Genomic DNA, 57,671 nt, shown 5'->3' with positions numbered 1-57,671 from the left:
TTTAGTACCTTTTAAACTTTTCATTTATTACTCCCCCTTATTCAATGAATAGTAACATCTTTTTGGAGAAATAATTTTATTTTTTTTCTTCAAAGATGTAATCATTTTATTAACTATATTTTTATCAATATTTGCAATTTCAGATATTTCTCCACTTTTTAATGGCTTATCAGTATCTTCTAAAATTTTTAAAATTTTTAGTTCTAAATCTTCCATACAACCCCTTTTAAAAATATCTAAAAAAATTAATTTTAAAGATATTAATTTTTATGCTTTCCATAATCCATGAACATTACAGTATTCTCTAACTTCAATAACATCATCTTTTTTTACTTCAAAAAATGCTTCAGGTTTATCATGAAGTTTTAATTCAGCTTTAATAACTTTGTTTTCAGTTAAAACTTCAATAAATTTTATATAGTGTTTTTCCTCCATAGGATGAGGTATTGAACCAACTTTAACCAATATTCCATTATCTTTTTCTTCAATAACTGGAACATGTTTTTCAGTAGTAGAATCAGCAGTTTTTGGTTCTAGTTTTACCATTGGCTGTCCACAACAAACTAATGATGTTGCTCCTTCATGCAATACTTCAATAACATTTCCACAGATTTCACATTTATAAATTTCTCTAATTTCAGTCATTTTTCCCCCCTTAAAGTATTTTTTTTCGAATTTAAACTAAAAGCACACAAAATAATTCCTCCTAATAATTTAAATTTAAAAAAATTTTAATTTTAAATGGAATTAGATTAGCTATTTTTTATATTAAAAAATTAAAACATTAAAAAATCGGCTAATCAGTTTCTTCAAATTCATCCTTACCTGCACCACAAACAGGACATACCCAATCTTCAGGTAAATCTTCAAATTTTACATTATCATTTTCAGCTGGGTCATAAACATAACCGCAAACTGTACAAATCCACTTTTGCATAATTTACTCCTTTGTATTTATTACATATTTGTAATATAAAGATAATTGATAAATGTTTAAAAATCAAATTATTTTTTTATTTTTTCTTCGCAGTCTTTACAAATACCTTCATAAATTAGATTAGTATAAAAAACTTTACCGATTTTCTCACCATATTCAATAATATTCGATGGGTATTCTAAATCAATGATTTTACCACATTTGATGCATTTAAAATGTGCATGTTGTTCAATAGCTGCATCATAACGTAAAACGGCTTCATCATCTGAAAAAATAAATGCAAGTCCATTTTTGTGGAACATTTTTAAAGTGTTATAAATAGTAGTTTTAGAAAGAGTAGGAATTTTTTTTCTAAGATCTTTAAAAATTACATCAATTGTTGGATGTTTTTTCTTTTCATAAAGGTATTTGAGAATTTCAATTCTCTGAACAGTTGGATTAATATTATGTTCAATTAAAATCTCTTTTAAAAATCCAATTGTAATGTTTTTTCTTTTTACATTTTTTGTTTTCATAATTACATTATATACAAAAATTTAAATTTTTCAATTTTTTTTCAATTAATTTTTTTATTAATTTGCAAAAAATTAAATAATAAATTATTAATTAAATATCTATTTTATTTTAACATTGAATCTCTATTTTTTTAATACTACAAAAATTTTATTTTTTAAAACCAAGATTAATTAGATTACTTATAAAAATTAAATCACTTATAAAGAAATTTAACTATAAAAGATATATTTAAAATTTTATCTGTTTAAGGAGGTGTTATGTTCTATTTTTTAAATAATTTTAATTATCTTCAACAAACTATAATTGCATCATTATTTACCTGGGGAGTTACTTCTTTGGGTGCTGCATTTGTTTTGATAAATATAAAACCATCTCAAAAACTACTTGATATTATGCTTGCTTTTGCTGGAGGAGTTATGGTAGCTGCCAGTTTCTGGTCACTACTTGCACCATCCATTGAAATGTCTGAAAATCTTGGAAAATTAAAATTTATACCTCCAATGGTTGGATTTTTGCTAGGAGCTATATTTTTAAGAGTTCTTGATAAAATTATACCCCATCTACATATTGATTTTCCTGAAAATGAAGTTGAAGGGATTAAGACTAAATTAAATAAAACATTATTACTAGTTTTAGCAGTAACTTTGCATAATATACCAGAAGGGTTAGCTGTTGGTGTTGCTTTTGGAAGTGTTGCTGTTGGATTTTCTGGTTCTTCAACTATTGCTGCTGCAACTTTAGCTTTAGGAATTGGAATACAAAATTTTCCAGAAGGGTTTGCTGTTTCTATGCCATTAAGAACACAAGGGCTTTCAAAAGGTAAAAGTTTTTTTCTCGGTCAGCTTTCTGGTTTCGTTGAACCAGTATCTGCTATTATTGGATTTATTGCTGTTTCATTTTTTCATACCATTTTACCTTATGCAATGGCATTTGCTGCTGGTGCAATGGTATTTGTTGTTGTAGAAGAAGCAATACCTGAATCACAAATTCATGGAAATACTGATATTGCAACTATGAGTTTTATATTAGGCTTTATTGTTATGATGGTTTTAGATGTAGCTTTAGGATAAATTACAAATTTTAATAACAATTAACAATAGCAGTTGTTTTATAAATAATATTAAAATATTAAATAAGCAAATTTTTCATAATTTAAATATTTATCTTTTCTGTATCAAAATCTGTATCAAAATTATTTTATTTAATTCCAAAATGTTTTACAATAGAAAAAGTTTTTATTATTATAAATTTATTGATTATTGAAAAAAATTGAAATAAAGTTAAATTATTGTAAAACAGATAAGTTATTTGTTTTCAATTCTACCAGGAGTTTTTAATGTTAAACATTTTTAAAAAGAAAAATAAAAAAGAAAATAATAATTTACATACAACTAAGAGTTTGAAAGGTAAAAAAAATAATTTATTTTCTAAAATAGTTAATATTTTTTCTACTAAAAATGATACAAAAGAAATTGAAAAATTGCTACTTAGTGCTGATATTGATTATTCTACTGTAAAAGATATAGTTGAAAATGTTAATTTTAATAAAGATCAATGGCAACAACAACTTAAAAATTACTTTGAAAGTATTCTACTTACAAAAACTCTGGATTTAAATTCTGAAAAATTAAATATCATCGAAATAATTGGAGTAAATGGCGTAGGGAAAACCACTTTTATTTCAAAGCTTTCAAATTTTTATAAAAAAAGGGGTTACAAAATTTTACTTTCAGCTGCTGATACATTTAGAGCTGCTGCAATTGATCAATTGAATTACTGGGCTGATAAACTTAATATTGATATAATTTCACAAAGTCCTGGTGCTGATCCTGCTGCTGTAGTATTTGATTCCATTGATAAAGCTATTTCAAAAAAATATAATTTATTAATAATTGATACTGCTGGAAGACTGCAAAATAAAGAACAATTAATGAATCAACTTAAAAAGATTGATAAGGTAATTACAAAAAAAATAGATGAAAATAGACTTTCTAATATTGAAATCAATGTTATCCATTTATTAATCCTTGATGCAAATATCGGGAAAAATTCATTAAATCAACTTGAAATTTTTAATAATTTTGTAAAAATTGATGCTTTTGCAATGACAAAACTTGATTCTACTGCAAAAGGTGGGTTAATTTTTTCAATATTTAATAAGTATAAAATACCAATTTTTGCTATTTCATTTGGAGAACAAATAAACAATTATCTTGATTCTTCTGATGATAATTTTAAAGAAAGATTAATTAATTTGATTTAAAAATAGGTATTACAGAAAATATATTCCCACTTAATTATAAGTATTGAAAAATCTTCATTATTTACACTGACTATAATAATTATTATTTACAAGATATTTTTTTAACTTAAAGAATTTTATATATTTTAATTTGGTGGAGGCGGGAGAAAATAGAAATCTATTACAACAAAACAGGTGCTTATACAGGGTTTTATAATAGAACAAAAGGTTGGTATGGTTTTAAATATCATTGGGTTGCTGATTATTTTGATATTCACGGTAAACTACATTATAATGGCTATTTTAATAAATTTGTCAAACAAACACTTGGAAGTAATTATGGTATTTCTATTCTTACTGATGCTGAGTGGAATACAGAAGCAATTGTAATGATTTCTTCTAATAAATCAATTGGCCCTAATGATACTTTTAGAGAAAATATTTATGTTCCAAAAGACAATACTTATTGGAAATACTATTGGTTAAGTGGAAGTAATTCATCTTTATATATAAAAGTTTATGTACATAATGGTAGTATTATGTTAGAAAATACTTATACTTCTACAATTGAATTTTTAATACACCTGGTTTATAAATAGATTATGAAAAAAATAAAGATAATTATTATATTTATTCTCATAATATTTATGTTAACATATTCATGTGATTTAAATAATTATATTATTTCAGAAATATCTGAAAATTTATTAAATTCCATTATTGTAGAAGCAGAAAAATATATTTATATTAATTATTATTATAATGGAATTAAATATACAGGTATGCCTTATCTATGGGGAGGAGAAACCAGTATATATGAAATCACTGATTTAATTAATTCTGGAAAAATTCCTGGTAAGGATTTTGGTGTTGATTGTTCAGGTTTAATAAATGTTGTATATAGGAAAGTCTTAAATGATAATGGATATAGTTTATTATATAATGATGCAGCCAGTTATGAAATAATAAAATATTGTAATATAAAAAATATAAATGAAATACTTCCAGGAGATTTAATTTTTTTTGCAGAAAATAATAAAATATTTCATATTGCTATATTTCACCACATAGAAGAAAATAAAATATATTTTATTGATTCATATAGTATAGATGGTAAAGTAGAATTACGATATTATGATTTGTTATCTAAAAGTTTTAATGATAGATTATTTAATAAAAATTGGAATAATATTTTTTATAATTTTGGAAGAATGAAAATAAAACACTAAAAGGTGGTAAATATGAATATAAAAAAGAAAAAAAATGAAATTGAAAAAATTATCAACAATAAAATTAATATTTACAATCAACTTGAACATCAAAAGCAAATATTAAAAGAAGAAATATTAAAATTACAGGGAAAGCTGGAATTACTAATAGAAATGGAAAAAAAGGATTCAAAAAATGAATAGAAATGTTGATTATGATAAAATCCAGAAATATAAATTCAACTCCATAAAATGGAAAATATTCCTTCTTATGTATATTTTATCAATTATTATAATACCTGGTATTTTTGTTGTAGGAATAATAACTGGATATTCAATAAATTATTCTGAAATTATTAAAATAATTATGGGTGGCCTTTTTGGATTATCTGCTATCGTAGTGGGAGCAAAAACTTTTCAGAATACAAAAGCTATAAAAAATAATTATTAATGACATCATAAATTAACTTATTTTATATTTATTTTTAATATCAAATATAAAAATAATATTGATATGCTGGAAAATATGAGGAAAAATTAATATGAAACAGGAAACAAAAAATCATGAATGGACAATTATAATTGATTCTATGAAAAGTATAAGAAAAGATATATCTGATTTTAAAAATGAGATTAAAGAGGAAATATTAAAATTAGAAACTAAAATTGACCTTCTTTCAAAACAATATAATCAAAATACAATAAAAATTGCAGAATTAAGAACTGGTTATAATGAAAGAATAAAAGGATGCAATGAAAGATTTAAAAATATTGATGATAAAATAATTGCTATGAATGATAAAAATAAAGATTTCTGGGCAAGGTTAACCGGAGTTATTGCAATTATTTTATCAGTATTTAATATTATTTTCATTATTGTAAAATTAATAAAATAATTAACATATCATTAATTATCAAAATATTTATTTGCAATTTTTCTGTCATCAATAAAATCAAGGTCCATTAAATGTGAATATATATTTAATGTTGTTTGAATATCTGCATGGCCCATTATATATTGTACCTTTTTTATATTTAATCCCATATCAATAAGCATACTTGCAAAACCATGTCGTAGGTCATAAACTCTGAAATATAAATTAATATTTTTACAAATTCTATTTTTAAGTTCTCTTAAATATGTATATGATGTTTTTTCAAAAGGATAGGGCTCCTTATTAATTTCAAGATATTCTTTTATGATCGGAATTAAAAAATCAAAAAGAATTGGAACTTTCCTTATACCATCTTTTGTTTTTGTAAAAGGTTTGATTTTTTTATCATCATATGTTTTTGATGCAACAACAAGAATATATTTTTTATCCAGATAGATATAATTTCTATTTAAACCTCTAACTTCTGAAATCCTCAATCCTGTGAAGAGTAGGATATAAAAAAATGCTTTAAATTTAACTGGAAGTTTGTCAAATTCATTCATTAGATCTTTTATAATTGTTTTATTAAATAATACAAAATTTATTTTTCTATTGTTTTTTAAATAAAATTTACCAGGAGTAACAATATTACCTTTAACAATATTTTCATCTATAAGATATTTATAAAAGTTATTTATAACAGAAACCTGATTATTAATATATTTTGGTTTTTTCCCTTTTCTTATAAGAAATTTTCTATACTGATATAAATCATCAGTAGCGATATATTCCAGATTTTTCTGTTTAAAATATTGTAAAAATTGCTTTAAAATAGATTTTTCTTTTACAAGAGAAGAGGGTTGTATAAGATATTTTCTGTATTCTAAATATTGTTCAACTATTTTTTCAGGATCATCTATTCTTTTATAACTTACAAAAGCATCTATTTTATTTTGACTATCATCGATTCTGGAAATTATAATATTAAGGTTTTTTAGAGCTTCAGTTTTATTTGTTGTTTTTAAAGAATAAAAAGAAATCCTTCCATCTGTGAAAATAATTTTGGTATAATAATATTTTTTTGACTTTCTTTTAACGATATAAGCTTTTTTTATAATAGAGCTGGTAGACCTTTTGGTAGACCTCATTGGATAATGTTTTTCTACATCCCCTGTCTTTCCAGGCTTAGATGAATTGGAGGCGGGGGGAGTTGAACCCCCGTCCAGACATACCCTGCAATAACTTCTACATGCTTAGCTATTTGATTAATCTCATTGCAAAAAGGTACAAATAGCAAAACCTTTTTGCAACCAACCCACTATTAATGTTATAAAGGTGTGGGTAAAACCTTTATAACATACTTCCTGTAAGTGACGGTCTTTTATTCCCCCAGGAAGCAAAAGGAATAAAGACCGGGCTACTTTTTATTATTAAGCAGCCATTGCTAATTCAGCATTGTCAACTAAATTTTGTTGAAACAGTTTTATGACTTGTTTCAGGTCAGCATGCCATTATTGCTCGGGTCTATGCCTGTCGAACCCAAAATTCGCCCCCTTTTAAGTAAAGAGGGTAAAAATTAAATATTATTACAATATAAATAATATTTAGTTGTTTTTTTAAATATTATTTATCATAAATCTTTATAATAATAAATTAAAAAAATATAATTAAACATTAGTTAAGTTTAATTATTTAGAATTCCACTTCTAATATAATAAAATAACTAAAAATAATCAATAATAAGCTAAACAAAAATTAAATTAAATAATAATAAAAATTAATTACTAAATAATTAGTTAAACAATAATATTTAACAATCTATCTTTAACAAATATTTTTTTTCTTATTTGCTTACCCTCAATATATTTAATAATGTTAGGGATTTTAGAAGCTTTTTCAAACACAATTTCTTCAGTTGAACCTTTAGGTAAATCAATTGTAGCTCGTTTTTTACCATTAATGTTAATAACAAAAGTAATAACTTTGTCTTCTATTTTTTTATTATCATACTCAGGCCAATCATGATTAATAATAGGGCTTTCATATCCAAGTTTTTCCCATAATTCTTCAGATATGTGAGGTGCAAAAGGGGATAACAATTTTAAAAAGTTCTTAGCAACTATTTCAGGTATATTATCATATTTTTCAATTTCATTTAAAAATATCATTAATTGAGCAATTGCAGTGTTAAATGCAGAAACTGATTCGATATCTTCAGATACCTTTTTAATAGATTTATGCATTAATTTATCAAGGTCTTCATCAATTTTAGAAGAATCTACAATAGGTTTTTGTGTAAATGTTTTATAAACTCTTTCTAAAAATTTTCTTACACCTTTAATTGAATTTGTATTCCAGGGTTTAGATTTTTCAAGTGGTCCCATAAACATTTCATATAATCTAAAAGTATCAGCTCCATATTCATTTACAATAACATCAGGATTTATAACATTACCTCTTGATTTTGACATCTTTTGACCATCTTCACCAAGAATAATTCCTTGATTTCTAAGTTTTAAAAAAGGTTCTTTTGTGGTCACATATCCAATATCATAAAGAAATTTATGCCAGAATCTAGCATAAAGCAGATGTAATACTGCATGTTCTTTTCCACCCACATAAAGTTTAACAGGCATCCAGTATTTCTGTTTTTCAATACTTGAAAACTCTTTATCATTATGTGGATCAAGATATCTCAAATAATACCAACAACTTCCTGCCCATTGTGGCATGGTGTTAGTTTCTCTTTTTGCAGGGCCACCACATTTAGGACATGTTGTATTAACCCATTCAGTAATTTTTGCTAAAGGAGATTCTCCAGTTTCTGAAGGCTCATATGATGTAACTTCTGGAAGTTTTAATGGTAATTGATCTTCAGGAACTGGAACATAACCACATTTTTCACAATGAACTATTGGTATTGGTTCACCCCAATATCTTTGTCTTGAAAAAATCCAATCCCTTAATTTATATGCAACACCTTTTTTACCTGCTCCAATTTTTTCAAGATATTTAGTAATTTCCTCTTTAAATTTTTTTGTTGGTAATCCATCAAATTCAGATGAATTAATTGCATAACCATCTTCAGTATAAGCCTCTTTTAAGTTTTCAATAATTTTTCCAGGTTCAGGAGCAACAACTTGAATAATATCTAAATTAAATTTTTTAGCAAATTCAAAATCTCTTTCATCATGAGCAGGAACGGCCATTATAGCACCAGTTCCATAAGAAATTAGAATATAATCAGAAATCCAGATAGGTATTTCTTTTCCATTAACTGGATTTATTGCATATGCCCCAGTAAATGCACCTGTTTTTTCTTTATTTAAAGAAGTCCTTTCTAAATCAGATTTTCTTGCTGCATAATTTTTATATTTTTCAATTTCTTCTTTTTTATCAGGTGTTGTAATTTTATCAACAAGTGGGTGTTCAGGTGCTAAAACCATATAGGTAGCACCAAATAATGTATCAGGTCTTGTTGTATAAACTTCAATAATATCACTAAAACCTTTAACTTTAAATTTAACATATGCACCTTCTGATTTTCCAATCCAGTTGCGTTGCATAATCTTAATATCTTCAGGCCAATCAAGATCATCAAGATCTTCCAATAGCTTTTCAGCATAGGCAGTAATTTTTAATACCCATTGAGGTAAATTTTTTCTTATAACTGGAGTACCACATCTTTCACACTTTCCATCAACAACTTCTTCATTTGCAAGACCAGTTTTACATGATGGACAAAAATTTATAGGAGCTTCTTTTTTATATGCTAAACCTTTTTCAAACAACTTTAAAAAGATCCATTGTGTCCATTTGTAATACATTGGATCTGTTGTATTTACTTCTCTAGACCAATCATAACCTAAACCAAGAGATCTAATTTGATTTTTAAAAGTATTTATATTTTTATTTGTAGTTTCAGCAGGGTGTGTTTTTGTCTTTATTGCATAATTTTCAGCTGGAAGACCAAAAGCATCCCAACCCATAGGATGCAGAACATTATAACCTTTCATTTTGTAATATCGTGAAATTATATCAGTTGCAGTATAACCTTCAGGATGTCCTACATGTAATCCTTGACCTGAAGGATAAGGAAACATATCTAAAACATATAATCTCTTATTTTCTGGAAAAGATTTATCTTCCTTTACTTCAAAAACTTTGTGTTCTTCCCAATATTTTTGCCATTTTTTTTCAATTTTTTTGTGATCATAAGTATCCATAACTCTATCCTTTGAACATTATTTTATTGATAACACTATATTTTTTCTAATTAAATAGTTCTATATAATTTATCATTTTTTTTTGATTTTATATAATTTTAAAATTAAAAATATTTTTTAATGATATTTTTTTGCTAATATTGTTTATATATTTTTTAAATAATATCTTTTTTTATTTTTCTAATATTGTTTATATATTTATTCATTAATTAATTAAATATTTTTATATAGGAAAATATATTATTTTAATACATCATTTAGAAAGAAAGTTAATGTATTGAAAATAAAAGTCAATATTGAATTATACTAATGATTTTTTAAAATTTTAAAAATTTGTTTTTTAAATTTAAATTTTTCAAAATTATAATATAGATCAATAGAATTTTCTAATAGTTCTAAAGTGTTTTTATAATTAATGTTTTCTTTTAAAACAAATCTTGTTTCAAACATTCTTAAAAAATTATGTATATATTTTTTCTTGTTTTTACCAATATTTTTTTCAACATCATTTTCATTGATATTATATTTTTCTTTTTTATAATAATCTTCAAGAATAGTATTATAATCTTTTTCAGAAATTATTTTTATATTTTTAAATTCACTAAACTTTTCTTGAAAAATATTATCTAATTTATTAAAAGTTAAACTTGATTTTTTATTTTTATTAATATGTTTTTTTAATTTGCTTAAAGAAAATTTAATTTGAAAGTTTAAAAATGAATTTAAAAAATTTTGATTTTTAAAAAAATAATAATAATCAAGTGAATGTTTGCAATGATATATATATTTAGTAAACCCTCTATCAAAACCAAAAACTAATATTTCATTAAAAAAGTAATTTGCAAAACTTAAAGCTGCCAAAGTAATATTTCCAAAAGTTGGTATTTTTGCTAAATTAGATGAATTAATAATTTGGTGAGCTAAAATTGAAGGAGCTGACCATTCATTTTTTATATTCATTAAAACTGAAGAAAAGAATAAAAGTGTATTTTTTTCTTTTATTTTTTCAATTATTTTATAATTAGCAGATATATCAATTAAAAAAAATTCATTTTCTGGTTTTAGAAAAAGAAAATCATAATAATTAAGAATTTGAGAATCAAGAATTATTGTAATATCAGGGATTATATTGTTATATTTCAAAATTCTATATGCTGTATCAACAGCTATAATATAAAATCCTATTTTTTGTAACTTTTTTATCTTTACAAAATCTAAAGATGATAGAGAGAAACCTGCTGAGATTATTATAGCTTTTTTATTTAAAGTTCTTTTTATTTTTTCAATTTCTTGATTGGTTTTTGGTAGTAGTAATGTTTTATTTATATGTTTTAAATTCTTCAAAATGGATTTTATTTGAAAAAACAAAAGGTATACATATGTTAATGCATCTGAAATTATAAAAGTTATTTTATTAACAATGAAATTAAAAAGAATTTTAATTTCATTTTCAAAATATTTTTCATAAATATTATTATATATATATAAAGGTTTTAAATAAAAATATTTTATATTGTTTATAATAAAAAGATCTACTTTATTTTCTTTAATTCCATTATACAAAAATAGTAAATTTAATTTTTCATTTTTTGAAGTTACATAAATAGGTAAATTATTGTCTAAAAAAGATAGATCTTTTAAACCTAAATATATTATAAATAAGTTTAAATTTTCAATAATTATTATTATTGGTATATTATTTTTTAGTTTTTTTATGGCTATTTCCAATAAATAAAAATTATAAACAAATTTTATTATAACTGCTTTATTTAAATTTAAATTATTTTGATTTGAAATATTTTCTAATACTCTGTTTGATAAAATAATTTTATTATTAAAAACAATTTCTAAATTATCATTTATTTTAAAATTTAATTTTTTTAATAATGTTGAAAAATATTTTTCCAAAGGAATGTTTTTAACTTTGCTATTTATTATATTATATAATTCATTATCTATTTTATTTATCACTTCTAAATTTTTAAAAAAAAGATCTATATTAATTTTTTTCATATATATCTTTATTTCGGATTAAATTTTAAATCTATTTATATCTTTCAAATTGTAATTAAAAAAAGAAGTTTTCTAAAACTTAAAAATAGTCTTTTTCATAATTCAATTATAAAAAATAAATTATAAACAAAAAGAGGTTGTCCCCTAGTTTTAAGACAACCCCCTATATTTATTAGTTTAATAATAAATATATTGTATTTTAATAAATTTAATAATTTATTTTTTGACAAAGTAATTTATACTAATATAATTTAATCTTTTATGATAATTAAGTTTTAATAATGCAAATAATTTTATCCTATTGATTTTTTAAATAATATTTAATTTTTGAATTATTTCTTAGATATTTATTAAAATCTCCTTGAAAAACACTTTGCATAAGATCTCTATATTCTTTATTTTCTTGATCTATATTATTTTTGAATTTTTCCATATCTGGATTTGTCTTTTCAGTTAATTTGTAAACTATAAAACCATCAGCTATTTTAAAAGGTTTTGAAATATCACCAGGGTTCATTTTTATTATATTGTTAAAAAATTCATCTACATTATATAATTCAGTTAAATATTTTTTATTAACTTCATCAAAAACATATCCTCTGTAATTAAATTCTCTGGTTTTAATAACATTTAAATTTAATTCTTGAGCAGCTTTATCAAAATCACCTAATGCTTTTAATTTATCATAAAAAACATATGCTTCATTTTTTTTAGTTTCAAGAAGTTTAGCATTATTAACCATTACATATTTTTCTTTAACTTTATCTCTAATTTCAGATAATTCAGGATAATATGGTGGTTTTATACATTTAATTATATGATAACCAAATTGTGTTTTAATTGGTTTAGATATTTCGCCAGATTTTTTTAATTTAAATGCAGCTTCTGTAAATTCTTTTACCATTTTATTTTTATCAAATTTACCTAAATATCCACCAACTTTTTTAGAAGCCTCATCAACAGAATATTTTCCAACAAATTCTATAAAAAGTTCAGGGTTTTTTTGGAGTTGTTTATAAATTGTATTTGCAAGTCCTTCATCTTTAACCAGAATATGTGCTGCTTCCATTTCCTGATATTCATCTTTATGTTTATCATAAAATTCTTGCAAATCTTTATCACTTACATCTTTGATGGAAAAATAGACCAGTTCAACTTTATAAAAAGTATTTTGAATTTTATAGTTTTTTAAAACTTCATAATCAGTAAAGTAGTTAGCTGCAAACTCAACATCAGAATTCATTATATTTGTAATTAATTGATCTTCAAATAAATTATAATAATACAATTTTCTATCTTCAGGTAATTTTGTATATATAAAATTACCAGTCTCATCATAAAACATTTGAGAATCTTTCATTGCTTCATACACTTTAAAAGGGGAGACAATAATGCCCTGTTTTTTAGCATTTTGAATTAATATTTCTTCATTAATAACTTCATTCAAAGCCATATTAAAAATCTGTTTTTGCATTTCAGCTGTCATATTAGGAAATCTCTTTTTATACTGATCTAAATAATAACTATAAATTCTTACAAGCTTAGAGTCTCTGGTATAAAAAATTTCGTTTCCATTAACTGAAGCAACAGCATTAGAGGAAGATGCTCTATTTTGATAATAGATAAAAAAACTACCACCACCAAATGCTACAATAATAATTACAATTAAAATATAGGTTAATAATTTTTTAGCACTTAATTTTTCACTCATGTAAAATCCCTAGTTTGTTTTTCGTTTTACATATCATAAATTGAGACAATGTCAATATAATAAAACTAATATCTATTGACATTTTTTGTTAAATCAACATATTTAAATCGTTATGCCATTATACTATGGATATGGAAAAGAAAAAAAAATTTCTCAAAAGAATAGATTTGTTTTTACAATATTTATTCTTATTTCTATATTAACAATTTTTTCAATTATTGTATTTAAAACTAATATTAAATATATTTTTTTTTCAAAATTAACACTAAATAAAATTGAAAAAAATATTGAATCAGGAAATTATGATAAATCGTTAAAATTAATTGATAATTTTTCAAAAAAAACATTTAATCCAATACTATTTTATTATAAAGGGATTATTCTTTATAATAAAAAAAATCTTTTTGATGCAAATATAGAATTTAAAAGAACATTAATTTTTAAAAATTATTATAAAATTCCTGATGATGTTTATTATTACATTGGTAAATGTAATTATTACCTTGGTCCAAGTTATTATGCTTATTCACTAGAATATTTTAAAAAATATTTAAATGTTATAAATAAAAAGAAAAAAAATATTTCAGAAATTGATAACATTAAAGCTAATATTTATTTCATTGTTGGAAAAATTTATATTTATTTTGAAGAATATAAAAATTCAGATTATTATCTAACTTTAATTTTTAACAAATATAAAAATAATCTTGAATATTTATATTATTATAGTATAAGTCTCAAAAATAATGGAAAAATTGAACCATCATTAGTATATCTTAAAAAAGTAGTAAAAGAATCTAAAAATCTTAATCTTATTAAACAAGCATATTTTTTATTAGGTAAGATTTATTTTGAAAAAAAACAATATGATAATGCTTTATCATATTTTAATAGATTACTAGAAATAAAACCTGATTCATATTGGGCATATTATTATCAGGGATATATTTATTATTTAAAAAAAGACTATATAAAAGCTAGAAATGCATTAAGTACATCATTACATTTTAATGAAAATAATCAATTAGCTTTAAAATTATTGAAAAAAATATCATCAGGAGATAGCAAATGAAATTATTTGATTATTTTTCCAGTGATTTAGGTATAGATCTGGGAACAGTAAACACTTTAGTATATGTGAAAGGGAGAGGAATTGTTGTTAATGAGCCAACTGTTGTTGCAGTTGAGACTGGTACAAATAGAATAGTTGCAACAGGAGCAGAAGCAAAATCTATGATAGGTAGAACTCCCGATGCAATAAGAGCAATAAGACCTATGAGAGATGGTGTTATAGCTGATTTTGAAATTGTAAATAGATTAATTAAGGATTTTATAAAAAAAGCTATTGGTAAAAAATTATTTGTTAAACCAAGAATTGTAGTAGGTGTACCTTCATGTATTACAGAAGTAGAAAAAAGAGCAGTTAAAGAAGCTGCTGAACAAGCTGGAGCAAGAGAAATATTGTTAATTGAAGAATCAATGGCTGCTGCAATTGGAGCAAATATCCCTATAGAAGAACCTGCAGGAAACATGATCGTTGATATTGGTGGTGGAACAACAGAAATTTCTGTAATATCTTTAGGTGGAATGGTTGTTACACAGGCAATTAGAATTGCAGGTGATGAATTTGATCAAGCAATTATAAATTATCTAAGAAAAAAACATTCATTGATAATTGGAGAAAATACTGCAGAATTAATAAAAATTAATATTGGAACAGCATATCCTGAAAAAGAAGTGAAATCAATGGAAATAAAGGGTAGAGATGCTATCAGAGGGTTACCAAGAACTTTGAGTATTACTTCAGACGAGATTAGAGATGCTATGAAAGAACCCTTAAATGCAATTGTTGAAGAAATTAAGAAAACATTAGACAAAACTCCACCAGAATTAGCTGGTGATATTGTAGACAGAGGGATTGTTATGACAGGAGGTGGTTCATTACTAAAAGGGCTTACAAAGCTAGTTTCAGAAGAAACTCAAGTTCCAGCTTTTCTGGCTGATAATCCTTTAACTTCAGTTGTAATTGGTACTGCTAAATATTTAGAGCTTTTAGATAGAAAAAACAGTATATATAAAAATATTTAATAAAAAACATATTTATAAAAAGTTTAAAAATGAATCCATTAGTTATAAAAAACAAAGATAATATTATATTTATTATTTTTTTAATTATTTCTCTATTATTTATGATTTTTACAACAACAACTTATGATATAACTCCAGGAAGTGTTCTGGGTATGTTTATATACCCGTTTGTAGCTTTTTATGATTTCATTTCTCATAAAACAATTGATTTTTTTACTTCAATCTCAGAATTAAATAAACTTCAACAGGAAAATAAAAAACTAAAAGAAGAAATTAAAAATTTAAAAGAATTAAGATATGATTACTCCAATCTAAAAAAAGAAAATCAAATATTGAGAAATCTTTTAAATTTTCAAAAAAAGATAATATATAAAACTGAAATCGCAAAAATTATAGGTAAAGATCCTCTTAATTTATATTCAGTTATTGTTATAAATAAAGGTAGAAGGAATGGTATTAGAAAAGATATGCCAGTATTTTCTATAAACGATGGTGAAAAAATAATTATTGGAAAAGTAATTGAAGTAAGTCTTTCTTATTCAAAAGTTATGACTATATTTGATCCTAGATTATATATTGGTGCTAAAGAAGAAAATAGTAATTATACTGGAATTGTTAGAGGAAATACCCCTAATTCTAGTGATTTAATATGTCTTTATTTTAAAAATAATATCAATATTTCATATAATGATGTTTTCAAAACATCTGGAATGGATGGAATTTTCCCTGAAGATTTGATTATTGGATATGTAAAATCTGTTAAAAAAAATAACTTTTCCCTTTATCAATCTATTATATTAAAACCTGCTATTGACCTTGCTATGGTTGATTATGTTTATGTTGTAAAAAAAGAAAATGAATTATGGAATTTGCTTAAATGAAAAAATATATTTGGTATTTTTTATTTGGTTCACTTTTTTTATACTTACAGATTTCTACCATTGTAAATAAATTGTTTAGTATAAATGGTGTATTACCAGATTTTAGTTTAATCTTTGTAATTCTTGTTGCTTACAATACAGACTCTTTTGAAGCTGAAATTGTTGGATTTATATTAGGTTTTCTTATCGACATTTTTAGTTCAACATTGTTTGGACTATCAGCTTTCATTTACGTTATTATAGGTTATAGTGTTGGAAAATTTAAGAAAACCTTTAATGTAGAATCTATTTTATTTATGTTAGCTGTTGTATTTATTGGAACATTACTCAAAATATTCTTTCTTTATTTTTTTGGATATGTTTTTAAAGAAATATTTATTATATATAAAAACTTTTTAATTAATGTATTTATAGTTCTTATGTATAATTTATTGGTTACACCATTTATATTTTATTTAATAAATTTCATTGTATTCAGAAAAAAGAAAAATATTTAGAAACTAAACCTTATGAATGAAGAAATAAGAAAAAAAATTTATATAACTGGATTATTATTTATAATAATTATTGTTATATTTATAATTAAACTTTTTACATTACAAATAGTTTCAAATTATAAGTATATATTAAGATCTATAAGCAACATTGAAAACAAAGTAGAAATAAAACCATTAAGAGGTGAAATTTTAGATCGAAATGGAATAAAACTTGTTGAAAACAAACCTGTTTTTAATATTTATTTTGTTAAACAAAAAGATACTTCCAGAAGATTGCAAGAGGAAATTTTCTTATTATCAAAAATTTTAGACATTTCATATAAAAAATTTTATAAAAAAATCCAGAATATTGGAATGTATAACGAAGTTTTGTTAAAATCAAACATAGAATTTGATACACTTTCATATATTCTTTCTAATTATGATAAGTTTCCTGATATAAGGTGGAAAGAGTCTTATATTAGACATTATACCTATAATGAAGCATTTTTTCACTTAATTGGATATGTTGGTGAAATTAATAGAAAAGAATTAACTTTACTCCATTTGAAAAATTATGAAGTAGGTGATATTATTGGTAAAATGGGGATAGAGAAAAAATATGATTCTATTTTAAGGGGAATTAAAGGGGAAAAAATATTAAAAAATAATGCAAAAGGTCAATTAATAAATGAAATTATATTAAAAAATCCTATTCCTGGAAAAACTTTAAAATTAACAATAGACCGCTATTTACAATATGCTGCTTATCAATTAATTAAAGATTTTAGAGGTAGTGTAGTAATTCAAAATATAAAAACTGGTGAAATTTTAGCTTTAGTATCATCACCTTCAGTTGACCCAAATCTATTTTCTGAAGGTCTATCTAAAGAATTATTTTTAAAATTGCTAAATAATCCAAGTAATCCATTTTTATTTAGACCTATTTCAGCTGAATATCCTGCATCATCCATATTTAAATTATTAATGACTATTGCTGGATTAAAAGAGGGTGTTATTAATTTAAAAGAAAAAATATTATGTAAAGGGCAACTTGAATTAGGTGATAGAGTATTCAAATGTACAGAGAGACATGGGTATGAAAATTTGTTAGATGCAATTAGAGATTCTTGTAATGTATATTTTTATAATGTAGGCCTTAGACTTGGAATACGAAATATAGACAAATATGCTAAAGAGCTAGGTTTTGGATCTAAAACTGGAATTGATATTCCAAATGAAAATAGTGGTTTTGTACCAACACCAGAATGGAAAATAAATAAACTTCATGAACCATGGTATGATGGTGATACATTAAATGTTTCTATAGGTCAGGGATACTTACTTGTGACTGTATTACAAATTAATGAATTAACTTCCTTAATTGCAAATAGAGGTCATAATTTTATTCCACATGTTATTAAGGAAATCATCGATTCAAATACAAAAAAAACTATATCTTTTGTAAAACCTGAACTTAAAACAAATGTTTTTTTTGAACCAGATATATGGGATACATTAATTAAAGGAATGATTGCAGTAGTAAATGAGGGAACTGCAAAAATAGGGGGTGTTACAACTGCTGTAAAAATTGCAGGAAAAACTGGAACTGCTGAAAATTTTGGGGAGGATCATTCATGGTTCACTGCTTTTGGTCCAGTTGATAATCCTGAAATTGCAATTACTGTTATGATTGAAAATGGGGGATATGGTGCTTCAGTTGCTGCACCAATAGTTGCAACCTTATTTGAAATTATTTATGGAAATAAATCTTTAGAAAAAGCTAAAAGAGATTTAGAAAAAGCAAGATATAAAAAATATATTCAATTATTAAAAGAAGGGAAAATAGGACATCATCATTAGATTATGAAAAAAGAAAATAAAATATCAATTAAATATTTTGACCCTATATTAATTTTAACAATGTTATCTCTTATTTTTATAGGAATCTTATTCATTTATTCAGGAACAAGAAATATCCAATCATTACATAATAAATATATTAACCAGTTGTTTTTTACCCTATTTGGTCTATTAACTTCATTTGTATTCATTTTTTTTAATTATAAAAAAATAGGAGATATTTCATTTGTTCTATATATCTTGTTAAATATTTTGTTATTATTTACTATTGTATTTGGAAAAAGAATTCATGGTGCCAAAAGCTGGATAAAGTTTGGATCCATTGGCTTTCAACCTTCAGAACTTGGAAAACTTATTTTCATAATCTTTCTTGCAAAGTTTATATCTTTATATGAAAAAGACAAAAAATATTTATCATCTTTTAAATTTTTTATAACTACTGGATTTTTAGCATTAATTCCAGCTATTTTTATAGTTGTACAACCAGATTTTGGAACTATGTTTATTTATTTTTTGATTTTTATATTTTTAGCTTTTTACAGCAATATGAATACTGAATTTTTGCTTTCAATTTTAATAATCATAATTATTGGTGCTACTATTCCAACATTAAGAGCATATTATAATACAATTGATATTTATATAAAAATTAAAAATATTATTTATTCTAATATTTACTTTTATTTTTTATCCATGATCTTTTTTATTAGTTCAATTATTTTCCTTATTATTTTCTTAAAATTTCAATCAAAAACAATGAAAATATTAACTTTTGTTTTTGCAAGTTTAGGAATTAGTTTTCTATTAGGAATTTTTTTAGATAGCTATTTTGCAGATTACCAAAAACAACGATTATTGGTTTTTATTAATCCAAATTTTGATAAATTAGGAGCAGGCTATAACATAATTCAATCCAAAATTGCTATAGGTTCTGGAGGACTTTTTGGAAAAGGATTATTTAAGGGAACACAATCACAGTTTGGTTTTTTACCTGAAAGAACAACAGATTTTATTTTCTCTTTGATTTGTGAAGAAACTGGATTTCTTGGTTCTTTTATATTATTATCAATTTACAGTTTAATGTTAGGTAGATTATTGTGGATTGCATTTAAAGTTAAAGATCTTTTTGGAAAATTAGTTACATTAGGTGTTTTTTCTTACTTTTTTTCTCAATCAACTTTAAATATAGGAATGACAATAGGCCTTATGCCAATAACAGGAGTACCACTTCCCTTTGTTTCTGCTGGAGGGTCTTCATTATTAACATCAATTTATTCAATAATGTTGGTAAATAGTGTTTATATGTATAGATATTCTGCATAAAATATCAACTCATAAAATTTATTTCTATTAGGAATACAAAGTTTGCTCACCTTTTTTATAATTTACATATTTCTAATATATGGTTTTATTTAAAAGCTATCTCTAGACTTACATACATATAGTTAAAATAGTTAAAAAAATAAAAACCATTTATAATTAATTTATAAAGGGATTATAAAATCTATAATATTAATTATTTAAAAATAATTGATTAGCTTAATAAAAATTATCATTATAATATTTATATTATAGAATAAGGAAAAATTTTAATGCATAAAATTTATAAAAATAATTACAATATCAAATATGAACTTTTACACAATGTATTTAAACCAGCAAGATATATTGGTACTGAAATAAATTCAATACATAAATCTTTTAATAAAGTTAATTATAGAATTGGACTTGTTTATCCTGATCTATATGAAATTGGAATGAGCAATTTATCAATAAAAATTTTATACTATTTAATAAATGATTTAAATGATGTACAAGCAGAAAGAATCTTTTTACCCGATGATGATTTAATTGAAATATTAAAAGAAAAAAAAATAAATCTTTTCTCACTTGAATCATGGACCCCTATAAATGAATTTAATATTATAGGTTTTTCTATTCATTCAGAATTAACCTATACCAATATATTGCATATCCTGGATTTAGGAAATATTCCGGTATTATCAAAAAATAGAACAGAAAAAGATCCAATTATCATAGCCGGTGGTTCAAATATATTAAATCCTTTACCAATTTCCCCCTTTTTTGATCTTATTTTTATAGGAGAAGCTGAAGAAAAAATTATTGAAATTATTAATATTGATAAAAAATTAATTGAAAAAAACATTCCCAGAGAAAAAAGACTGGAAAAATTATCTGGAATTGAAGGGATCTGGTATCCAAAAAAAGGAAAATATAGAGTTAAAAAAGCTGTTGTTTCTGATCTTGATAAAACATTTTATCATAAAAAAGATATGATCCCATTTGTAAAAACTATTCAAGATAGACCAGTTATTGAAATTGCAAGAGGGTGTAATAATGGTTGTAGATTTTGTCAGGCTGGATTTTATTATAGACCTTATAGAGAAAGATCTTTAAAAACAATTATAAAAATTATGCATAATCTTTTACAAAATACAGGTTATGATGAAATAAATTTTACTTCACTATCGGTTGCTGATTATTCACAAATTAAATTGTTAATTGATACTTTATCCGAATATTTATCAAAAAAACATATATCTATTTCCTTACCTTCATTAAGAGTTTATTCATTTAATATAGATTATTTAAAAAAACTATCTTATGTCAGGAAACCAAGTTTAACTTTTGCAATTGAAGCTGGAGATCAGGAATTAAGAAATAAAATCAACAAATATTTTGATGAACCTAAATTTTACAATATTCTTGAAGAATTGGTAAAACAGGGATGGAGACATGTAAAATTTTATTTTATTATAGGATTTCCAGATGTAAAAGATGAAGAAAACAGAATTATAGATTTTCTTAAAACAGTTATAAACAACTTTCCCCAATTAAGTTACAATGTATCAATAGCATTATTAATTCCCAAATCATTTACTGTTTTTGAAAATTCTCCCCAATTACCAGGAAATGTTTATCTTGAAAGGATTAGGAAAATAAAATCATCTTTTAGAAGAAATAAGATTAACATTAAATATGTTGAACCAATTCAAGCTAATTTTGAATATTTTTTCTCAATTAACGATGAAAACTCTTCAAAATTTTTACTTGATGCATTTAAACATGGAATAAAGAGAGAAGGGTGGCATGAACATTTTAACAATAATTTCTGGGAAAATATTTTAGATAATAAAGATAATTATAAAAAACCTGATCTTACATTTATAGATGCAGGCTACACAAATGATTTTTTTGATAAAGAAATGGAAAAATATAAAAAAGGGGAATTAACTCAAAATTGTGTTTCTGGAAATTGTTATTTTTGTGGAATTTGTAATAAAAAAATTAAAAATATTATTTATTCTAATGAAACTTATGAAGAAATCCAAAAACTTTTAAATTCTTTGAAAGATAATAGAGTTGGCATTCAATACCTTATTAAAAATAAATATACAAAAGATAATATTAACAATCACAATAATGGTTATATAGTTTACTTTAATAAATTTTCATTAATGCAATTTGTAGGACACATAGATTTTTACAATTTTGTTATGAAATTTTTTAAAATAATTGGTTTTGATTTTATTTATTCAGAAGGGTATAATCCTTCTCCAAAATTTTCTTTTTATTCTCCAAATTCAATTTTTGTTGAAACTTTTAACGATATTTTCTATTTTGAAACTAATGATGAAATCATAGATTTTAAAAACCTTATTTTGCTTATAAACAAAATAGCACCATTTGGTTTTAGTGTTAATAAATTTGAAAAATGCAATAATTTTAAAAAATTTAAAAAAGATACTAATTTTGAAGTTATATATAAAATTAAAACAGTTGAAAATAAAGATAAATTTACAAAAGATATTGAAAATCTAATTATATCAAAAATTAATCCTGATAGTCTTATTGATTTTTCTAATTTTCAAAATAGGTTAATAATAAAATCAAAATTAAAGGATAATTTTAAAAATTTTTTAAAAGTTATCCCATTCAAAGTAAATACTAAAAGGTATATTAAAAAAAATGGCAATTGATGAATTTAAAAAACTCTCTGTTAAAAAGAAAATTGAAAAAACTATATTTATTATCCAGAAAATCCAATTTATTATAAAAAAAATTTATAAAGATATTATTTTAATAAACAATAATTTAAATTATAGTTTAACTAATAGCCAGAATAATAAAAAAAACAATAGCAAAAATATTAATCAAATTAATAATAGATATCACATAATAAATAATAATATTTTAAATCTGGAAAATGAATTTATTAAATTAACTAATTATGTTAATTTTATTAATTTAAATCATCCTAAATTTAAAGATTCAGTAGATTATTTTTTAAAAACAAAAACCTTTAAAACTTTTGAAAAATTAATTAATAGTAATATAAATAATTCAAAAATTGAATCATCAAATAAAGTTGTAAATCTTAACATAAATAATAAAGTATTGTTAAAACAGGAGTTTTTAAATAAAATTGTAAATCAAAAAGATCTATATATCGAGCAATTCCAAAAATTTATTTATAAATTAAAAGATATTGCAAATATTGAAAATTTTAAAAATGATTTTGATAGGATAAATAAAAATTTATTTAACAAGGTTGAATTATTAAATTCTTCTACCATAAATAAAGTTAAAGAAAATTATACTTTTGAAGTTTTATGTGCAGATATTCGTTCTCCATTTAATATTGGAAGCATAATTAGAAGTGCTGAATCTTTTGGTTTTAATAAAATCTGGTTATATGGTATTTCTTCTAATGTAAGTTTTAAAAAAGTTTTTAAAACTTCAAAATTAGCCGAAAATTTTATAGAGATAAAAAGTATAACATATAAAGAGTTTTTAAAATTAAAAGAAGAAAAATATTGGGATTGCATTGTAGGATTGGAAACTTTTGAAAATTCTATTTCCATTAATAATATTAAAATAAATTATTTTAAGAATAAAAATTTAATTATAGTTGGAAATGAAGAATTTGGAATATCAGATGACTTAATTTCTCTTATTGATATTTTTATTAATATTCCAATGGTAGGTAATAAAAATTCTATAAATGTTGCAAATGCGTTTTCAGTTATTGCTTATAAATTGTTAGAGTTAAAATTAAATAATTCAGAAATGCAAAAATATAAAAATAGATAATAAATAAAAAGCTACTATCAAATAAACAAGATAATTAAATTGTATTATTTATTATATTTTGTTTTATTTATAGTTATAATTTATTATACATTGTGATTTTGATTGATTGATGACAATTACATGTTAAATTAAATAATAATAAAATTAATAATTTAAATTGAATAAAATTTATGTATAAAAAAAGTTTAAAAAAATATTTTCTACTTATTTTAATTATATTTTTCTTTTCAATTAATATATTTTCACAACAAACAAACAACAATAACTCAAACAATAATAACAATAATAATAAAACTGAAACTACAAAAGATTTTATACCAAGAGAATATAAAGATTTTAAATTAGGAATGGATATTAACTCTTTTAAAGAGACAATTTCAAATTCTAATTATTTATATTATGAAGGGGAAATTCCATTAACTTTAGGAGAGCAGGATAAAAATATCTTTAAAGCTTCAGCAAAACCCTATATTTTAAAAATATTGTTTTATTTTTATAAAGAAAAACTTTCAATGTTTACTTTTTACTATAATCCCAAAAAAATATCTGTTTATGAAAAATTAAAAAATTTATCTTCAAAATATGGTGAACCACAAAAAATAGATAATTTTAGATTTTTCTGGGAAGATTCAAAAACATTAATGATATTACAAAAAGATAATATTTTAAAAGTTATAGATAAAGCATTTATTTTAACATTACAGCAAGAAAATAAAAAAATTGAAGAAATAGAAAATATATCAAAAGAACAAATTTTTGATAATTTTTAAATTTCAAATTTATAACCAATTCTAAATACTGTTTTTATGTATTTAGGATTAGCAGGATCATCTTCAATAATTTTTCTTAATGAAACAATATGAGTATCTATGTTTCTTGGAGATATTGCACCTTCAGCTTTCCAGATAGATTCTATTATCTCTTCCCTTGTAACTGGTCTATTTTTATTTAAAATTAAATATTTTAAAATTTCAAATTCATAATATGAAACATCTAATTTTTTATTACCTTTATATAAAATCCCTTTTTCAAAATCAGCAGTAAAATCTGCAAATTTAAATTCTTTCATCGATTCTGTAGTTTTGTCAATTCTTCTTAAAACAGCTTTAATTCTTGATAATAATTCTCTAATTTGAAATGGTTTAGTAATATAGTCATCAGCACCTAAATCAAGTCCTTTTATTTTATCAATCTCTTCAGATTTTGCAGATACAATTATAATAGGTGTAATTCTATCATTTTTTCTAAAAGTTTTCAAAAAATCAAAACCATGCATTTTCGGTAGCATTAAATCCAGAATAATAAGGTCTGGTTTTTCTCTTATTGCTATATCCAGGCCTTCTTCACCATTTTCAGATTCCAGAATAGAAAATCCTTCATATTCAAGATTATCTTTTAATAATTCTCGAATATTAGCTTCATCTTCAATTATTAATATCTTTTTCTTTTTCATGTTACCTCCATGATACTAAATATTTATTGGTAAATTAATAGTTATTTGAGTTCCTTTTCCTTTTTTTGAATCAATTGTTATTTTACCACCATGTGATTCAACAATGTTTTTAATTAAAGTTAACCCCAGACCTGTACCAGGTATCGCTTGAGTTTCATTACCTCTAAAAAATTTTTCAAATACAAATTTTAATTCTTCAGAGCTCATACCAAAACCATTATCTTTAAAAACCATGCTGAGTTTATTTTTACTTTTTTCCAGGCTAATAGAAATAATTTTCTCATCACCAGAATATTTATAAGAGTTATCTAAAATATTATATATAACTTGTTTAAAAGCTCCTTTATCAATATTAATAATTATATCATTTTCAGAAAAATCAAGAACAAAATTAACATTTTTTTTCGTTATTTTAAAAAATTCCACAACTTCCATTATTAATTCATTAATATTTACAGGTTGAAAATTATAAACAATTTTCTTTTTTTCATTTCTAGAAAATGTTAGAAGATTATTTATTAAATATAATAACCTTTCCGTTTCACCAAATATCTTATTTAAATATGATATTTTTTTCTCTTCAGGAACATTATCATAATTTCTGAGCAAAGTCTCAATTACAAGTTGAATTGTTGTTATTGGCGTTTTTAATTCATGTGATACAATTGAAATAAAATCAGATTTTAATTGATTTAATTGAAACTCTTTAATTAAAACATATGTTAGAATTATTATTGTTGTTAAAATTATTAAAACAACAAGAATAAATCCAGAGGTCCAATAAATGTATTGAGATTTAGCTATATATTCAACAAGCTTCGTATTTTCAATAAAAAATTCTAGATATAGTTTTGATCCATAAGAAAAAGGCAATTGAAGTTTATTAAAAAGTGAATAATTTGCTTTATTTTCAAGAACATCTAAATTATTCACGCCCAAATTAAAATAATAATAAGAATTTTTATCTTCATTTAATCTATTAATAATTTTAAATAAATCTATTGAATATATTAAATAGAAATTGGTAGAATAAAATTCAATTTTTTTTTCAAAAAGGAAATTTTTTTTATCAAGCCAATCAATAAATATCATATTAGAAGTTTTATAATCAACATAACTTAATAGTTTTGAGGGAAAATCTTTTGATGCTAAAAATCTTTTTTCTTTATAAAAATAGAGATTAATATAAAAATTGATGCTGGTAGAAAATTGGTAATCTGGAAAATAAAGATACTTAACAGTTAATAATTGTAAAGCAATCATTTTTTTAACAGAAGGTGAAAGTTCTAAATTAAACAACCACTCTAAAAGATGCAAAAAATCATGTGAAATAACTTTTTTATTATAAATATAAAATATTGCTTCTTTAGTATAATATTTAGCTGTCTCTAACTTGCCACTAGAATAGTAATCCATTATTAGCAAAAGATATGATTTTAGAGTAATAAAAGGATACTTATCTTTGTTATTCAAAAGTAATAAAAGATAAGAAATTGAAAGATCAAATTTTCCATTTTCAAATGCTTTTAGTGCAAATTCATAGATATCATATTCTTTCATATTTTTTTCTATATTAATATCATCTCTACTCATAAATTGAAACTGTTTTAAATCTGGTAAAATGATCAAGTAATTTACAAATGGATAATTTTTTAAATGTGAAGATAAATTTTCATAAATTAGAATATTAAAAAAATTTTTTGGAATACTTTTTTCAAAAGTGTTTAATTTTTTTACCATTTCAGAATAATTTGTATTTAAAATATTTTGGTAGTCTTCAACTAACTTGTTCTCAATAAAATCTCTTTGTTTATTAAAAATAACAACAAACTCATAAGTAATAAATGCTAATGAAAATATAGAAAAAACAAGAAGAACAATTAAAAATTTCTTTTCTTTGAATAAATATTTTACAATTTCTTTTAAACTCTTATTTTCACTTATCATAAAAAACTTTTTTAATATCCTTTTTTAAAATCCAACCTTCCATTCCATTTGTGAGAATAACATAATTAAATTTTCTTCCAACAAGTTTTATTTTCAAAGGAATAGCTGATTTAACATTTGTTAATGTAGGGGAATTTAGTGTTGGATATTTATAAATATAAGTTTGATTTATAGTAAAAGCTGATTTGTCTAAATAAGGATAAATAAAATTAATTCCTAATAGAAAAAAAATTAAAATTGAAATCATTATAAAAAATTTTGCTGATTTTTTCTTTTTTAATATAACTAAGACAAATATTATAATATTTAATCCAAAAAGTAATAAAATATAAACAAAAGGGGAAAAATTAACAAAAAATGGAAAATATACAATATCATCATAATAAATTGGTTCTAATTGTTTAATATAGTCTAAAATTAGTTTGTTTTTTTTGTTAAAATAGAGTCCCTTTCTAAGATAAACTAAACTTGTACCTTTTTCCCCTATTTGAATATAGTTATAAGCTAATAAAAGATATATCTGATAATTTTTATAACCTTTTTTTTCCAGAGTAGATAATATCTTAATGTTTTCTTTATAATATTTTGAATTTGCAACATTTGTAAGTTGTTCAATATCCGTTTGAAAATTATCAGCATATAGATAAATTGAGAAAATCAATAAACAGAAGAAATAAATTATTAATTTTTTATAATTCTTTTTGACCATCTTTTAAACTTTTTCAATATTTTATAATTAATACTATTTTTTTCTCTATTAAATATAGCATTTAAATTGCCTTTAACTTTTTTAAGAAATTCTATTTCTTTAGGTTTATATATCTTTTTTAATTTAGTAAAAAATTCATCATCAGTAACACCACTAAAACTAATATTATACTCTCTTTCCAGCTTATCTATAAAAATCAGCCATAAACCATAATAAGATCTAAAATATATTTTTTTTCGTGATTTTATTTTTGATTTAATAATAAGCGAGTTGAAAAGAAAATAAAGAGGAATTAAAATTAATGGAATAAAACTTAAAATAAATAACTCTAAAATTAAATAATTAAATTTATAAATTTTAATATTTTTTACAATTGAAATAGGATTGAAGTTAAAATTTGTTTCCTTTTTTTCTATTTTTTTTTCAACCCTTTTTTTTATATAAACTTGTTCTTCTGGAATAAAAACTTTTTCAAATTTATTTGTTTGTGTATTAAAGTAATAAAATTCAATTGCAGGCAATAATATTTTGCCACTGTATTTTGGAATTGCAAAATAAATAAATTCTACAGAATCTTTATTTAATATACGATTTGGTCCTATAATATCGAAGTATGAATTTGAATAAAGAATATTATTCAATAGTAAATTATTTAAATTCCCTTCACCAGATATTTTGAAATTAATTTTAATAAAACCACTATTTTTATTTTCTAAAATATCATACCTATAATTGAATTTGTAATTCCCAACTAAACCGATAAAATTATCAGGTTGGATTTCAGGAAATTTTGTATATTCAAATATTACCGGGTCACTTTTTATACTAATTTCATTGAAACTTGTTTTTATTCCCTGAGTAGTTTTAATTTTTGCAATAACTTCTATTTCTGGAATTTTATAAATTCCCGGTTTATTCGTTGTAATTTTTAAATTTAAAATATTAATCTTATTATATATATGTTCTTCAATAAAAAGTTGCTCTATTTTATTATCCAAAATATTATATTTAACAAATAAAGAATCAGGAATCTTTATATTATTTATTTTGTATTCAGTTATATTGTGTATTGAATATAAATAATATTTTATAACAATTGTTTCCCCTGGATAAAATTTATCTCCAGTTTTTTCAATATTTATAAAAGAATTTAAAATTTGAGCTTTTTTTTGAATTTTATCAGATATTATTAAAGGTATACTTTTAATTATTATAGGTTCTCCATTAACTTTTAAATTTAAAGAAGGTAAATCAATTTTTCCACTTTTTAAAGCTTTTAGTTTATAAACTATTCTTAATGTATATTTTTTAGAAATTATAATTCCTGTATATATGAAAGTATTACTTTTTAAAATTTCTGGTTTATCAGTTTCAAAACTTATTTTATCAGAAGTTATTATTCTTTTAAGATCAGGAATATTATTTAAAGTTAGTTTTTCCTGAAAAGATGATAAAGTTATTATTAAATTAAATTCATCTCCTATCTGAATAAAATCAGGATTAAAATTAATATTAGTTTTGATATTAGCAGCATATATATTATTTGTAAATGGGATAAAGATAAATGAAATAAATAAAAATAATTTTAAAATAGTTTTACCAATAGTTTTTATCTTCATTTCTATTTTTCTTATTTATATAATTTTTATAATTCTGAAATCCTTTAATTTCACTTGAATTTATTATTTTTTCTATAATAAGATTTTTAATTTTCTTTTCTGCATCATTATCGTTTTTATTTGTTGAATTTAGATTGCTATTGTTCTTTATTTTAAATAAAGTTTCAATATAAATTTTGGCATTTTTATTATCAGGATCTAATTTTAAAACTTTTTTAAATATTTCTAATGCTTCTTTATTATCTTGCAATGCCATATAATATAATCCTTTATATAAAAAATAACTAATTTGCAGATCTTTATCTAATAAAGAAATTTTTAAAGAGATAATATCAATTATGTTTTTTGCATCTTTGTAATCTTTAATTAAAAGGTAGATTAATAATTTATCAATTAAGAGATCTTGTTTTTGATTTATAAAAAAGAAAAAATCTTCATTTGCTTTATTTAAATAAAATAAAGAAAGATCTAATCGATTTTTATTAAAATAATAAATTATTTTAATTCCATTTATAGTCTGAGTAATATAATTTAAAAAAATTAATGAAATAACTATTATCAAAAATAAAGCAAAAATAAGAAAATTTTTATTTTTTATTTTTTTTATCAACATAATAATAAAACTCACTTGTAATATCTATTTTAAATATTTTTGAATAATCTACAAAATAAAATAATATAAATAGATATATAATTAAAAGAAAAATATAAAATATGTTATTTGGCGTATAAATATAAAAAGTTTCTTTCTCTCTTTTAAGAATATCTTTTTTAATCTGGTCCATATATTCATTTTGTAATCCACTGATAGTATAAATATTGGTTTGAGTAATTTTTTTAAAAATTTCTATTTTATTCTTAGTTGCATAAGTTATAACATCTTTCCCTTTATTATCTTTTAAAAATCCTTTTGAAATAGGTATTTTTCCTCCTTCTTCAGTTCCTGTTACAAAAAAATACAACTTTATATTTCTTAAATCAATATTATTAATAGTTTGTTCATTTATTTGATCAAAAAATTCCATATCAGAAAAAACAAAAATGAATTTTTCCGAATCAGGTAATCGATTTAAAAGAATTACTGCTTGTTTTAAAGAATTTAATAATTTTGATGATTTGTAATTATTATCCGGGATATATAAATTTTGAATAATAAATTTTAAATAGTTAAGATCACCTGTAAAAGGAACCTGTAAAATTGGAAAAGATGAAAATAAAATTAAAGCATAATTTATGTTTTTTAAATTATCTATTAAAATTTGTGAGTAAATTTTACTAATTTCAAATCTTGATGGATTTACATCATTAGCGAGCATTGAAGTTGAATTATCTAAAAGAATAACTCCATATTTGTTTTGTACATTAACCTTACTTTTTTTATAACCAATAATTATATCTTTAAAACTTAAAAAAAATAAAATATTTATTAAAACCAGGATAATCAATCTTTTGTTAAATTTACTCATCTTTTGTTTTAAAAAAATATTTTTATTTTTAAATATTTTTTTTCTAATAATATTATGTTTGTATAATACCAAAAATATAATAAAAAAATTTAGAAGAAATAATAATATTGTTAATGTATTTTTCATTTTGATCTTTTTAATTTTTTGTTTTTATTATTAAATTAATATTTAAATTTTATCTATCTTTATATAACACTTTTTAAATTATTTATACTATCTTTTTTTAATTTATATATATAGTTAGCTTTGATTCATTTTATTATTACAAATATCTTGTTTATCCTATATTTTTTTTATTAATAAATTATTATTGGTATAATCACATTAATACTTATATTGCTATTTTATTTACTTTCATTTTATTATTTCACAAATTTTTTAATCTAATTCTTTATTTTACACTTTGTATGCAGTTTCCATTTTGTATCCATCTATTATATTATTTTCATTAATTTTTTTTTAAATTAGAACTCAATTTTTAAATTAAAAAGAAATAAAACTAAGAACAAAGAAAAAAATAAAAATGAATAGAAAAGATATGTTTTATACACATCAATATATTGTCTATAAACATTAACTCTATATGTTACAGGTTCATTTCTATTTATAACATTAAAAGATTCTTTGATATCTAACTTATCTTTAGCGTAAAAAACATTATTTACTCCAGTTATCTTTGAAATATTCTTTAGTATTTCAATATTTATAGGAAGGTCAATCTTTCTTAATTCCAGTTCACCTTTAGAATTTCTAAAAGGAAATAAAACATTTTTATTATTCCCGGGAATAATAGAGTAAATTCTTATATCATTTTCTTTTGCTTCTTTGGCTGCAGTAATGGGAGAAAAATTATCAGAACTATCTACACCATCTGATAACAGTATTATACTTTTACCTGCTCCTTGAAAATTTTTAAGTTGTGCTACTGCTGATTCAAGACCAAGCCCAACTGATGATCCATCCTCAATAATTAGAGGTTCAACTTCTTTTAATTTTTCCATTAAAAATTTATTGTCAATTGTTAAAGGAACATAGGTGAATGGATATTTAGCAAATAATACAAGTCCATATAAATCATAAGGTCTTTGTTTTATAAAATTAATTATTTCTTCTTTAGCTATGCTTAATCTGGACTTACCATCTTCTTCTATCGCTTTCATTGAACTTGAAATATCTAAACAAAATATAAATGCTCTTCCATTTTTTTGAGTTGGTATTATTGATTCTATTTTTTGAGGTCTGGCTAAGGATATTATCATAAAAGAAATAGAAAAGAATAAAAATAAATAATGTAAATTACTATAAATCATCTTAAACAAATTAATCCTTTTTTTATCCTGTATACTTAAAAATATTCCCTCATAATTACCAATTTTGATAAAATAGATATAATAAATATAAATAAGAGGGATAAAGAGCAAAAATAATAAAGGTTTTGTAAAAATTAAGTTCATTTTTTTACTTTTTCTAACTCTTTTAATTTAATAATAATATCATCTGCAATTTCATTAAATTTAGAATTATAAAAATCATAGTTTGATACTAATTCATCATTCTTAAGCTCATATTTCACTTTATCAAATAAGATTTGTGAAGTATAATCTAATTTTAAAGGATAATTTTTTAAAACTTCAGACAAATAATAGTATTTCTCTTTTAATTTAACATTATTTATCTTTTTTAAATTATTTATATATTTGATAACATCATTTAAATGTTTATTCTTATTGGATAATAAAAAAACTATTTCTTTAGAATGCTTTATTATAATTATTATTAATATTATTATAATAAATAAACCGGATAAAATAAAAATTAAATTTAAAAAAGCTACATTTCCTATTTTTAATTTATCTGGAAATTTAAAAGAGAGATTATATTTATCCATAAATGAAACTATTTTTATATTTGCATTTCCTAAATCACAAATATTAGATCCAAATAAAATTTTTATATTATTTAAATTTATGGTTCCAAGAGTAAAACATTGAATATCAATTATTGATAAATAAAATTTCTTTTTTTTTGATGTATTGTAATTTTTTATAAAAATATTTTCATCATTTGAATATATTTTTGTTGGTTGTTCTTTAGTATAAAGATACAGATGAATAACATCTCCAATAAAATAACTTTTTTCTTTAATTTTAATATCAATTATTAAATCATCTGTCTCATTACTCTTTGCAAATAAAACGAAATAATCTGAAAAAGGGAATAAACTCAAAATTATGGCAAGAAATAAAAAAAAGTAAAATTTTTTATTAAATTTTAATAAATTTTTCATATTTTATAATTTAAGTTATACTAATTTATAACTTTTTTATATATTTAATATTTATTATTCTTGTTTTTAAAATATTTTTTAATTATTGATAAATATTTTCCATTTGTAGGAATTGTTAAAAAATCAGAATTTGACTTTAGAAAGATCTTTCTTATTTCCTCTAAAAAGAAGTTTGTTTCAGGGACTTTCACTGATTTTTTTGACTCAATATTAATATAATAGCTTTTTAAATTTTGATTAGCTAATTCAAAAGGGTCATTAATAGAAAAACCAATTACATTATGTTTTGAATTTAATATTTTTAATTCTTCCTGTGCATCAAAATTTATAAAATCTGAGATGATAAAAATATTTGATTGCTTTTTCAGATATTTATATGTAAATTGAAAAGTATCTTTATAATTTGTATATTCAGCATCCATAAATTTATACCTTTTTAAATAATTAAAAATAGTGAAAAAATGTTTTTGTCCTTTATTTATAGGAAAAAATTTTAATATTCTATTTGAAAATATAATAAAAGCAAATTGATCCTGAATCTGCATAGAAGAATAAAGTAATATTAATGCTATTTCAGTCATAATTTCATATTTTGATTTTATTGTTGTGGCAAAAAAAATAGAAGGAGAATAATCAAGAAGTACAATATTAACTTTATTTCTTTCCTCATGAAAAACTTTAGTAAACAATTTGCCATATCTTGCTGTTAAAGCCCAGTTAATATTTTTATTGGAATCACCAAAATTATAATCTCGATTTTCAAGGAATTCAATACCTTCTCCTTTGAATACCGACTTAAAATTACCAATAAAGTCCTGCTTTGAAATAGTATTAAGATTTATCAATACATCTTTAAAAAGTTTTTCTCTATTAATTATATTTTGTTTTTTTTTCATAATCTTTATATATTAAATTTTATGGAACAATTCTGTTTTGCAATATTTCATCAATCACATAGTCAGTTGTAATATTGTCAGCAATAGCTTCATAACTTAATATTATTCTATGCCTTAAAACATCATTCACAACAAATTTTATATCTTCTGGTAATACATAATTTCTACCATTAATGAAAGCAGTAGCTTTTGAAGATTGATATATAAAAATAGTAGCTCTTGGTGAAGCTCCCCACTGTAAATAATTGGAAATATGAGATAAATTATAGTTATCAGGATATCTAGTTGAAAATACAATTTCTGTAATATATTTTTTTAATTTATCATCAATATATACTTCTTTTACTTTTTCTTTAAACTCATTTAATTCATCTAAGGTAAAAATTGGTTTAAGATCTAATTCATTGTAATTATCTATAATATTAAGTATTTTAAATTCTTCTTCTTCATCTGGGTATGAAATCAAAATTTTAAACATAAATCTATCCAGTTGTGCTTCTGGTAAAGGATATGTACCTTCCTGTTCAATTGGATTCTGAGTTGCTAAAACATAAAATGGTTCAGGCAATTTATAATTAACTCCACCAAGATTAACTTCATATTCAGCCATACCCTGTAATAAAGCAGATTGAACTTTAGATGGAGCTCTATTGATCTCATCAGCTAATATAATATTATTAAAAATTGGACCCATAGAAGGGTTAAAAGTCATTGTTTTTGGATTATAAATCATTGTACCTACAATATCTGAAGGAAGTAAATCTGGTGTAAATTGAATCCTTTTAAATGAACAATTTATAAGTTTAGAAAAAGCTTTTAAAATCTGAGTTTTAGCTAACCCTGGTACACCTTCAAGTAAAACATGACCATCTGCTAAAAATGCAATAAAAATCTTTTTAATTACTTCTTTCTGTCCAATAATTGCTTTACTAAGCTCGTTAAACAACATCTGAATTTTATCAATATATCTTTTATCAAAAGGTTCCATTTCAAATCCTGAAATATTTTATTTAAAATAGCATATTTATAAAAAATATAAAGATTAAAACTATTTATCTTTTGAAAATAAATATGGTTCTCTTTCATAATGTATGGGTAATTATTCTAAGCCACTTGTAATTTGTTATATTTTTAACATAACCTAATCATTATCTTTAAAACTTTATCTTTTTTTAATTATGCTTTTATTATTGTTTTCATTAATTTTTTTATTATATTATTTAAACCTTGTTACTTTATTATTAGATATTGGGTATATCTTTTTTACAAATATTTTTAAATTTTTATATTCACTTAATAAAAACATATTCAATCGGTTTAATAGTATTTTTAATTTTTTTTTAATGTATATATTTTGTTAAAAAAAACTTAAAATTTTTTTTATCCACACATTTTGAAATTGAACCATAAATATTATTTTTGTTTTTATCATAATTTTAATTTTTTAAAAAAACAAAAATTTTTATATAAAATTAAAAATTCTTAATTTTATTATGGAAAAAAAAAATAAAAGGTATAAATATTAATTAACTTAATAGTAGGAGGATGAAATGAAAGTTTGGGTAGAACAAGATCTTTGTATTGGTTGTGGTGTTTGTAATTCTATGGCTCCAGATATTTTTGAATTGAATGATGAAGGTAAAGCATATGTAGTTGATGGAGCTGATTTTTCTTCAGCTGATATCGATGAAATTATTAGTTCCTGTCCAGTTGAAGCTATTAAAAAAGAAGATTAAATTTTAGTTTTTAATTTTAAATTATAAGAGGTTGTCTCATAGATTGGGGGCAACCTCTTTTTTTTATTAATACTCATAACTTAATTTATGTTAATACTTTTATTTTATTTGAATGGACTTATTTGATTATATATTTACTTTAATTTAGTTTAGTTTATTTAAATACATTCATTTTTTTTGAAACATTTCATTTATTTATTTAATTTAGTTTACTTAATATTTTTATCGTTATTGATTTTTTTTTGATTACTTTTATTATTATTATGATGTAAAAATCAAACAATTTTATCATTAGGAGTTAATATGTCAAATACAAAAAAACAGGAAAACAAAAAACAAAAAAAAATTTTTGTATTAGATACCAATGTACTTCTCCATAACCCAAATTCAATTCATTCTTTTAGAGAAGATACAGTTGTTATTCCAATAAAAGTTTTAGAAGAGCTTGATAAATTTAAAAAGGATAGAACTGAAGTTGGTAAAAATGCAAGAGAAGCTGCAAGAATACTTGATCAATATAGAAAAAAAGGAAAATTAGATGAAGGAGTTTCAAATAAATATGGTGGAGAATTAATTGTATCTTTTAATATTACAAAACATTTTCCTGTAGTCTTAGATAAAAGAGTTCCTGATGATATTATTATTTCATGTGCTTTATATTTCAAAGATATTGAACCAGATGCTGATATATTTTTTGTTTCAAAAGATATAAATGCAAGAATTAAAGCTGATGCTTTAGGTCTAAAAGCTATTGATTATGAGAAACAAAAAACTGAATATGAAAAGATATATAAAGGTTATTCTAACATTACAGTAAATTCAAGCAAAATAGATGAACTTTACAAAAATAAAGAGATTGAAATTCAAGGGGAATATTTTCCTAACCATTGCTTTCTCTTAATTGATGAAAAAAATGAAAAACATACAGCTCTAGGGAAATATGATTTTAAAAATAAAAAGATCAAACTTATTTCAAATAAGATTAATTGCATGGGTATTTATCCATTAAATCTTGAACAGGTATTTAGTTTTAATTTATTATTAGATGAAAATATAAAATTGGTTAACTTAATTGGAATGGCAGGAACAGGTAAAACATTGATTGCTCTAGCTGCAGCTTTAAAACTTGTTCTGGAAGAACAAAAATATGAAAGACTTCTTGTTGCCAGACCTGTAATTCCTATGGGTAAAGATATAGGTTATCTTCCTGGTTCAAAGGATGAAAAACTAGCTTATTGGATGCAACCAATTTTTGATAATTTAGAATTAATTTTCTCAAAAATTGAATCTAAAGATAAGAAAAAACCAAGAGAAATGATTAAATCATTGGTTGCCCAAAACTTATTGGAAATTGAAGCATTAACCTATATAAGAGGAAGAAGTATTCCAAATCAATTTCTAATTATTGATGAAGCTCAAAATCTTACCCCTCTTGAAGTTAAAACAATAATTTCAAGAGCAGGGGAAAACACTAAAATTGTTTTAACAGGAGATCCAAACCAGATTGATAATCCATATCTGGATGAAAATTCTAATGGACTTTCTTATGTTGTAGATAGATTGAAATTTTCAGAAATTGTTGGTTCTATTCTTTTAGGAAAAAGCGAAAGATCAGCTTTAGCTGCTTTAGCTGCTGAAAAACTTTAAATAATTTATGGAGCAATGTATGCATCATTATGAATTAAAAGTATCTGGAATAGTTCAAGGAGTAGGATTTAGATGGTATGTTGAAAGAATAGCAAAAAAACTAGGTATTCTTGGATTTGTAAAAAATGAAATTGATGGAACTGTTTCAGTTGTTGCTGAAGGAGATTTAGAAAAAATAAAAGAATTAATAAAATATATCAAAATTGGTAATGGATATTCTCAAGTTGAAGAAATAAAAATTAAATCTCAAAAACCTATTGAAAATTTTTCTTATGATAATTTTAGTATAAAATTTTAGTAAAATTAATATTATTTAATTATACTTGTTAATTCATTCATAAAATTTTATTTTAATAATTAAACATTAATATATGAAATATTGGAAAAATTGTTTATTAGAATTTTAATTATAATCAAAACTATATAATGCCAATAATTCTAAATTTTAAAAGATAAGTTTCCGATTTTTAATAAGTAATGATTAGGAAAAATTTAAAATTTGTTGTTTTTTTATTAATTATCTTACCTCTATTTTATTTTTCTTGTTCAACAGAGAGTTATTATGTTTATGGTAACAGGAAAACATATAATAATGAAAAAAATCAAGATAATAATTCTGGTTATGAGGAATATAACAATAAAATTGAAACAACTAATTCTGATTCAAATTCTGTAAATATTTATAAATCAGACAATACACAAATTAAACAAATTAAAAATAAAATCCCCGATAATTTAATTATTCCAGATTATAAACCTTCATTACTTTTTTCTTTAAAATCCAATAAAAAGTATACAGTAAAAAAAGGGGATACACTCTATTCTATATGTAAAAAATTTAATACAACAATTGATGAAATAAAAAAATTAAATAATATTAAAAATCCTAATTACATAAAACCTGGCCAAAAAATATATATAAAAATGAATTCTCTAAATTTTTATAACCTTTCTGAAAAATTTAAATTAAATTTAAAAACTGAAAATATTTTAGAATATGATTTCATAAATTCAAATTTAGCATTTTCTCCTTTAGAAGAAGGGAACATAAAATTTATTGGAGAAATTAGAGGTTATGGTCTTTCATTAATAATTAGTAAAGACAATTATTTTATAACTTTATCAGGTTTTGATAATATTTATGTTAATCTAAATGATAAAATTTCCTTAAAATCACCTCTGGGATCAATTGAAAATTCAAAACTTCTCTTCATATCAATTTTTCAAAACAATAAAATTATTAAAATTGGAAATTTTATAAAAATAAAATAATTTTTTATAATTTTCAAAAAGGATTTTCACATTTTTCATTGTATTATATTAGTAAAAGTTAATTCAAGGAGGATTAATGGATCTTAAATCTATTAATAAAGAATCATCATTATTAGATGAATTCTTTGATGATGATTTTGATATTGATGGCGAGGAAAAAGAAGAAAAAATTAAATTTGAAGAACAAAAAAAAGGTGATTTTGATGTATTTTCAATATATTTCAAACAAATTAACAATTACAACTTGATTACACCTGATGAAGAAATCAAACTATTTAAACAGTTAAGAGATTATGAAAAAGAACGTAATAGATTAGAAGAAAGTATAAAAGATAAAGATATAAAAAACAATATCCCTGAAATTTCCAATAAAATTCAATCTCTTAAAGATGCTGAGCAATCTATTAGAGATCAGATAATAACAGCAAATCTCCGACTTGTTGTTGCAATCGCTAAAAAATATCAAAATAAAGCAATTTCATTAATCGACCTTATTAATGAGGGTAATATTGGATTACTTGAAGCTGTTGAAAAATTCGATTATAAAAAAGGAAATAAATTCTCAACCTATGCAATTTACTGGATTAAACAATCAATTATGAAGGCACTTTCTGATAAATCAAGAGTTATTAGAATTCCTATTTATCTAAACAATCTTCTTTTAAAAATTAATCTTTTTATCAACAATTATAAAAAAGAAAATGGAAAAGAACCTCCTCTTGAACTTCTTTGTGATAAATTTGATTTAACTAAAAAACGTTTAATCGAAATTTTGCAACTTAATAATGAAACAAATTTTTTAGACGAACCAATTAGTCCAGAAGCTTCTGCAGTAGTTGGCGATTTCTTACCTTCTTCAGGAGATTATCCTGACGAGGCAGAATTTTTCAATAAAGAACATATTAGTACTATTTTAAACAAAGCACTATCTTCACTTTCAGCTAGAGAAAAACTTATATTAGAGTTAAGATATGGTATTCATAGCAATAAAACTTATACTCTTGAAGAAACTGGAAGATTATTATCTTTAACACGAGAAAGAGTAAGACAAATTCAAAATAAAGCATTAAAAAAACTCAAAACATCTAAGTTCTCAAGCTTGTTAAATGAAATTTCAGAAAATATTTGAATTTCTAAAAAAATAAAATTCTGATACTTCAAAATTAAGAGACTATCATAAGGTCCAAGACAATATATTAATTTTCTTTTTCCAATAAATTCTATTTTAAAATTAATAATCGAATTTTTAATTTAAATAGGTTTTTATTCTAATTTGTTTGTTATTGAAAAATAGTTGATTTTTATTTTATTTATTGTTAAATTGTTATTGATAACGATTATCAATAACAATTGGAGGAATATATGAAAATTTTAATCACTGCTAAAGGTGATAATTTAGAAGCGAAATTTGATCAAAGATTTGCAAGAGCTGATTACTTATTATTAATTGATGGAGATACAAAAAAAGTTATTGAAGCTAAAAAAAATCCATGGGTTCAAATGGCACATGGAGTAGGTGTAAAAGCTGCTAATTACATTTTAAATGAAGGAATTGATGTTGTTATTTCTGGAAGTTTTGGTCCTAATGCTTATGAAATTTTAAAAGAGGGTAATTGTAAGCTTTATACTGCAAATAAAGAAACTTGTAAAGAAATATTGGATTCTTATTTCAATAATGAACTAATAGAATTTAAACAAAATTAAAACTAAAAAAAATAAGACAATAAAAATAAAATAAATAAAATAAGTTAAAATAAGTTAGAATAAAGTAAACTAAAAAAATAAGATAAATAAAATTAGTTTAAATAATAAAAAGAATTAGTTAAAATGAACCAAAAAAGATTATAATTAAATTTTTATTTTTATTTTTCAAATTTAATCTGAAAAATTTTAATAAGTATATTCTAAATTTAATATTTTTAACCATACTACTTAAAAGGAGAAGATAAATGCCATGGATAGATGAATCAAAATGTGTAAAGTGTAATATTTGTGTAAATAAATGTCCTGTTAAAGGAGCAATTCAGGTTAAATCAAATGGATTTCCTGAAATTAACAATTCTATATGTACTAGATGTGGTATATGTATGGATGTTTGCCCTAGAAATGCTATAAGACCTAACTCCGAAAATCCTTATTTAGCAGGTAGATCCAATTTTTCAAATAGATCAGAAGATTTTGATAAAAGACCTGGAAGAGGAATGGGAAGAGGTTTAGGTAGAGGTTCTGGTCGAGGAATGGGAAGAGGTTTGGGTAGAGGTTCTGGTCGAGGAATGGGAAGAAATAATGGTGGATTTTAAGGAGTTATTATGAAAATTGCTATAGCTTCTGGGAAAGGTGGCACTGGTAAAACAACTGTTGCAACTGCATTAGCTGAAACTATTCCTGATTCATTTTATATTGATATGGATGTTGAGGAACCAAATGGACACATCTTTCTAAAACCTGAAATATTAGAAACTAAAGTATATGAAGAGCCTATACCTCAAATTGATCCTGATATATGTACTTACTGTGGCAAATGTGCAGATGCTTGTATTTATAGTGCTTTATCAATAGTTAAATCAATAAAAAAGATAATATTTTTTAAAGAGTTATGCCATAGTTGTGGTGTATGTACTTATGTTTGTCCAGTAAAAGATGCTATAAAAGAAGTACCATCAAGAAAAGGAATAATTAATTTTGGAGTAACAAAAAAAATTCAAAAAGAAAATCCAAAAGAAAATGTTTATAACATTAAAAGTAATAATAGAAATTTAAATTATAATAAATTTAATTTTATAGAAGGGATTTTAGATCTTGGTGAACCCTCTGCAGTTCCTTTAATATCTGGAATAAATAAAATTCTTGATTCAGTTGAAGAAAAGGATAGATATTTTATTTTAGATGCTCCACCAGGAACAAGTTGTCCTGTTGTTGCAACATTAGAAAAAGCTGATTTTATTATACTTGTAACTGAACCAACTCCATTTGGATTAAATGATCTAGAATTGACATTGTCATTAGTTAAAGATTTAAATATCCCTTTTGCATTAGTAATTAATAAACTTGATAAAGCAAAAGATCTGGGTCAGGACTTTGCTAAAAAACATGATCTTAATATTATTGGAAAAATACCTTTTGATATCAATATAGCAAAAAATTATTCTAAAGGAGAATCAATACTTGATTTATCACCTGAAATAAGAAAAGAGTTTTATAATATTTATAATTATATAAAAAAATATACAATTAATTGATATACTTTATAAATATTATAGTATAAAATATATTATTATTATAAAAAGGAATATTATGAAAGCATTAAATATAAAAAAAGAGGTTGTGATAATTTCAGGTAAAGGGGGAACTGGAAAAACTACAATTACCAGTTCTTTGTCTAAACTCATAGATAAAAAAATTATTGTTGATGCAGATGTTGATGCTGCTGATATGTTTATTTTACTTAAACCAAAAATTATAAAAAAAGAACTGTTTAAGGGGAAATCTATTGCTCGTATAGATTATAGTATCTGTACTTCATGTGGTCTCTGCAAACAGTTATGTAGATTTGATGCAATTAATTTTAAAAATAATAAATATGAAATTAATGAATTTTTATGCGATGGATGTACTTTATGTGAACTGGCATGCCCTGTTAATGCTATAAAAATGGAACAGCAAACAGTAGGAGAATGGTATATTTCTGAGACTCAATGGGGTGATATGATCCATGCAAAACTTTATCCTGGTGCTGAAAATTCTGGAAATCTTGTAACAATGATTAAAATTCAAGCGGATAGACTTTCACGAGAAAAAAACATAAGCTTAGTTATAATTGATGGACCTCCTGGAATTGGTTGCCCTGTTACTTCTGCTTTATCTGGTGCAAATTATGCAATAATAGTTACTGAACCTACTATGTCAGCTATTCATGATATGAAAAGAGCTTTAAAAACTGCACAACATTTTAAAATTGAAACTGGTATTGTAATAAATAAATATGATATAAATGAAGAAAAATTACTTGAAATTGAAAATTTCGCAAAAGATAAAGGAATAGAAATAATTGGAAAGATCCCTTTTGATAAATGTATAGTAGATTCTCAAATAAATTTAAAGACTATTATTGAAGATGAAAAATGTAAGCACATATGGAATAATATTGAAAAAATAAAAGAAAAAATTGAATCATTATAGTTTAAAAATAAAATTTAATATATTCTATTATAATATAATATATTATAATAAAATTTGTAACTACAAAATAGTAAAAATATTCAGATACCATATATTAAAAAATTTAATGGAGTAAATATGATTATTATAGCATGTGCAACAAACGATGGTGAAAATTTTATTAAAGAACACTTTGGAAGTGCTGATAAATATTTAATTTTTGAATTTGATGAAAAAAAATATTATTCAACAAAAGAAAAAAACTACAAACTATACAAAATTGTTAATAATATCCCTTTTGAAGAAAAAAGGGATGGTGACCCAGAAAAAGCAAATGTTATTTCAAAACTGTTAAAACCCTTAGGTGTTAAAGTTTTAATTAATAAAGCTATGGGCCCTAATATTGTCAGAATGAGAAAACAATTTGCATGCGTTATTTCTAATATTAACAATATAAAAGAAAGTTTACAAAAACTTGATATTGATAGCATTCTTGAAGAAATTAAAAGACCTGAGGGAAAAGATAGAAAAGTTATATATATAAAATAATAGTTATTTATTCTGAATTTTTTAATAAAAATGCTATTTTTAATCTAAATGATAAAAAAATTAATATCAACAAATAGCGTTCTGATACTGTGTATTTTTCCACATTAATCTTTCGATCTATATTTCTATCTGTTTTTATTTAAAATAATTTATTTTAAATTCCTTATCTTAAATATTTTTATATAATTTTGCTACTTTTCTTTAATTAGATTTTACTTTCAGTTTTAAATAGTCATTATTAACTTCCGAATTCTTTTTAAATTATTCTTTTTATAATATTCTAAAACTTTCAAATTAATTTTAAATTATATCCGATAAAAAATAATTGTTTTTTTTGTTAATTATTTGACAAATAAATTGATTATTGTTATATTGTTTATGTAGTAATAATTAAATTACTACAATATTTATAAGGAGAAATTTATGAAACTGATGAAATTTGAAATTTTCGCAAAAAGTGAAAGTCGAACAAAAACTATTGTTACAGCCAGAAATTTTAAAATGGTTATTGATGAGCCGGAAATTTTAGGTGGAGAAGATCACGGTGCTAATCCAGTGGAATATTTACTTGGGGCTTTAGCAGGATGTTTAAATGTTGTTGGTCATATTGTAGCAAAAGAAATGGGTTTTGATTTTAAAGGAATGGATATATCCATTGAAGGTGGATTAAATCCAGATAAATTTTTAGGAAAACCTTCTACAGAAAGAACAGGTTATCAATATATTAATGTTAAAATCAAACCTCATACAACTGCAGATAAAGAAACTTTAAAAAAATGGTTAAGAATTGTTGAAGAAAGATGTCCTGTAAGTGATAATATTAAAAATGAAACTCCATTAAAATTAGATCTTGAGAATTAACTAAAAAATTGTAATCTATTATTATGAAAGAAAATGTTAGAATAGCAACTTTTGGAGCCGGTTGTTTCTGGAGCACACAATATAAGTTTGATCAAATAGAAGGTGTAATTGAAACTGAAGTAGGGTATATGGGTGGAAAAATTAAAGATCCTACTTATGATATTGTGTGTTCTGGGAAAACTGGATATATAGAAGTAGTTAAAATAAAATTTAATCGAAATATTATTTCATATGAAAATTTATTAGAGATATTTTTTAAAATACATGATCCTACACAATATAAACGACAGGGGTTTGATATAGGAGAACAATATTCTTCGGCCATATTTTATCATAATGACAATCAAAAAGAAATTGCTTTAGAATATATTAAAAAACTTAATTCAGACAATATTTATAAAGATACGATAAAAACTGATATAAGAAAAGCAGAAAAATTTTATAAAGCTGAAGAATATCATCAAAAATATATAGAAAAATTAAATAAAAATTAAATAGACTTTTATTTATTTCTTAAATATTATCAAAATCTTTACTACTAATTTAAATTATTTGTGAAATTAGCAAGTGAAATAGAAAAAAATCTATATGTTATAAAAGAAGGCACATTTATTTTATTTATGATAAAAAAGAATAAAAATAAAGAAAAATATAATCTATTTTTTCCAGAACTTGAAAAACAACTAAATCCTAAAAATTATATATATATATTAAGTAAAAAACTACCATGGGATGAATTGGAACTAAAATTTCAGATATTTTACAAAAATTATGGTAGACCTGCAAAACCAATCAGGTTAATGATTTCATTAATTTTATTAAAAAACTTGTACAATTTAACTGATGAAGAAGTTGTATCTAAATGGATTGAAAATCCATATTGGCAATTTTTTAGTGGAATGGAAGTTTTCCAATGGAAAAAACCTTGCGATCCCAGTGATTTAGCATATTTCAGAAAACGAATTGGAAATGATGGTCTAAAAGAAATTCGATCAATAGAAAATATCTATTTTTAATGCTATTATACTTGATTTACATTAATTACAAAACATTACATAAGGAAAAAATTACCACTAGCATTATTAAATGTTATAATTAATTGCAACTAAAAGAGAATTTGTTTTAAATAAGTTATCATTTATTATAACTTATAATTTATTTTTAATTTTATAATAGTTTATCTAAAAACATCTATTTGAAAAAAAATAAATATCATTATACTAATAAAAAAAATATGAGGTTTAGTTTATGCAGAAAATTTTTAAAAATATTGATTATAATTATGATAAATCTTTAGATGAAATTATTGTTATTTTAAAAAAATTTAATCAATTAGAACTAATTGAACATATTGATAAGTTATCTGAAAAAGAAAAAATACTTATTAATAAAAGTCTTAACAAATTTAATATAGAAAATTATTTTAAAAATATTGTTAATAAATTTTTTTTCAGTAAACAACCTGCTAAAGAATTGAATATTGAACCTGTTGAGATTATAAAACATATTGAACAAAATAGTCCTGACTATGATGAATTGAAATCAATTGGCGAAAATGCATTAGAAAATCAAGAAGTTGCTTTTTTAGTTGTTGCTGGAGGGCAGGGAACAAGGTTAGGGTTTAACCATCCCAAAGGTATGTTCCCAATTGCACCCATTACAAAGAAAACACTTTTTAATATCCATTTTGAAAAAATTTTAGCTATCTCAAAATATTACAATTTTAATCCAACATTTTTAATAATGACATCTGATTCAAATTATAATGAAACATTTGAATACATAGAATCTAATAATTATTTTAATTTAAAAAAAGATAATGTATTTATTTTTAAACAGGGTAGTTTACCTGCAATTGATTTTAAAGGAAATTTGATATTAAAAACAAAAACAGAGTTATTTTTCGCACCTGATGGACATGGTGGAACTATTGCAGCATTAAAACAAAATGGATTAATTGAAATTTTAAAAAAAAGAAGAATTAAATATATCTCTTATTTTCAAGTTGATAATCCTTTAACAAATATTGCAGATCCACTTTTTATTGGACTTCATATCAAAAGGGAATCTGAAGTTTCTACAAAAGTAATTAAGAAAAGAGATTGGAAAGAAAAGGTTGGTGTAGCTGGGAAAATTGATGGTAAACCGGGAATTATTGAATATAGTGATTTACCAGATGAGTTGGCTAAAAAAGTTGATAAATCTAGAAATCTGTTATTTGGTTATGGAAATATTGCTATTCATATTTTTAATCTGTCTTTCATTGAAAAAATATCATCTGGAACTTTAGTTTTACCTTTTCATATTGCCAGAAAAAAAATTCCATATTTTGATAAAGAAAAAAATACTACTATCATTCCTGAAAACCCTAATGGAATTAAATTTGAACAATTTATTTTTGATACCATTCCACTTGCTAAAAATACCCTTTTTTACGAAACATTTCGAGAACTTGAATTTGCCCCCTTGAAAAATAAAACTGGAGAAGATTCAATTGAGACATGCAAAAAAGGTATTTCAAATTTTTTCTTAAATTGGTTTATAAAATCCGGTTTTACAATTTCAAATCATACAAAAACTTATGAAAACGATATAAAAAATAAGGAAAAATTTACTCTTGAAATATCTCCTTTATTTGCTGTAAATTATGAACAATTTAATTCAAGGATTAAAGATTTTATAAAAAATATACCTTATAAACTATATATTGAGTAAAATTGTTTAATTTATTAAAAAATATAACTTTCTTAAATTTTTAATAATAACAGAGTTTATCGTTTTATAAAAAATAAAAATATATGTTGTTATGTTATAAGCATTATCTTTATATTAAATTAAGATAAATTTTTAAAACATTTTAATTTTAACTATTTTATAATACTTTTATATACTCTTATTTGATATTTTTGCTATTGTAAAATTTTATTTTTCTAATTTTTATTTTTTTGATTATAGTATTTATTATAAATTTTATCATAATAGTTTATAATTGTTCTTATATACTTCCTTTTAGTTTTGTAATTATCTGGATAGAAACTTCTCTTAAAACCATATACAATAATATCTTTCAATTTTTTTGGAGTTATTTCAAAATTTTGAGTTGCTATTTTCAGTTCATTTGTCATTGATGTATAAGACATTAATCTATTATCAGTATTAAGGGTAACAGAAATATCATTTTCAATCATCTGTTTAAAAGTATGATTTTTTAAAGATTTTACATCTGGATGAGTTTGAAGATTACTTGTGAGACAAACCTCAAGTGTTATTCTATTATCAGCTATATAATTTGCAAGACTTTTTGTATAATTTTCTCTATCTTTAATTCCAGGATCCTGAATCTTTTCAGGATGAAAAAGATGGAATCCATGTCCGATTCTATCTGCATGAAGATAAGTTATTGCTTGAAAAATTGATTCGGGACCATAAGCTTCACCAGCATGTACAGTTTTTTTCATAAAATTTTTATGACAATAGTCATAAGCATCTTTATGATTTTCAGGAGGGTATCCATTTTCCTGACCTGCTAAATCAAATCCAACTATAGGAATATTATGTTTATTTCTAATTTCAACAGCTGCTTTTGCTAGTTCTAAGGATGCATATCGAAATATCTCTTTTTCAGTTGAATAATTATGAACATCAAAAAGTTTTCTGTAGTATTCAGAATAATATTGATTAAACATACGCATAGCACATACAATAATACCATAATTATAGAAAGGGATTTCTCCATTTTTTACTTCAATTTTTGAATTAAATTTATCTTTTGCCCTTTTTAATCCTCTATTAACAGCAAGTAAGATTCTTTCATAATCAAGTTGTGAATTTATATGTAATTGTGGAGCAAATCTTATTTCAAAATAAAACACATTTTCACTAAAAGCATCTTCAGCAAATTCATAAGCTATTCTTTCTAAAGCATCTTCAGTTTGCATAACAGCTACAGTATACTTAAATCCTTCAAGATATTCAGCTAAATCTTTATATTGTTTTTTAAATACAAATTCTTGAAGACCAGATTCAGTATAAGAAGGTAATTCAACTTTGTATTTTTTTGCAAGGTCAATTAAAGTGGGAATTCTAAGGGAACCATCAAGATGAACATGGAGATCAGTTTTTGGGATTTCAAATAAAAATTTTTCAGTATATTGATATTTCATAAAGTGTCCTTAAACTAAATTTTTAATTAATAAATTTTAAAAAAATTATAAATAAATTATAGAAAAATAAAATTATAAATTAACTATAGCTAAATTTAGAAATATTAAAATCTCTTTTTATTAAATTATTACAAATTAAAAGATTATCAAGATTATAACTGTTTTGCTAATTCCAATGCTGAAATCGTAGCATCCATTATTTGTCCAATTTTATTGGCATCTCCGACTAAATAAACATTGTTAAATTCTTTTCTCAATTCTTCATATAACTTATTGTTAGATTTTGTCCCAGCTGTAACAACAATAGTATCAAATTCACCCAATGAAAGTTCTTTACCTTCTTTTTCTACAATTACTTCTTTTCCTTTTATCTCTTTAACAATTGTTTTAACATGAATATTTATTTTTGGAGCATAGAGTTTTAAAAACATTTTTGAAGCTACTACTTCCATTCCTCTACCAATTTGTTCTAACATTTCAACAACAGTAACTTTTTTATTTTCATTTACTAATTCTTCTGCTACTTCCAATCCAATCAATCCACCACCAATTATTAATACCTTTTCACCATTAACTTTTATTCCGTTAAAAAAATCAAAACCAGTTATATAGTCATTTAAACCTTTTATTGGTGGAATAAATGGTTTAGCACCTGTTGCTACTACAATTGCATCAAAAATATTGTTTTTAAAATATTCTGCATCTACTTGAAAATTTAATTTAATTTCCACTTTTTCTTTAACTTCTTTAATGATATCATCTAAAGGATCTTTCATTGATATTTTTCCAGGAGATTTATAAGCTAAAACCCATTGACCACCTAAATAATTTTCTCTTTCAAAAATTATTGGGGTATAACCTTTTTTTGTTAAATATAATGCTGAATATAACCCTGCAGGACCTCCTCCTATAATAGCAATTTTTTTCTTTCCACTCTTATTAAATCTAATTTCTTCCTGTACTTCAGGATTAACTATACAACCAATAGGTTTTCCTGATTTTACATTTGCAAGACATCCCTGTAAACAACTACCACAGTGAACTAGATTACCTTTATTATTTAAAATTTTGTCAGGAAAATCTGGATCAACTATTAATTGTCTTCCAAAAACAACCCCATTAATTATACTATTTTTAATAAGTGTTTCATACCTCTTTTCTTTATGCATTCTTCCAGCTGCAATTATAGATAAATCTGTTAGTTTTCTTATTTCTTCTAATTTTTTATCCATAACATCTAAAGGAAGTGACATATGATTATAATACCATTGTGCACTATCACAGGCATTTCCCCATCCAACATGTATTACAGAAACTCCATATTGTTTTGCAAGATTAAAAATTTCCACTAAATGTTTATTAGAAACACCATTTTCCACAAATTCACTTCCAGAAATTCTTAAAAAAATAGGGATATCTATTGCATTAGATAATTTTTCAAGCAAGTCCTTAGCAAATTTAAATTTGTCTTTACCGTAAACATCTTCTCTTTTGTTTAACCTTTCAAGATAAAATTGACTAACAATATATCCATGTCCAAATTGAATTTCAATACCATCAGCATTTGCAGCTTGAGCTCTTTTAGCATTATCTACAAAAGCATTTAAAATCTCTTTAATCTGTTTTTCTGTTAACTCTTCTGGAACTATTCCAGTTGAAGGACATTTTACTGAAGAAGGAGCTAAAACTTTTTCTGATGCTTTTGGATTTGCCGCTCTTCCAGCATGGTTAAGGTGCACAACAAGTTTTGTCCCATATTTATGAACAGTTTCAACAAGCTTTTTTAAACCTTCAATATGAGCATCAGTATTTAACATAGTTTGTTTAGGATGTTCCTTTCCACTTTTTAAAACTGCAATTGGTTCAAAAATAATTGTTCCAACTCTTCCAATTGCTTTTCTTTTATAATATTCAATTTGTTTCTCTGTTATAAATCCATCACCCATAGAAGCTAAGGCTGTTTTTATTGGAGCCATAAAAATATTATTTTTAGATTCAAATTTACCAAATTTCATTTAAACCTCCTATAATTATGATTTTTTTAATATTAAAATTTAATAATAACAAAAATAAAGTTTATAATATCAATAAATAGAAAATTTTAATATATGCCTTTTTTACTTTAAATTTGTTTTTTATAACTTATAACAGCTTATTGATAATTGTTATCAATAACTTCTAATTTGTTTATACTATATTTATTTTATTTAGTCAATAATTGATTTTGTAAAACAATTTTTTTATAAAAATTGTTTTTACTTTTAAACAATTCTGTTATAATTAGTTTTGAAATTAATAAGAAAAATTTTGTACATTGATTTTATATATTTATTCTTGTTTAATGTTTAAATAATATTTATAGTTTAAATTTCATCAGGAGGTGAAATTAATTATAATTCTATAAATACAAAACTAATTTGCACACTATTTTTATATAACCTTTTATAAAAAGGCATAATATATCAAATTTTTTATTTTTAATATTTAATTTTGTAGGGGAAAATAATGGCAAGAAAATGTGAAATTTGTGGTAAAAAACTTTCTATATTTTATTCTGATAATATTTGTAAAGAGTGTAAAATTAATTTACAAAAACAATTTAAAGAACTACAAAAAGAAGTAGTTACTAAAAAAGAATTCGATTCTAATAAATTTAACAATATTAAAAAATATTATAACAAACAAAAACATTTAGAACTTTTCAACTATATTTACTATGAGTTTGAAAAAGATCATGAGCTAGACAGTCATGAAATTGAATTATTAAGTCAAATTCAAAATTATCTTGGTCTGTCTGATGAAGATATAAAATATGAAGAAAGAATTCGACCATATATTATAGTTTCTTATATAAAAGAAAATAATCAATTACCTGATATTACCTCTGAATTACGAAATAAAGAAATTAAAGAAAATTTTGGAAATATTATTTTGAAAAGAGGAGAACTTGTTCATTTTGCATCATTTACAGTTTTAAAAGAAATAAGATCTGTAAGTTTAGGATATCAAGGTGGGTCACAAGGAATTAGTATTAGAATAGCAAAAGGGGTAAGATATAGAATAGGAGCTCATAAAGGGCACATAGTAAGAGAAAATCGATTGGTAGATACTTCGAAAGGGTTATTATTGTTATCAAATAAAAGATTGTTTTTACAACCTTTACCTAGAAATAAACCTGTATCTATCCCAATTAATAAAATTATGTCATATCATGTGTATGAAAATGGATTAGAAGTCTATAAAGAGGGAAGACAAAAAGGATTTTTCTTTGCAATGAATGCTGGTGAATCTGAAATATCGGGAATTTGTTTAGAATTTTTATTATCAAATCTTGAATAATGATATATTCAAAATAAGCACTTATTTAATTATAATAATCAATTAAATTTTTCAAACTTGTTCTAATTTATGTATTCTTCAATTAAAAAAAACAAATCAAATTTTAATAGATTCAGGATTTGGTTTTAATTTAATTATTTAACAATAAAAATGCATTTAAAATTTAGATTAATTAATTTCTTCTATTCTTTATTTGAAAATCATTGATATACTGTTATAATTTTATTAAAGAACAGAAAGGAAAAAAATGTTAACATCTATTTCATATTTTCAAATCATTGGAAAACCTTTTATTTTCTGGCTAGGAATTATCAATTTAGTTTTTCTTTTATTCACAGCATATATAGGATTTAGTAATAAAAGAGGTAATCACAGGATTTCAATGAAAATTCATTATTTAATGGCTAAAATTACCATTTTATTTGTATTAATTCATGGAATTCTAGGCATTTTAGCATATTTATAATATTAGTAAAAAATTATTAATTAAAAAAATTGTAAAAAAATATATAACATATATAACATAATTTTATTTATCGCTTATAAATATTAAATAAGATTTTTAAAAAATTGGTTATCTAAAAATATAAAAATTGCTTTTTATATTTAAAAATATGTTTTAGAAAAAGAAAAAATAGGCTATTTCTTAAATTTGAAGACAAATTTTTGCTTAATAAAAATAATTTAATAAAAGTAAAGATTAAAAAAGAAAAAATTATTTTAATATATTTTAAATCTAGCTTTTAAATAAAGTTGATTATTTTTCAAAAAAATTGTATATTATTATTAATTAAATTACAATTTTGAAATATTTACAAATATTTCAATAGTTTTTGTTAAAAAATAAAAAAAATATGAAAAAAGGAGCTAAATATGGCTGAAAGAAAAATTGTTGATAATGTTTATAATGTTGGAGCAATTGATTGGGATAGAGAGTTTTTTGATGAACTAATACCTTTACCAGATGGAACAAGTTATAATTCATATATTGTAAAAGGTAGTGAAAAAATAGCATTAATAGATACTGTTGATCCAGTAAAATACTGGGAATTAGAGAGAAATCTTGAAGAACTAAGTATATCAAAAATTGACTATGTTATTGCAAATCATGCGGAACAGGATCATTCTGGTTCAATTCCATATATTTTAGAAAAATATCCAATGGCAAAAGTTGTAACAAATGAAAAATGTAAAGAACTTCTAAAAACACATCTACATCTTAAAGATGATGTTTTTATTATTGTAAATGACAATGATTCAATTTCCCTTGGTGATAAAACTTTAGAATTTATCTTAACTCCATGGGTACATTGGCCTGAAACTATGACAACTTATTTAAAAGAAGATAAAATATTATTTTCATGTGATTTCTTTGGTTCTCATAAAGCAACAAGCTCTATTTTTGTTGAGGATGAGCATAAAGTAGTGGAAGATGCTAAAAGATACTTTGCTGAAATTATGATGCCTTTTAGAAATATCGTAAAATCAGATATATCAAAAATTGAAAAAAAAGAAATCAGTTTTATTGCTCCAAGTCATGGTCCTGTTTATAACAATCCATCAATTATCATAAACGCTTATAAAGAATGGGTTTCTGATAAAGTTTATAATAAAGTTGTTATTCCATACATTTCAATGCATGGAAGCACTGAAATAATTGTAAATTACATAACTAATAAACTTATTAATAACGATATAAAAGTTGTACCAATTAACCTATCAAATGCAGATTTAGGATTTATAGCTATGGAACTAGTTGATGCTGCAACTGTAATTATAGGAACCCCTTTTGTTTTAGCTGGTGCACATCCAAAAGCAGTATATGCTGCATTTTTAGTTAATGCACTTAGACCAAAAACTAAATTTCTGTCAATTGTTGGTTCAATGGGTTGGGGTGGAAAATGTATAGATCAGTTAAAATCTATTCTAGGAAATATGAAATCTGAAATTATAGATCCTGTATTTTCATATGGATTACCAACCAATGAAGATTATAAAAATTTTGATAAACTTGTTGAAACAATAATTTCTAAACATAAACAAATAAATATTTTATAAATTGACCATATCAGATTTTGATTTTAATTCTACCTACTAAATTATATTATTAATTAAAAAAAATTGGCTATCCTGAAACTTTAGGGATGGCCTCTTTTTTAGATTTTTAGGTAATCTTTATCAATAAAAAGAAAGATATCTAATAAGATAAGAGACAACCCTTTTTTTTAATTTTTTATAAAATTATAAAAATTTAAAAAAGTTTTGTTTTATTCTAAAACTGTAATAATAATTAAGTATAGTAAAAATAATCAAATGTAAAATAATAAAATAAAACCATGATATATATTAAAGTATGTAAAAGATAGTAAATTATGCTCAAAGCAAATAATTTTTTTAATCAATCCAAGTAAAATTCTCTGTGTAAGAATTTTTTAATGTAATAATATAATAATTATTCTTAAATCTACTGTTTTAATTTTTGAAATTTTGCTAAAAAAGTAAGTAATTAATTTAATAAAAGGAAAAAGATAATGAAATCTAAAATATTAGAAGCATTAATTAACCATAGTTTTTTTGATGAACTTGATTCAAGAGAATTGCACTTTCTAACACCTTTTTTAGAATATAAAATAGTTGATAAAGGAGAAACTTTATATACAGAAGAAGAAAAATCTAACAAAGCATTTTTTATTATAGAAGGTGTTGTAGGATTATATAAATTTAATAAAGAAGGGAAAGCTGTTCTCCTTTCAAAAATAGGAAAAAACAAAGCAGTAGGGGAGATTGGATTAATTGATGATGCTCCAAGATTTGTTACAGCATATACTGAAGAAAAAACTAAATTACTTATAATTAGTAGATACTCCTTTGAAAAATTATGCAAAAAACATCCTTTTATTGCAAATAAAATCTTAAAAAATGTTTTAAAATTTTATAATTTGTTATTTCAAAAAGTTTTTTCATATTATTTTAATAATGATGATTAAATTACTATACTAATTTTTAAAATTGAAAATATCATCAAAATTAATTTTTGATTTTGTTTTATTTTTTTTGAAATAAAGCTTCTGTTTTGCAGGAAGATAAATATTATTATAAAATTCTGCAAATTTAAATATTTCATCTTCTTTATAATATTTTGGAATCTTAATTTCCAAAAAATAGTCTTTTTGTTTTATTCCTTTAAAAAGGATAAATATTACATCTGAAACAGTTTGTGCAAAATGTCTTGTATATATCAATAAATAAGCTAATACTAAAGTTATTATTATTAAAAAATATTTTATAGTTTCTTCTGCTTTTAGCACATTAATATTGTATAAAGAATACATTATTTTATAATTCCCAATATTAAATGAATCGACATCTTGAAAATCATAATACCTTGCTTTTGGATTTACAAAAACAATTTGGTCATTATATTTAATTTTAATAAAATCATCATCATTTATAAAAATTTCTTTTAATAGTTTAAAATCATTTAATGAGTTTAAATTAACATTTTTGTTTTTAATAGTTTCATAAACTCTTATATATTCTTTATAAACTTGTTTCTTTTCTAAAATTAAATTGCTATAATTATTCAATGGAGTAAATGAAAATACAAAAAGTATTGTGATAATAGAGAAAACTCCAATAGTTATAATTTTTGCAATATGTCTTTGAGCCATAATTGATTCTGTATTTTGAATTTTTCTAAAAATTTTAAGGATTCTTACTAATCGCAAAACCCTAGCTACTCTAACTGCTTTTACTACTTTTAAAATATTTAAAACTCCTATAGAAGCAGCTGATAAAAATTGATTTGTTAATATAAAATACATGTATGGACCAGAATTAAGCAATAATAGTGGTAAGGAACTTAAAAAATCTACCCATCCTCTTTCATAAAAAAAATATTTATAAAAAGATTTATTTTTTATTCCAACTATGGTTCTAATTATAAATTCAATTGAAAAAATTAAATCAAATACAAATCCAGAAATTAAAATCCATCGTCTTAAATATGGATTCCAAAATTTTATATATGAATAATCTTCTAAAAATGTTTGTATTAAAACCAGGATAATACAAACAAGTATGAAATTTTCAAAATACTTGTTTAATTTCATTACAAAATAACTCCTCTACCACATATTATCACCAGCAATTAAATAAAATTCATTAAGAATATTTTGATTTGCTCCTATAAATTTATAATTTTTTAAAGCTATTGAATACCAGCTTTTATCAGGAGTTTCAGCACCTCGATCAACTTTTATATGAGGATTATATTCTTTATACCTTATTAAAAAAATATATATTATTCTAGCAATCCCATCATTTTTTGAAACAACCTGTTCTGGAAAGTTAGAATAAAAAGAGGATTTTAGTAATTGTGTATCAATATTGACCTTTTTAAAACTTAAATCATTTGTAATTAGATAATTTAATAATTTATTTACAAATTCAATTTTATTTTCTAAAGTTTTAAAGTCTATAATATTTACAGGTTTGGAATTAGATAAAGGAATTTTAAAATAAACTCCAATACTTAATAATGTTATTAATTTTAAATAATTAACAATTTCTTCATTTTTCTTTAGTGGAATCTTTTGAATTCTAAAAAGCTCATTGTAAACTGCTTGTTTTCTTTCAATTGCTTTTGTAATATATTTATCAATTGCTTTTGTTTTAAAAATATAATAAATACTTTTAAAATTCAATCTTACATTTATATCTGTAAAAATATTTGTTATAAAAGTTTTAAAATTATTTTTAAACTCATCAGGTTTAATTGATGAATTTATGGTCTTTACAAATTCAAAATTGATTTCTTTTTCAATAATATTGTTTAAAAATGGTTTAAGTTCTTTATCTACTTTTTGATATAATAAATTAAATAATGCTTTTATAATCTCATTTGGTGAAACATCAGGAAAAAATGAAGGTGAATTAAATGTTTTTGATAATTTTGAATAATTTTCCTTTATAAAATTTACAATAATCGATTCAGCAATAACTAAAGGTTCCTGTTTAATATTTGGAAGCATCAATAAATGATTTAAAAATTGATTAACCTTTTGAATATCCATATTACATCTTACTTTTTTTTGATTATCGTTTTATAATACTTTTCAATTTAATAATTTGTATTAGTTAATAATTTATATTAACTGGAAAATACAACTTATTTTTTTGTTGCAACTAACAATCTTACATATTTTCTATAATAAAAATTTTCTTTAAAATCTTTAAAAATAAAATTTGATAGAATCTTTTTCCAATCTCTTTTTACAAAATCAGCAGCTAGAGGGCATTCTATTTTAGTTATTGCATACCTCGGAATAAAAGATGCATTATCAACTTCAAATTCGTTATAATCCAGAATTGCAAATTTTCCTCCAGGTTTAAGCAAATTATATGCATTTTTTATAA

58 protein-coding genes and 1 other RNA gene (2 of these 59 only partly in view) are annotated in these 57,671 nt (G+C 22.6%); 34 read left to right on the top strand and 25 right to left on the bottom strand.

Features of this window, described 5'->3' with window-relative positions; all coding sequences use genetic code 11:
* The 5 genes from rbr to ACZ5EC_RS03460 all read right to left on the bottom strand — a co-directional run.
* Positions 1-24 carry the beginning of a rubrerythrin gene (gene rbr, locus ACZ5EC_RS03480; RefSeq protein ID WP_464303577.1) on the bottom strand. The gene continues 552 nt to the left of window position 1, outside the view, so 24 of the gene's 576 nt are visible here — the first part of the coding sequence; it begins with the start codon at positions 22-24; its stop codon lies beyond the left edge, outside the window.
* Positions 25-27: 3 nt separating this feature from the next.
* Complete coding sequence (locus ACZ5EC_RS03475) at positions 28-216, bottom strand: hypothetical protein (protein ID WP_464303576.1); 189 nt, start codon at positions 214-216, stop codon at positions 28-30.
* A 51-nt stretch (positions 217-267) separates the two neighbouring features.
* Positions 268-645, bottom strand: coding sequence for a desulfoferrodoxin (locus ACZ5EC_RS03470; RefSeq protein ID WP_464303575.1), 378 nt, complete (start codon positions 643-645; stop codon positions 268-270).
* A 151-nt stretch (positions 646-796) separates the two neighbouring features.
* The gene (locus ACZ5EC_RS03465) at positions 797-937 is read right to left on the bottom strand and encodes a rubredoxin (RefSeq protein WP_464303574.1); all 141 of its coding nucleotides are present in this window, start codon (positions 935-937) and stop codon (positions 797-799) included.
* A 68-nt stretch (positions 938-1,005) separates the two neighbouring features.
* Entirely contained in the window at positions 1,006-1,452 is a 447-nt protein-coding gene (locus ACZ5EC_RS03460) for a Fur family transcriptional regulator (protein ID WP_464303573.1), read from the bottom strand.
* A gap of 258 nt (positions 1,453-1,710) precedes the next feature.
* Here ACZ5EC_RS03460 and ACZ5EC_RS03455 point away from each other — a divergent pair, with 258 nt between their 5' ends.
* The 7 genes from ACZ5EC_RS03455 to ACZ5EC_RS03425 all read left to right on the top strand — a co-directional run bounded on the left by ACZ5EC_RS03455 (position 1,711) and on the right by ACZ5EC_RS03425 (position 5,799).
* Entirely contained in the window at positions 1,711-2,523 is an 813-nt protein-coding gene (locus ACZ5EC_RS03455; protein ID WP_464303572.1) for a ZIP family metal transporter, read from the top strand.
* 266 nt (positions 2,524-2,789) lie between these two features.
* Positions 2,790-3,716 (top strand): signal recognition particle-docking protein FtsY, encoded by a 927-nt coding sequence (ftsY, locus tag ACZ5EC_RS03450; RefSeq protein WP_464303571.1) that lies wholly within the window; start codon positions 2,790-2,792, stop codon positions 3,714-3,716.
* Between the two features lie 368 nt (positions 3,717-4,084).
* Positions 4,085-4,294 (top strand): hypothetical protein, encoded by a 210-nt coding sequence (locus tag ACZ5EC_RS03445; RefSeq protein ID WP_464303570.1) that lies wholly within the window; start codon positions 4,085-4,087, stop codon positions 4,292-4,294.
* A gap of 3 nt (positions 4,295-4,297) precedes the next feature.
* A complete protein-coding gene (locus tag ACZ5EC_RS03440) occupies positions 4,298-4,924 on the top strand; it encodes a C40 family peptidase (protein ID WP_464303569.1) in 627 nt (208 codons plus the stop codon).
* Between the two features lie 12 nt (positions 4,925-4,936).
* Complete coding sequence (locus ACZ5EC_RS03435) at positions 4,937-5,107, top strand: hypothetical protein (RefSeq protein WP_464303568.1); 171 nt, start codon at positions 4,937-4,939, stop codon at positions 5,105-5,107.
* Complete coding sequence (locus ACZ5EC_RS03430) at positions 5,100-5,354, top strand: hypothetical protein (RefSeq protein WP_464303567.1); 255 nt, start codon at positions 5,100-5,102, stop codon at positions 5,352-5,354. Before ACZ5EC_RS03435 ends, ACZ5EC_RS03430 begins: the two co-directional genes overlap by 8 nt.
* A gap of 91 nt (positions 5,355-5,445) precedes the next feature.
* Positions 5,446-5,799: a hypothetical protein gene (locus ACZ5EC_RS03425; RefSeq protein WP_464303566.1), complete on the top strand. Its 354-nt coding sequence runs from the start codon at positions 5,446-5,448 to the stop codon at positions 5,797-5,799.
* An 11-nt stretch (positions 5,800-5,810) separates the two neighbouring features.
* Here ACZ5EC_RS03425 and ACZ5EC_RS03420 read toward each other — a convergent pair whose 3' ends face one another.
* The 5 genes from ACZ5EC_RS03420 to ACZ5EC_RS03400 form a co-directional block, all read right to left on the bottom strand.
* Complete coding sequence (locus ACZ5EC_RS03420) at positions 5,811-6,926, bottom strand: tyrosine-type recombinase/integrase (protein WP_464303565.1); 1,116 nt, start codon at positions 6,924-6,926, stop codon at positions 5,811-5,813.
* 44 nt (positions 6,927-6,970) lie between these two features.
* Positions 6,971-7,332: a transfer-messenger RNA gene (ssrA, locus tag ACZ5EC_RS03415) on the bottom strand.
* Between the two features lie 242 nt (positions 7,333-7,574).
* Positions 7,575-10,004: a leucine--tRNA ligase gene (gene leuS, locus ACZ5EC_RS03410; RefSeq protein ID WP_464303564.1), complete on the bottom strand. Its 2,430-nt coding sequence runs from the start codon at positions 10,002-10,004 to the stop codon at positions 7,575-7,577.
* A gap of 306 nt (positions 10,005-10,310) precedes the next feature.
* Positions 10,311-12,017 carry a 6-hydroxymethylpterin diphosphokinase MptE-like protein gene (locus ACZ5EC_RS03405; RefSeq protein WP_464303563.1) on the bottom strand — a complete coding sequence of 569 codons (1,707 nt, stop codon included), beginning with the start codon at positions 12,015-12,017 and terminating at the stop codon, positions 10,311-10,313.
* Between the two features lie 298 nt (positions 12,018-12,315).
* Entirely contained in the window at positions 12,316-13,728 is a 1,413-nt protein-coding gene (locus tag ACZ5EC_RS03400) for a peptidylprolyl isomerase (protein WP_464303562.1), read from the bottom strand.
* Between the two features lie 112 nt (positions 13,729-13,840).
* Here ACZ5EC_RS03400 and ACZ5EC_RS03395 point away from each other — a divergent pair, with 112 nt between their 5' ends.
* The 9 genes from ACZ5EC_RS03395 to ACZ5EC_RS03355 all read left to right on the top strand — a co-directional run bounded on the left by ACZ5EC_RS03395 (position 13,841) and on the right by ACZ5EC_RS03355 (position 24,921).
* On the top strand, positions 13,841-14,800 hold the full coding sequence (locus tag ACZ5EC_RS03395) for a tetratricopeptide repeat protein (protein ID WP_464303561.1): 960 nt from the start codon (positions 13,841-13,843) through the stop codon (positions 14,798-14,800).
* On the top strand, positions 14,797-15,816 hold the full coding sequence (locus ACZ5EC_RS03390; RefSeq protein ID WP_464303560.1) for a rod shape-determining protein: 1,020 nt from the start codon (positions 14,797-14,799) through the stop codon (positions 15,814-15,816). The genes ACZ5EC_RS03395 and ACZ5EC_RS03390 overlap by 4 nt, the downstream gene beginning before the upstream one ends.
* 29 nt (positions 15,817-15,845) lie before the next feature.
* Positions 15,846-16,697 (top strand): rod shape-determining protein MreC, encoded by an 852-nt coding sequence (mreC, locus tag ACZ5EC_RS03385; RefSeq protein ID WP_464303559.1) that lies wholly within the window; start codon positions 15,846-15,848, stop codon positions 16,695-16,697.
* A complete protein-coding gene (mreD, locus tag ACZ5EC_RS03380) occupies positions 16,694-17,194 on the top strand; it encodes a rod shape-determining protein MreD (protein ID WP_464303558.1) in 501 nt (166 codons plus the stop codon). Before mreC ends, mreD begins: the two co-directional genes overlap by 4 nt.
* Positions 17,195-17,206: 12 nt before the next feature.
* A complete protein-coding gene (mrdA, locus tag ACZ5EC_RS03375; protein ID WP_464303557.1) occupies positions 17,207-19,036 on the top strand; it encodes a penicillin-binding protein 2 in 1,830 nt (609 codons plus the stop codon).
* A gap of 3 nt (positions 19,037-19,039) precedes the next feature.
* Positions 19,040-20,359, top strand: coding sequence for a rod shape-determining protein RodA (rodA, locus tag ACZ5EC_RS03370; RefSeq protein WP_464303556.1), 1,320 nt, complete (start codon positions 19,040-19,042; stop codon positions 20,357-20,359).
* A gap of 269 nt (positions 20,360-20,628) precedes the next feature.
* Positions 20,629-23,037 carry a DUF2344 domain-containing protein gene (locus tag ACZ5EC_RS03365; protein ID WP_464303555.1) on the top strand — a complete coding sequence of 803 codons (2,409 nt, stop codon included), beginning with the start codon at positions 20,629-20,631 and terminating at the stop codon, positions 23,035-23,037.
* Positions 23,027-24,151, top strand: coding sequence for a TrmH family RNA methyltransferase (locus tag ACZ5EC_RS03360; RefSeq protein ID WP_464303554.1), 1,125 nt, complete (start codon positions 23,027-23,029; stop codon positions 24,149-24,151). The genes ACZ5EC_RS03365 and ACZ5EC_RS03360 overlap by 11 nt, the downstream gene beginning before the upstream one ends.
* Positions 24,152-24,321: 170 nt before the next feature.
* Entirely contained in the window at positions 24,322-24,921 is a 600-nt protein-coding gene (locus ACZ5EC_RS03355) for a hypothetical protein (RefSeq protein ID WP_464303553.1), read from the top strand.
* Here the strand turns inward: ACZ5EC_RS03355 and ACZ5EC_RS03350 are convergent.
* The 10 genes from ACZ5EC_RS03350 to ACZ5EC_RS03305 form a co-directional block, all read right to left on the bottom strand.
* A complete protein-coding gene (locus ACZ5EC_RS03350) occupies positions 24,918-25,604 on the bottom strand; it encodes a response regulator transcription factor (protein WP_464303552.1) in 687 nt (228 codons plus the stop codon). The two genes, ACZ5EC_RS03355 and ACZ5EC_RS03350, sit on opposite strands and share 4 nt — an antisense overlap.
* Positions 25,605-25,619: 15 nt before the next feature.
* The gene (locus ACZ5EC_RS03345; RefSeq protein WP_464303551.1) at positions 25,620-27,551 is read right to left on the bottom strand and encodes a sensor histidine kinase; all 1,932 of its coding nucleotides are present in this window, start codon (positions 27,549-27,551) and stop codon (positions 25,620-25,622) included.
* Positions 27,541-28,260 carry a hypothetical protein gene (locus ACZ5EC_RS03340; RefSeq protein ID WP_464303550.1) on the bottom strand — a complete coding sequence of 240 codons (720 nt, stop codon included), beginning with the start codon at positions 28,258-28,260 and terminating at the stop codon, positions 27,541-27,543. Before ACZ5EC_RS03340 ends, ACZ5EC_RS03345 begins: the two co-directional genes overlap by 11 nt.
* Complete coding sequence (locus tag ACZ5EC_RS03335; RefSeq protein WP_464303549.1) at positions 28,233-29,879, bottom strand: hypothetical protein; 1,647 nt, start codon at positions 29,877-29,879, stop codon at positions 28,233-28,235. The genes ACZ5EC_RS03340 and ACZ5EC_RS03335 overlap by 28 nt, the downstream gene beginning before the upstream one ends.
* On the bottom strand, positions 29,857-30,441 hold the full coding sequence (locus tag ACZ5EC_RS03330) for a tetratricopeptide repeat protein (RefSeq protein ID WP_464303548.1): 585 nt from the start codon (positions 30,439-30,441) through the stop codon (positions 29,857-29,859). The genes ACZ5EC_RS03335 and ACZ5EC_RS03330 overlap by 23 nt, the downstream gene beginning before the upstream one ends.
* 25 nt (positions 30,442-30,466) lie before the next feature.
* The gene (locus ACZ5EC_RS03325) at positions 30,467-31,345 is read right to left on the bottom strand and encodes a vWA domain-containing protein (RefSeq protein WP_464303547.1); all 879 of its coding nucleotides are present in this window, start codon (positions 31,343-31,345) and stop codon (positions 30,467-30,469) included.
* 464 nt (positions 31,346-31,809) lie between these two features.
* Entirely contained in the window at positions 31,810-32,799 is a 990-nt protein-coding gene (locus ACZ5EC_RS03320; protein ID WP_464303546.1) for a VWA domain-containing protein, read from the bottom strand.
* Positions 32,796-33,632 carry a hypothetical protein gene (locus tag ACZ5EC_RS03315; RefSeq protein WP_464303545.1) on the bottom strand — a complete coding sequence of 279 codons (837 nt, stop codon included), beginning with the start codon at positions 33,630-33,632 and terminating at the stop codon, positions 32,796-32,798. Before ACZ5EC_RS03315 ends, ACZ5EC_RS03320 begins: the two co-directional genes overlap by 4 nt.
* Before the next feature lie 44 nt (positions 33,633-33,676).
* Positions 33,677-34,528 carry a DUF58 domain-containing protein gene (locus ACZ5EC_RS03310; RefSeq protein ID WP_464303544.1) on the bottom strand — a complete coding sequence of 284 codons (852 nt, stop codon included), beginning with the start codon at positions 34,526-34,528 and terminating at the stop codon, positions 33,677-33,679.
* Between the two features lie 19 nt (positions 34,529-34,547).
* Complete coding sequence (locus ACZ5EC_RS03305) at positions 34,548-35,516, bottom strand: AAA family ATPase (RefSeq protein WP_464303543.1); 969 nt, start codon at positions 35,514-35,516, stop codon at positions 34,548-34,550.
* A gap of 562 nt (positions 35,517-36,078) precedes the next feature.
* Between ACZ5EC_RS03305 and ACZ5EC_RS03300 the strand changes: the two genes are divergently transcribed.
* From ACZ5EC_RS03300 to ACZ5EC_RS03235, 14 genes are all read left to right on the top strand, one after another.
* Positions 36,079-36,264 (top strand): ferredoxin, encoded by a 186-nt coding sequence (locus tag ACZ5EC_RS03300; RefSeq protein WP_464303542.1) that lies wholly within the window; start codon positions 36,079-36,081, stop codon positions 36,262-36,264.
* A 303-nt stretch (positions 36,265-36,567) separates the two neighbouring features.
* The gene (locus ACZ5EC_RS03295) at positions 36,568-37,911 is read left to right on the top strand and encodes a PhoH family protein (RefSeq protein ID WP_464303541.1); all 1,344 of its coding nucleotides are present in this window, start codon (positions 36,568-36,570) and stop codon (positions 37,909-37,911) included.
* A gap of 19 nt (positions 37,912-37,930) precedes the next feature.
* Positions 37,931-38,209: an acylphosphatase gene (locus ACZ5EC_RS03290; protein WP_464303540.1), complete on the top strand. Its 279-nt coding sequence runs from the start codon at positions 37,931-37,933 to the stop codon at positions 38,207-38,209.
* 179 nt (positions 38,210-38,388) lie between these two features.
* Entirely contained in the window at positions 38,389-39,183 is a 795-nt protein-coding gene (locus tag ACZ5EC_RS03285) for a LysM peptidoglycan-binding domain-containing protein (RefSeq protein ID WP_464303539.1), read from the top strand.
* Positions 39,184-39,259: 76 nt separating this feature from the next.
* Positions 39,260-40,312 carry a sigma-70 family RNA polymerase sigma factor gene (locus ACZ5EC_RS03280; protein WP_464303538.1) on the top strand — a complete coding sequence of 351 codons (1,053 nt, stop codon included), beginning with the start codon at positions 39,260-39,262 and terminating at the stop codon, positions 40,310-40,312.
* 233 nt (positions 40,313-40,545) lie between these two features.
* Complete coding sequence (locus tag ACZ5EC_RS03275) at positions 40,546-40,887, top strand: NifB/NifX family molybdenum-iron cluster-binding protein (RefSeq protein ID WP_464303537.1); 342 nt, start codon at positions 40,546-40,548, stop codon at positions 40,885-40,887.
* A gap of 245 nt (positions 40,888-41,132) precedes the next feature.
* Complete coding sequence (locus ACZ5EC_RS03270) at positions 41,133-41,483, top strand: 4Fe-4S binding protein (protein WP_464303536.1); 351 nt, start codon at positions 41,133-41,135, stop codon at positions 41,481-41,483.
* Between the two features lie 9 nt (positions 41,484-41,492).
* On the top strand, positions 41,493-42,422 hold the full coding sequence (locus ACZ5EC_RS03265) for a P-loop NTPase (protein WP_464303535.1): 930 nt from the start codon (positions 41,493-41,495) through the stop codon (positions 42,420-42,422).
* A 55-nt stretch (positions 42,423-42,477) separates the two neighbouring features.
* A complete protein-coding gene (locus tag ACZ5EC_RS03260) occupies positions 42,478-43,362 on the top strand; it encodes an ATP-binding protein (RefSeq protein WP_464303534.1) in 885 nt (294 codons plus the stop codon).
* Between the two features lie 117 nt (positions 43,363-43,479).
* A complete protein-coding gene (locus tag ACZ5EC_RS03255; protein WP_464303533.1) occupies positions 43,480-43,890 on the top strand; it encodes a NifB/NifX family molybdenum-iron cluster-binding protein in 411 nt (136 codons plus the stop codon).
* 423 nt (positions 43,891-44,313) lie between these two features.
* Positions 44,314-44,751, top strand: a complete 438-nt coding sequence (locus ACZ5EC_RS03250) for an OsmC family protein (RefSeq protein ID WP_464303532.1) — start codon at positions 44,314-44,316, stop codon at positions 44,749-44,751.
* Between the two features lie 23 nt (positions 44,752-44,774).
* Positions 44,775-45,245 (top strand): peptide-methionine (S)-S-oxide reductase MsrA, encoded by a 471-nt coding sequence (gene msrA / locus ACZ5EC_RS03245; RefSeq protein WP_464303531.1) that lies wholly within the window; start codon positions 44,775-44,777, stop codon positions 45,243-45,245.
* Positions 45,246-45,305: 60 nt separating this feature from the next.
* Complete coding sequence (locus tag ACZ5EC_RS03240; RefSeq protein WP_464303530.1) at positions 45,306-45,767, top strand: transposase; 462 nt, start codon at positions 45,306-45,308, stop codon at positions 45,765-45,767.
* A gap of 232 nt (positions 45,768-45,999) precedes the next feature.
* On the top strand, positions 46,000-47,466 hold the full coding sequence (locus tag ACZ5EC_RS03235) for a UTP--glucose-1-phosphate uridylyltransferase (protein ID WP_464303529.1): 1,467 nt from the start codon (positions 46,000-46,002) through the stop codon (positions 47,464-47,466).
* A gap of 215 nt (positions 47,467-47,681) precedes the next feature.
* On the opposite strand, the gene ACZ5EC_RS03230 is transcribed toward ACZ5EC_RS03235, so the two are convergent.
* Both ACZ5EC_RS03230 and ACZ5EC_RS03225 read right to left on the bottom strand, forming a co-directional pair.
* Positions 47,682-48,914 carry an adenosine deaminase family protein gene (locus ACZ5EC_RS03230; protein ID WP_464303528.1) on the bottom strand — a complete coding sequence of 411 codons (1,233 nt, stop codon included), beginning with the start codon at positions 48,912-48,914 and terminating at the stop codon, positions 47,682-47,684.
* 152 nt (positions 48,915-49,066) lie between these two features.
* Entirely contained in the window at positions 49,067-50,929 is a 1,863-nt protein-coding gene (locus ACZ5EC_RS03225; RefSeq protein ID WP_464303527.1) for an NAD(P)/FAD-dependent oxidoreductase, read from the bottom strand.
* Between the two features lie 490 nt (positions 50,930-51,419).
* Here ACZ5EC_RS03225 and ACZ5EC_RS03220 point away from each other — a divergent pair, with 490 nt between their 5' ends.
* The 4 genes from ACZ5EC_RS03220 (at position 51,420) to ACZ5EC_RS03205 (ending at position 55,240) form a co-directional block, all read left to right on the top strand.
* Positions 51,420-52,253 (top strand): hypothetical protein, encoded by an 834-nt coding sequence (locus tag ACZ5EC_RS03220; RefSeq protein WP_464303526.1) that lies wholly within the window; start codon positions 51,420-51,422, stop codon positions 52,251-52,253.
* A gap of 247 nt (positions 52,254-52,500) precedes the next feature.
* Positions 52,501-52,719, top strand: a complete 219-nt coding sequence (locus tag ACZ5EC_RS03215; RefSeq protein ID WP_464303525.1) for a hypothetical protein — start codon at positions 52,501-52,503, stop codon at positions 52,717-52,719.
* Between the two features lie 407 nt (positions 52,720-53,126).
* Positions 53,127-54,311 (top strand): FprA family A-type flavoprotein, encoded by a 1,185-nt coding sequence (locus ACZ5EC_RS03210; RefSeq protein ID WP_464303524.1) that lies wholly within the window; start codon positions 53,127-53,129, stop codon positions 54,309-54,311.
* Positions 54,312-54,784: 473 nt separating this feature from the next.
* A complete protein-coding gene (locus tag ACZ5EC_RS03205; RefSeq protein ID WP_464303523.1) occupies positions 54,785-55,240 on the top strand; it encodes a Crp/Fnr family transcriptional regulator in 456 nt (151 codons plus the stop codon).
* A 9-nt stretch (positions 55,241-55,249) separates the two neighbouring features.
* On the opposite strand, the gene ACZ5EC_RS03200 is transcribed toward ACZ5EC_RS03205, so the two are convergent.
* From ACZ5EC_RS03200 to ACZ5EC_RS03190, 3 genes are all read right to left on the bottom strand, one after another.
* The gene (locus ACZ5EC_RS03200; RefSeq protein ID WP_464303522.1) at positions 55,250-56,365 is read right to left on the bottom strand and encodes an ion transporter; all 1,116 of its coding nucleotides are present in this window, start codon (positions 56,363-56,365) and stop codon (positions 55,250-55,252) included.
* A 15-nt stretch (positions 56,366-56,380) separates the two neighbouring features.
* Positions 56,381-57,328: a hypothetical protein gene (locus ACZ5EC_RS03195; protein WP_464303521.1), complete on the bottom strand. Its 948-nt coding sequence runs from the start codon at positions 57,326-57,328 to the stop codon at positions 56,381-56,383.
* A 95-nt stretch (positions 57,329-57,423) separates the two neighbouring features.
* On the bottom strand, positions 57,424-57,671 hold the final stretch of the coding sequence (locus ACZ5EC_RS03190) for a class I SAM-dependent methyltransferase (protein WP_464303520.1). 601 nt of this gene lie beyond the right edge of the window; only the last 248 of its 849 coding nucleotides appear in the window; its start codon lies beyond the right edge, outside the window — the gene reads right to left on this strand; it ends in the stop codon at positions 57,424-57,426.

The sequence above is a fragment of the Exilispira thermophila genome (genome assembly GCF_055389015.1).
Note: the sequence above shows the minus strand (reverse complement) of the source record. Positions and strands in the feature narration are given on the sequence as shown.

Bases quoted from the DNA above. Each gene is read 5' to 3' on its own strand.
- mreC (WP_464303559.1), top strand. From the start codon at position 15,846: ATGAATCCATTAGTTATAAAAAACAAAGATAATATTATATTTATTATT.
- ACZ5EC_RS03300 (WP_464303542.1), top strand. From the start codon at position 36,079: ATGAAAGTTTGGGTAGAACAAGATCTTTGTATTGGTTGTGGTGTTTGT.
- ACZ5EC_RS03225 (WP_464303527.1), bottom strand. From the start codon at position 50,929: ATGAAATTTGGTAAATTTGAATCTAAAAATAATATTTTTATGGCTCCA.
- ACZ5EC_RS03360 (WP_464303554.1), top strand. From the start codon at position 23,027: ATGGCAATTGATGAATTTAAAAAACTCTCTGTTAAAAAGAAAATTGAA.
- ACZ5EC_RS03275 (WP_464303537.1), top strand. From the start codon at position 40,546: ATGAAAATTTTAATCACTGCTAAAGGTGATAATTTAGAAGCGAAATTT.
- ACZ5EC_RS03350 (WP_464303552.1), bottom strand. From the start codon at position 25,604: ATGAAAAAGAAAAAGATATTAATAATTGAAGATGAAGCTAATATTCGA.
- ACZ5EC_RS03315 (WP_464303545.1), bottom strand. From the start codon at position 33,632: ATGAAAAATTTATTAAAATTTAATAAAAAATTTTACTTTTTTTTATTT.
- ACZ5EC_RS03195 (WP_464303521.1), bottom strand. From the start codon at position 57,328: ATGGATATTCAAAAGGTTAATCAATTTTTAAATCATTTATTGATGCTT.
- ACZ5EC_RS03435 (WP_464303568.1), top strand. From the start codon at position 4,937: ATGAATATAAAAAAGAAAAAAAATGAAATTGAAAAAATTATCAACAAT.
- ACZ5EC_RS03395 (WP_464303561.1), top strand. From the start codon at position 13,841: ATGCCATTATACTATGGATATGGAAAAGAAAAAAAAATTTCTCAAAAG.
- ACZ5EC_RS03280 (WP_464303538.1), top strand. From the start codon at position 39,260: ATGGATCTTAAATCTATTAATAAAGAATCATCATTATTAGATGAATTC.
- ACZ5EC_RS03470 (WP_464303575.1), bottom strand. From the start codon at position 645: ATGACTGAAATTAGAGAAATTTATAAATGTGAAATCTGTGGAAATGTT.
- ACZ5EC_RS03430 (WP_464303567.1), top strand. From the start codon at position 5,100: ATGAATAGAAATGTTGATTATGATAAAATCCAGAAATATAAATTCAAC.
- ACZ5EC_RS03345 (WP_464303551.1), bottom strand. From the start codon at position 27,551: ATGATAAGTGAAAATAAGAGTTTAAAAGAAATTGTAAAATATTTATTC.
- ACZ5EC_RS03215 (WP_464303525.1), top strand. From the start codon at position 52,501: ATGTTAACATCTATTTCATATTTTCAAATCATTGGAAAACCTTTTATT.
- ACZ5EC_RS03290 (WP_464303540.1), top strand. From the start codon at position 37,931: ATGCATCATTATGAATTAAAAGTATCTGGAATAGTTCAAGGAGTAGGA.
- ACZ5EC_RS03230 (WP_464303528.1), bottom strand. From the start codon at position 48,914: ATGAAATATCAATATACTGAAAAATTTTTATTTGAAATCCCAAAAACT.
- ACZ5EC_RS03425 (WP_464303566.1), top strand. From the start codon at position 5,446: ATGAAACAGGAAACAAAAAATCATGAATGGACAATTATAATTGATTCT.
- ACZ5EC_RS03265 (WP_464303535.1), top strand. From the start codon at position 41,493: ATGAAAATTGCTATAGCTTCTGGGAAAGGTGGCACTGGTAAAACAACT.
- ACZ5EC_RS03205 (WP_464303523.1), top strand. From the start codon at position 54,785: ATGAAATCTAAAATATTAGAAGCATTAATTAACCATAGTTTTTTTGAT.
- ACZ5EC_RS03305 (WP_464303543.1), bottom strand. From the start codon at position 35,516: ATGGAACCTTTTGATAAAAGATATATTGATAAAATTCAGATGTTGTTT.
- ACZ5EC_RS03320 (WP_464303546.1), bottom strand. From the start codon at position 32,799: ATGAACTTAATTTTTACAAAACCTTTATTATTTTTGCTCTTTATCCCT.
- ACZ5EC_RS03455 (WP_464303572.1), top strand. From the start codon at position 1,711: ATGTTCTATTTTTTAAATAATTTTAATTATCTTCAACAAACTATAATT.
- ACZ5EC_RS03210 (WP_464303524.1), top strand. From the start codon at position 53,127: ATGGCTGAAAGAAAAATTGTTGATAATGTTTATAATGTTGGAGCAATT.
- ACZ5EC_RS03365 (WP_464303555.1), top strand. From the start codon at position 20,629: ATGCATAAAATTTATAAAAATAATTACAATATCAAATATGAACTTTTA.
- ACZ5EC_RS03255 (WP_464303533.1), top strand. From the start codon at position 43,480: ATGATTATTATAGCATGTGCAACAAACGATGGTGAAAATTTTATTAAA.
- leuS (WP_464303564.1), bottom strand. From the start codon at position 10,004: ATGGATACTTATGATCACAAAAAAATTGAAAAAAAATGGCAAAAATAT.
- ACZ5EC_RS03270 (WP_464303536.1), top strand. From the start codon at position 41,133: ATGCCATGGATAGATGAATCAAAATGTGTAAAGTGTAATATTTGTGTA.
- mreD (WP_464303558.1), top strand. From the start codon at position 16,694: ATGAAAAAATATATTTGGTATTTTTTATTTGGTTCACTTTTTTTATAC.
- ACZ5EC_RS03295 (WP_464303541.1), top strand. From the start codon at position 36,568: ATGTCAAATACAAAAAAACAGGAAAACAAAAAACAAAAAAAAATTTTT.
- ACZ5EC_RS03440 (WP_464303569.1), top strand. From the start codon at position 4,298: ATGAAAAAAATAAAGATAATTATTATATTTATTCTCATAATATTTATG.
- msrA (WP_464303531.1), top strand. From the start codon at position 44,775: ATGAAAGAAAATGTTAGAATAGCAACTTTTGGAGCCGGTTGTTTCTGG.
- mrdA (WP_464303557.1), top strand. From the start codon at position 17,207: ATGAATGAAGAAATAAGAAAAAAAATTTATATAACTGGATTATTATTT.
- ACZ5EC_RS03325 (WP_464303547.1), bottom strand. From the start codon at position 31,345: ATGAGTAAATTTAACAAAAGATTGATTATCCTGGTTTTAATAAATATT.
- ACZ5EC_RS03400 (WP_464303562.1), bottom strand. From the start codon at position 13,728: ATGAGTGAAAAATTAAGTGCTAAAAAATTATTAACCTATATTTTAATT.
- ACZ5EC_RS03200 (WP_464303522.1), bottom strand. From the start codon at position 56,365: ATGAAATTAAACAAGTATTTTGAAAATTTCATACTTGTTTGTATTATC.
- ACZ5EC_RS03390 (WP_464303560.1), top strand. From the start codon at position 14,797: ATGAAATTATTTGATTATTTTTCCAGTGATTTAGGTATAGATCTGGGA.
- ACZ5EC_RS03220 (WP_464303526.1), top strand. From the start codon at position 51,420: ATGGCAAGAAAATGTGAAATTTGTGGTAAAAAACTTTCTATATTTTAT.
- ACZ5EC_RS03405 (WP_464303563.1), bottom strand. From the start codon at position 12,017: ATGAAAAAAATTAATATAGATCTTTTTTTTAAAAATTTAGAAGTGATA.
- ACZ5EC_RS03475 (WP_464303576.1), bottom strand. From the start codon at position 216: ATGGAAGATTTAGAACTAAAAATTTTAAAAATTTTAGAAGATACTGAT.
- ACZ5EC_RS03355 (WP_464303553.1), top strand. From the start codon at position 24,322: ATGTATAAAAAAAGTTTAAAAAAATATTTTCTACTTATTTTAATTATA.
- ACZ5EC_RS03260 (WP_464303534.1), top strand. From the start codon at position 42,478: ATGAAAGCATTAAATATAAAAAAAGAGGTTGTGATAATTTCAGGTAAA.
- ACZ5EC_RS03310 (WP_464303544.1), bottom strand. From the start codon at position 34,528: ATGAAAAAAAAACAAAATATAATTAATAGAGAAAAACTTTTTAAAGAT.
- ftsY (WP_464303571.1), top strand. From the start codon at position 2,790: ATGTTAAACATTTTTAAAAAGAAAAATAAAAAAGAAAATAATAATTTA.
- ACZ5EC_RS03285 (WP_464303539.1), top strand. From the start codon at position 38,389: ATGATTAGGAAAAATTTAAAATTTGTTGTTTTTTTATTAATTATCTTA.
- ACZ5EC_RS03465 (WP_464303574.1), bottom strand. From the start codon at position 937: ATGCAAAAGTGGATTTGTACAGTTTGCGGTTATGTTTATGACCCAGCT.
- rodA (WP_464303556.1), top strand. From the start codon at position 19,040: ATGAAAAAAGAAAATAAAATATCAATTAAATATTTTGACCCTATATTA.
- ACZ5EC_RS03335 (WP_464303549.1), bottom strand. From the start codon at position 29,879: ATGAAGATAAAAACTATTGGTAAAACTATTTTAAAATTATTTTTATTT.
- ACZ5EC_RS03460 (WP_464303573.1), bottom strand. From the start codon at position 1,452: ATGAAAACAAAAAATGTAAAAAGAAAAAACATTACAATTGGATTTTTA.
- ACZ5EC_RS03235 (WP_464303529.1), top strand. From the start codon at position 46,000: ATGCAGAAAATTTTTAAAAATATTGATTATAATTATGATAAATCTTTA.
- ACZ5EC_RS03445 (WP_464303570.1), top strand. From the start codon at position 4,085: ATGATTTCTTCTAATAAATCAATTGGCCCTAATGATACTTTTAGAGAA.
- ACZ5EC_RS03250 (WP_464303532.1), top strand. From the start codon at position 44,314: ATGAAACTGATGAAATTTGAAATTTTCGCAAAAAGTGAAAGTCGAACA.
- ACZ5EC_RS03340 (WP_464303550.1), bottom strand. From the start codon at position 28,260: ATGGTCAAAAAGAATTATAAAAAATTAATAATTTATTTCTTCTGTTTA.
- ACZ5EC_RS03420 (WP_464303565.1), bottom strand. From the start codon at position 6,926: ATGAGGTCTACCAAAAGGTCTACCAGCTCTATTATAAAAAAAGCTTAT.